A 56,670-nucleotide genomic window follows, 5' to 3' on the forward strand; every position below is an offset into this window, starting at 1 on the left:
GGCGGGGCCGAGGCCGCCTCGATCAATTTGCGAAAGAATCTTGACGGTACCTCTTCTTCGCCGTGCTCACGGTCTTCTGTCCGTCTCGGCTGCATGGTGGGTCCGATTGCTTTTTCGGAGTGGCAATGATACGTATGGTGTGAAACGGATGGTACGCGGATAACGAGGGGCGGAAACAACGACAGCCCCACGCTAAAGGAAAGGAGCGGAGGAACTATGCCAGAAAATAAAATACCAGGCCTCTTCACCGTCTACTACATGAATCAGCAGAAGGTGTTCGAGACGAGGATGCTCCTGGACAACAAACTCAAGACTACAAGCTCCAAGGAAAACCAGAACGGGACGACAAAGAGAGCATCATTGAACGCCGAAGCGGAGCTCAACCCTCCCTTTCTGACGAAACTCAGGGCAAAACTCGAAGGAAGCGTCAGGCACGAAAAACAAGAGAAGATCGTGGACACCCTCGAATACGTGAACACAAATAGCCGGATGCTCGCCGACATAATGGAGCATTGCAAAGCCCCCGAAAGCGGAACAACGCTTGCAGAAGGCGACCTCGCATACATCGGCGATGTCTCGCTGGAGCTCATCAATGAGGAGGAGATTCGAGGCATCATGGCAATCATGAGCGGGACCTTCGACGGAATCACCGTCTCCGATGCCGGAGACCTCGACATCGGCCACATGATGCAATCCTTCATAGGAGACGGCGCAGCCTTCAAGCTCAGAGGAAACCGCGCAAGAAGAAGAACGCCGCTGTACGCGAAGATTCCCCTCGATGGAGAAGAAATGTTCGAAAGCGGGTACACAATCGACGACCTGCTCATCGGAAAGGTCGGCATCGTCGGGATATGCAAAGGGAAAATCACCCCGGCCCAGATGAAGAGCCCCCCTCGATTACTTCCAACAGCCAGACGACCCGAAACGCACGCCGCAGAACGACATTGTTATATGCGGAAAGAACCCGTCACCCACCGCCATGACCGGCGGCGGCAATCGGGTAGAACAGGGCTATTACATAGACATCCTTGCTGTCATTCAGGCAGTGTCCTTCGAGGCTTGATAGGCAACGCCATGCGCAAACTCGTCACATACAACAAATCCCAGTATAAAGCCCTGATCGACCAGCTCGGAGACGGCGGCTTCAAGTTGATGTCGCTTCTCGAACTACACGGAAGCGACCAAATCTCCGAGCTCCTCTCCGAGAAAAAGCTCGTCGTGGACGTTTCATCACTTGTGGGGTTACTCTCGGGCGATCTTCAGCTGGCATCGAAATTCGAGCTCCTCGTCCACCAGCTACCCTTTGGCACCCTCTTCATCGGAGACGATAAAACCGTGAACGAAGGAGCATACCAATTGAGAACCATGTTCGACGACATTATAGAATGCGACATCGAGATCGATAAGGACGCCCAGAAGGACAAAAGAGTAAAGAGAACACTCGTATCCCTCGACGAACTCGAATTCAAACAGGTCCTCACCACCCTCGAAAGCGAGCTCATAGGCCAGATCGAATTCAAACGCTCCTTCGAATCCCGATCGCGCAGCTTCAGGCTCTTCAACGCGCTCGACGAGCAGCCGGTATTCTCGTTGCTCCTTCTTGGCCCTTCGGGTGTCGGGAAAACAGAAGTCGCCAAGATTCTCTGCGAGGCAATCGCGCCATGCCAGCTCCTCCCTAAAGTCAATCTTGGGAACTACAGCAGCAAGGACTCTCTAAACTCCCTGATTGGCAGCCCGAGAGGATACATGGGAAGCGAAGAAGGCGAGCTGGGAAAGAAGATCGACTCGTCCGATGCCGGAATTCTCCTGGTGGATGAGTTCGAGAAAGCTGAACCCGCCGTCTGGAACTTCTTCCTCGATCTCCTCGAGACAGGATCGTTCACGGACTCCCAAGGGATGGAGCACGATCTCCGCGGGTTCATCATCGTATTCACGACAAACTGCCCCCTCGGGAAGATCAATGAAACTTTCCCGGCAGAACTCCTCTCCCGCTTCAATTTGATGAGCCACTTCTCCAAGCTAAGCGTAAGCGACAAAAAGTTCTTTGTCGAAAGATACGTATCCATGTTTGCCAAGAAGTACAGGGAGACTGCTCCCAGTGGCTTGCCGACATTGCCGGACGACATCGCCGACAGGGCAATGATGGAAATCGACATTGAAGCGACCGAAAACATCCGGATCCTCAAGAACACAACAAGATCTTGGATCAGCGAATTCGTAGAGAAGGCCCGAAAGAGCAGTTCAATCGCGACGCAGCCCTCCATCATCAACACCCAAACATAACGAATATATGTTCTTATTGCATCGCATCTACATTACGAAATTCAGATTGCTTGAGATGTCTTGACGCAAGTTCAGATTCACTTCGGAGTATCATGCTGTCAATTTGAAGGATGCTACCTGCGCTTTTGAAGAATCGAAACGGAGGTTGTAAGCCGATTCTTCCTTTCACCGACTGGCAAAACGATTTACACCTAATTGTGGGAGTTGCCCACGCGATTTCTCCTTGCTCCTGCATCGATCTCGCTAAACTAATAAGTGCTGCCACCAGGGCATTTTCTGGTGCATATTCTATTGGCTCCCGCGAAGATCGGAGCGGGTATGTTTGCTGCCGAGTCCTACACCAGCCGTCATTACATTGCGATTGTTGCCATGGCCTGCCTATGCGTTTTGCTGGGCGGGCCTTCTTATGCTGCGGGCGCGGAGAGCCTCATCATCGCGGGCGCGACATACTACGAGCCGGGCGTGTCGGGCCCCGGCTGGGCCTGGACCGATGCCGACCATCTGGAGCTCAACGGCTACGCGGGCGAGGCCATCGGCGCCGACGGCGACCTGGTGCTGACGCTTGCCGGGCAGAACTCCGTGACGGAGTCGCATGCGCCCGATGCGGACATCACGCTGTGCGGCATGGAGGTGTGGGGCAGCCTGACGCTTCGCGGCACCGGGACCCTGACGGCGACGGGCTCGCAGTGCGGGATCCACGTTTCGCAGGCGCTCGTGGTGGACGGATGCACCGTCGATGCCCGGGCAGACGGGGCCAATATTACGGACGAGGCGGTCGCCGGCGTGATCGCTGGCGACATGGCCGTGCGCGGCGGCGGGCGCATCGTTGCCGCGGGCGCCGGGTCCGGAGCGGGCGTGCGCGCCTACGGTGTGTATCTGCAAGATGCGGGCCTTGGCGATGGTGCGGCCGGCTGTCGGCTTTCCGTTGACGCCTCGTGGCTTGATGCGGCCGGTGCCGACGGCGGCGTTGCGTGTACGGGCGGGTCGCTTGTGTCCGCACGGTTTGTGACGCCTGCTGGCGGGGCTTTTGGTGCTAGTGGCGTGATGGATGCTGCAGGGGTAGTGGCACCGCATGTGGTGGTTGAGCCCGATGTCGCCACGCCTCCGGCGGGGGAGACCGACGGGAGCGATGTGCCTGGATGCGGGGCGGGCGAGCCTTCCGCCGATGCTAACCCCGCTGCCGGAGAGCCCACCACAGGGCCCACGACAAATCCGGCGCTGAAACCAGCGGCCGCGACAACCAAGACAACAACGACAGTAACCAAGACCACGGTCGCCAAAGCCTCCAAGCCCAAGGCTGCCACTGCGACAAGTGCGGCACTCCCCAAGACCGCCGACAACAACTGGATCGCCGCTTCCGTGACGCTTTTCCTACTTGGTACAATGCTTCTAGCTGCCGCATGTCGTTGTTGAGATAGCTGCCATTTGGAAGAAAGGGACATCCACAAGGTATGACTTTTGACAACTGTACAGCAGACGCAACCGACCCTATCGTGCCGAAAGCACCCCGTACTTTACCCGATGATCTGGACAGCATCGCCTTGATCGACGAAGCTGCCACCCCGAGACGTCGTGGTTCAAGCTGTAAAGCAGTGTTGAGCTGCGATTTTAGTGGTTACGGCGTTTGCCATGGCGCGGCTGACGCGCACGAATTTAAAATCGGGGGCAAAAAGTTCTTGGAAAACCTCGCGCGGCTATGTTAGTATCTCTTTTGCCGAAAGGCGACGGGCGATTGGCTCAGGGGTAGAGCATATCCTTCACACGGATGGGGTCACAAGTTCGAATCTTGTATCGCCCACCATCTAAAGCACAGGTCAGAGGTGTTAAGCCTCTGACCTTTTTCTTTTTGACACCAAAATTGAAGCGAAGTTACCTAAGGCGTTATATGTTACGCAGTTCACCTTAGGTGTCGTCATTGCGCGTTTTGCAAAATGCGTCTGCGTTCATTCAATGAATTCCCTGCGTAATCTATGTGCAATTGTGGAGACAGAGACCGCTGGCTCACAGCTTGTACCAGCGCGTTCATGCCTATGGCGGCTTTTCAACGGATTGCGTCAAGCTTTTGGTCAGCGTTTGGTCAGCTTCCGGTACTTACCCGCATGATGCCCCGGTAGATAATCGTCCACGACCACAACCGCACGGTCTACGGCCGATACCAGGGGAGGCGCAAATGGACGAAATCGTCTGCGCAAACACCGCATTCCGCTATTGGCGCTGCCCACCGCAGGTGCGCGACCTCTACCCGCGCCTACCCAACTCCGAAGAAGGCTGGCGAGCTCTATCCCAAGCCCCTTTCGTAACCGACGTCCTCAAGACCCCAGTCATCACAGCAGCATCAACTCGAAGCAACCTACATTCCGAGACAAGACGGACCATCCGATGGAACAGCGCCTATACAGAGAAGGTCTCGATCGACACGGGCATGGGCTTTAGCGTCACAGACCCTCTTCATACGCTATTCACCATGACTCGAAGCGTTTCTTCATGCGACCTGGTTCTGGCCATGTACGAGCTCTGCGGATGGTTTTCGGTTTTTAAACCATCGCCCGCGGTCGACATGGCACTTGAGCAAGCAAAATCAGAAGAAGAGCAGTACACCACAGAAAGACTTTTTGAACTAGATGAAACCCAAGACGAGGCCCCATGGAAGCGAGTCTATGCTCGGGCGAGCCAGAAGGACAGCGAGAATGATCAAAGTGGGCAGCAGAATGACGGATCCGGAAATAAAGCAAACGGAAAAGGCACATCGCTCTGGATGAGAAAGCCTCTTATTGAAATAGAAGAACTGCACAAATTTGCAGCGAAGGTTAAGGGCGAGATGTGGGGAAAACAATTCTACGAAGCCGCACGGCAGGTAATGGGTATTGCGGCATCCCCGCTAGAAGTTGCTGGAATCATGTTGCTAAGTCTTCCGAGGCGTACTGGCGGAGCGGAGTTTAAAAACATATACGTCAACGACTTAACACCGCTGTCGAATTCAGCTCGAAAAATCGCAGGTCAGAAAATCTGTTACGGCGATATCGTCATCGTAAACCCAATAATAATGAAAGCTGTGATTATCGAACTTCAGGGAGAGGTTATCCATGGTTCAGGCGCCGTGCTGGACCACGATGCCGCACGAATGACAGCATTACAAAGCATGGGATACGACGTATTTCTTGTAACCCATGACATGCTCAATGATCACTATCAGCTTGATGCCATCATTCACAGTGTGTGTGAGCGATTGGAGTTGCGCTACAAACCAAAAACCGAGGCGATGAGATGCGCTGAGACCAGATTGCGAGCCAACGTTCTGTGCAATTGGCTTGGTATTGGTAAGTAATAATGTTCAAGTGAGCATTATTACTACTTTATATGCTGCAGTAATTAAGTGCCATTTTAAAACCACGCCGGTTTACTACGTTGGATTGGGGGTAGCTGAGCACACCGAATTCGTCGCTCGTAAAACCGCAGGTAGAATGCCTGCCCGTTTTGCGAATGTAGGCGTGTGGTCGGAAATCCGGGAATCGTCGTAGTAAACCGGTCCGTTTATGAAGCGACCAGCTGGCGCGAGCTGCGCACGGTTCAGTAAATTGACCCGGAGGCGCGGAGAGGGGCTCAGACGAAACCCTCCCGCGGAAGCACCGCGGATTGCTTTGTTCTGGCCGGCGGCACCTGGGGCGCGCCCCGCGGGCTATTTCGGGCATCGTGTGTCCCTTCGGCCCCGCGCCGTTCCACGCACCGTAAAATCTTTTCCAAAATTGTCCTTGCATCGGCGGGGGAGTTCCCGTATAGTACTTTCTCGCACGGGGGCGTAGCTCAGCTGGGAGAGCGCTTGACTGGCAGTCAAGAGGTCAGGGGTTCGATCCCCCTCGTCTCCACCCGAGCATTGAATGAGGCTCCAACGCAAGTTGGGGCCTTTTTTCATATCTATCGATTTACGCCATGTGTTGACTGGGCAGCATCTTGGCGACATACCCATTGTTAATTACGAATATGAATGTTAATAACTTTACGTTTCTGGATAGCAAACCTAGTCTGCAGCGCCAATAACAAAGAGACCGGGCGTAATGCCCAGCCTCGAAATACTCTGGTGGGCCCTCCGGGATTCGAACCCAGAACCCAGGGATTATGAGTCCCCTGCGCTGACCGTTGCGCCAAGAGCCCTTATGAACGGTGAATGCAATTCTAGCAAAGGCAACTCAGGCCTAATTTCTTCGCTTCACGTCGTGAAATACTACCATGCACGAGCAAGTCGCACAACGCAAGATCAAGTTCGATGCTAAACAACAGCTAATCTAGGCCCGTCGCAGATAAGAAGTGTTTTATAAAAAGTTAAGGCCTTAAATTCAGGGCTTCAAGACATTTCAGCGTGAAATCAACCTGATGCCATTTCAAAACCATGCTGGTTTACTACGACGGATCGGCGACCTTCGACCACCGCGTGTTCTCAGTTTGCAAAACAGCAGGTAGAGAGTCCGACGGTTAACGAAAAGACGTGCGTGGTCGAACATTCCAGATTCATCGTAGTAAACCGGCATAGTTCTGAGGCGCGGATGAGGGACGGTTCGCAATCGGACCCGATAATGGGACTGGCGACGCATAGGAAATCCGGTTGCGCGGGGAGGGTCGCGTTCCGCGCGCCAAGTCGGCCGGCGTAGGGGCCGTGCGGGGGCCAGGCGCTCCGCAGGCTGGCCCGGCCCCGCGGGACTCCGGCGCCCGCCCCCCGGAAAGTTTTTCCAAAATTGTCCTTGCATCGCCGTCCGAGTTCCCGTATAGTACTTCTTCGCACGGGGGCGTAGCTCAGCTGGGAGAGCGCTTGACTGGCAGTCAAGAGGTCAGGGGTTCGATCCCCCTCGTCTCCACCCGAGCATTGAATGAGGCTCCAACGCAAGTTGGGGCCTTTTTTTATATAGGCACACAAGGTCAAAGGCGGCACCATGATCCTCCTGGTCGACAAGATCGAAAAAAGCTTCGGCGCTCGCGTCCTCTTTAGCGGCGCTTCCTTCCAGATAAATCCCGGCGAACGCTTTGCGCTCGTGGGCCCCAATGGCGCCGGCAAAACTACCATGCTCAAGATCATCATGGGCATCGACAGCCCAGACGCTGGCCAGGTCCAGTACGCAAAGGACTGCCAGGTAGGCTATCTAGAGCAGGAAACCAACCTGGAGCAAAAGGACACCACCATCCTTGCCGAGGTCATGGCTGCCGCCAAGGAAATCCGCCGTATGGGTGAGCGCGCCAACGAGCTGCAGGCCCAGATCACCGAGCTCTCCGAGCAGGGCAAGGACGTCGACGCACTCCTCAACGAGTACGGCCAGGTCCAGGACCGCTTTGAGCACCTGGGCGGCTACGAGCTCGAGAGCAACGCCCGCAAAATCCTGTCCGGCCTGGGCTTTAAGGTCACCGACTTTGAGCGCCCGTGCTCCGAGTTCTCGGGCGGCTGGCAGATGCGCATCGCGCTCGCCAAGCTCTTCCTGCGCCATCCCGACCTGCTGCTTCTGGACGAGCCCACTAACCACCTGGACCTCGAAAGCGTCCAGTGGCTGCGCGGCTTTATAGCCAACTATGACGGCGCCGTCCTCATCGTCAGCCACGACCGCGCCTTCATGGACGCTTGCGTCGACCACGTCGCCGCACTCGAAAATCGTCGCGTGACCACTTACACCGGCAACTACAGCAGCTACCTCAAGCAGCGCGAGGACAACCTTGAGCAGATGCGCGCCAAGCGCGCCGCCCAGGAGCGCGACATCGCCCACATGCAGGTCTTCGTCGACAAGTTCCGCTACAAGCCCACCAAGGCAGCCCAGGCCCAGGAGCGCATCCGCAAGATCGAGCAGATCAAAAAGGAGCTTGTCATCCTACCCGAGGGCCACAAGCACATCGACTTTAAGTTCCCTGACCCACCGCGCTCCGGCGATATGGTCGTGGGCCTGGAGGGCGTCTCCAAGTCCTACGGCAACAAACACATCTACAGCGATATCGACCTCAAGCTCTACCGCGGCGAGCACGTGGCGCTCGTCGGCCCCAACGGCGCCGGCAAGTCCACGCTCATGAAGATCATCGCCGGACTGGAGCCGCCCACCACCGGCACCCGGGACCTGGGCACCAACGTAGGCGTAGCCTACTACGCCCAGCACGCACTCGAGGGCATGACCGAGTCCAATACCGTCCTGCAAGAGATTGACACCGTCACGCCCAAGTGGACCGTGCCGCAGCAGCGCAGCCTGCTGGGCGCCTTCCTGTTTAGCGACAACGACGCAATCGAAAAGCAGGTTCGCGTCCTCTCCGGCGGCGAAAAGGCGCGTCTGGCGCTCGCCAAGATGCTCGTAGCACCCGAGGCGCTCCTGTGCCTGGACGAGCCCACCAACCACCTAGACATCGACTCGGTGGACATGCTCGAGAACGCCCTGCAAAACTTCCCCGGCACCATCGTGCTGATCAGCCACGACGAGCACCTGGTGCGCGCCGTGGCCAACCGCGTCATCGATATCCGCGACGGCAAAGTCACGGTCTACGACGGCGACTACGACTACTACCTCTACAAGCGTGAGGACCTCGCGGCCCGCGCCGCCGCCGAGGCGTCCACGGAGAGCGCGCCGGCCACGACCAAGTCCGCCAAGGCCAGCGCCGCCCAGGCCGACACCCCCGCCGCGGCGCCTAAGCCTGCCGAGGGCAAAAAGACCAAGGAGCAAAAGCGCGCCGAGGCCCAAGCCCGTGCTGCGCTCAACAAAAAGCTCAAGGGCGTGCGTAACCAGCTCAAGAAGATCGAGACGGAGCTCGACAAAAAGCGTGCCCGCTATGACGAGCTTATGGAATTGATGGCGAGCGAAGAGCTTTATGCCGATCAGGATAAGTTCAACGCCGCGCTGGGGGAATATAACGGCCTTAAGCAAGAACTGCCCAAGCTCGAGGACGAATGGCTGGAGCTTTCCACCCAGATTGAAGAGGAGACCGCGCGTGAACTCTCGTAAGGCCGCTGCCGTGGCGATGAGCATCATCGCCATCGCCTGTCGCATCTGCGGCATCTTTATGAGCGCGATGACCGTGCTGCTGTGTTTTAGCGGCCTCACCGCCAAGCTGCAGATCGTAGGCTTTGTCGTTGAGCTTTCGCGCGCACTGCCGAGCGCCATCGCCGGCTATGGCGTCATCACGTCGCCCTTTGGCGGCGTGTTCCGCCTGGATTACGCCATCGTCGCCGTCATCCTGTTTGCGGCCGACTACCTGCTCACGCGCGCCTCGCGCCGCGTCCGCTAGAGGAGCGCCATGTCCAGCAGCTACTTCATGAACCTGCTCGCGAGCGCCGTCGCCGTCATCGTGGGCATCGTGATCCACGAGAGCGCGCACGCCGCTGCGGCCTGGGCGCTCGGCGACAAGACGGCCCGTTCGCGCGGGCGCGTCTCGCTCAACCCGCTCAACCACATCGACCCGTTTGGCACCATCATCCTGCCGCTGCTCATGCTCGCGGCCGGCGGCCCGGTGTTCGCCTTCGCCAAACCCGTGCCCGTCTACCTCAACAACCTCAAGCACCCCAAGCGCGACGAGGTCCTGGTGAGCGCGGCCGGCCCCGCGTCGAACATCGCACTCGCGTGCCTTGCCGCGGCACTCATGCACGTGGCGTACGGCAACCTCTACACCGGCATCTCCTTTGCCCTGGCGTCACAGATCATGAGCTTCGGCGCCACGTTTATCGTTGTCAACCTGTCACTCGCGTTCTTCAACCTCATCCCGATCCCGCCGCTCGATGGCTCGTCGATCATCGTACCGTTCCTCAAAGGCAAGGCGCTCGCCAACTACTACCGCCTGCAGCAATACGCCATGCCCATCCTCATCATCGTGCTGTATCTGCTGCCTATGTGGACCGGCATCGATGTAATCAGCCGCTATTTCGACGTTACCGTGTATCCGCTTGCTGAGCAGCTGCTCAACTTCGCAATCGCCGGCATCTAAGGTAAACTTACAGGTCGACCGTGCAAAACGGTCGTAACATGCACCCAAACCGCGCCGCGAAGGCGCCGTCAAAGGAGGTCGAAGATGTCGTATCGCGTGTCGACGCAGGTCTACAGCGGACCGTTCGACCTGCTGCTGCAGCTGGTAACCCGCCAAAAAGTAGATATCGGCGCCATCTCCATCAGCGAGGTGGCCGAACAGTACCTTGCCGAGGCCGAGCGCATCGAGGCGCTGGACCTGGACGTGGCAAGCGACTTTTTGCTGGTCGCGGCAACCCTTTTGGACATCAAAGCCGCCTCTCTGGTACCGCAGGAGGCACCGCGCAAAGTCGGTGACGACGATGACGAGTTCGACGAAGACCTCGAGGAACTCAGCACGCTCGACGGCGACGCCCTGCGTGAGGTCCTGATCCAGCGCCTGATTGCCTACAAGCAGTTTAAGGGCGCGGCTGCGGCCCTCGGTGCCCGCATGCAGGCCGAAAGCCGCATGCATCCGCGCGTGGCCGGCCCCGACCCTGAGTTCCTAGGGCTCATGCCCGACTATCTGGCTGGCATCACCCTGCGCGGCCTGGCCGTTATCTGTGCCGACCTGGACGGCAAGCGCCAGACCTTCCTGCTGGAGGCCGAGCATGTGGCGCCGCATCGCGTACCGCTCGACCTGACCGTGGCCTCAGTCGACCGCTTTACCATGGCGCACCAAACCTGCACCTTCCGCGAGCTGTTGGACGGCGACGCCACCACCGAGCAACTCGTCGTCACCTTCCTGGCCATGCTTGAGCTTGCCAAGCGCGGTTCGCTCACGCTGAGCCAGGACGAGATCTTCGGAACCATCTGCATCAACCGAGTCGAGGGCGCCGAGGCATACGTGCCCGGCGAGGGCCCCGAGCTCACCGAATAGGAGCAGCAACCATGTCAACCCTTTCAACGCTGGAGGCAAACAGCCTCAAAGGCGCCCTCGAGGCGCTGCTGCTGGTGTCGAGCGACCCGGTGAGTGCGCCCGCGCTCGCCGGCGCACTGGATATCGCCCCCGGCGAGTGCGCATCGCTGCTCGCCGAGCTCAAGGTTGAGTACGAGGAGGCCAACCGTGGCTTTCAGCTGCGTGAGGTCGCCGGCGGCTGGCGCCTGTTTACGCACCCCGCCTACCACGACGTGGTCGAGGCCTATGTGTTGAGCTGGGACACGCAAAAGCTGTCGCAGGCCGCGCTCGAAACACTGGCCGTCATCGCATACCACCAGCCCGTGACGCGCGAGGTGGTCAAGGGCATCCGCGGCGTCAATTCCGACGGCGTCATCGCGTCGCTCGTGGACAAAGGTCTGGTGCGCGAGCTCGGACGCGACCCCCAGCGCGGTCAAGCCATCATCTACGGCACGACCAACGCCTTCTTGGAAAAGTTCGGTCTGCGCTCCACCCGCGATCTGCCCGATCTGGAGCAGTTTGCCCCCGACGAGCAGTCGCGTCAGTTTATCCGCGAGCGCCTGAGCGGCCGCAGCATTCAGTCCACGCTCGAGGAGCAGGCCGAGGACCTGGACGAAGAGCGCGAACTGCTCGATACCGATGTTGAAGATGTTGAGGCAGTCGAGAACTTGGAAACCCTGGTCGTCGACGAGATCTCGGAGGATTTGCATGACGAGGACTAACGAAGTAGGGGAGACGCGCGCCGGCGCTGCGGTACCCAACGCGGATACGCACGAGTCCGACGCCCAGCCCGTCTATCCGCACACCATGCGCCTGCAGCGCTTTTTGGCGCGCGCGGGCGTGGCGAGCCGCCGCGGGTCGGAAGACCTGATGACTGCCGGCCGCGTGACCGTCAACGGCCAGGTCGCGACCGAACTGGGCACCAAGGTCGACGTCGACCGCGACCATATCGAGGTCGACGGCATGCCCGTCAAGCTCAACCAGGGCGCCGTGTACTTGATGCTCTACAAGCCGACCGGCTACCTCACCACCATGAGCGATCCGCAGGAGCGACCTTGCGTGGCAGACCTGGTCCCGCGCGACCGCTATCCGGGGCTCTTCCCGGTGGGTCGCCTGGACCGCGACACCACAGGCCTTTTGCTCTTTACCACCGACGGCGACCTGTCGCAGGACCTGCTGCACCCCAGCAAGCATGTCTATAAGACCTACCAAGCACTCGTGGACGGCCACCTGACCGATCGCGACTTGGGACCGCTCCGCCGTGGCATCGAGCTCGACGACGGCCTGTGCCAGCCGGCGATCTGCCGCGTCATCAACGCGCGCGAGGCAGAGGCTGTGGCACCGCAAGGCGTCAAGCCCGGTACCACCGCCGTGGAGGTCATCATCCGCGAGGGTCGCAAGAACCAGGTCAAGCGCATGCTGAGCAAGATCCACCATCCGGTAATCCGCCTGCATCGCTGCAACTTTGCCGGCCTTGAGCTCGAGGGCGTGGCCAAGGGCTCGTGGCGCGAGCTCACCGACCGCGAGGTGCAGATCCTCAAGGCCGGCGGCATCCCGCCCAAGCAGGCCGTCGGCAAGCGCGCCGGCGCGGCGGCGACCAACGCCGCGACCCGCACGCGTCACCACGGCAGCCACGGCTCCGCACCCAAGCGCAATACCTACCGCGAGCGTTACACCGGCTAGGCAGACCGCCAACCAATACAGCGCCCGCGAACCATACCAGCACGTCAACCATCGAAAGGAAGCACTGCATGATCGTCGCCATCGACGGCCCCGCCGGTTCCGGCAAATCCACCATCGCCAAGGAGATCGCCCGCCAGCTGGGCTTTAACAAGCTCGACACGGGCGCCATGTATCGCGCCGTCACCTTCGCCACGCTCGACCGCGGCATCGATCTGAACGACGAGACGGCCATCGACGCCCTCGCCGAGCAGATCGAGATTTGCTTTACCAACGGCACCGGCGAGGATACGCGCCTGACCATTGACGGCCAGGACGCTTCGGCCGCCATTCGTACCCCGCAGGTCGACGCCAACGTGTCCAAGGTCTCGGCCTACCCGGGCGTGCGCGCCGCCATGCTCATTCACCAGCGCCGCGCCGCCGAGGACCGCGATATCGTGGCCGAGGGTCGCGACATCGGAACCGTCGTGTTCCCCAACGCGCAGGTCAAGGTCTTCCTGACCGCCGACCCGCGCGAGCGCGCCCGCCGCCGCGTGCTGCAGCGTCACCAAAACGACGCCCAGCCGCTTACTGCCGAGCAGCTCGAGGCCGAGGTCGACGAGACTCTCGACGCCCTCAAGCAACGCGATAAACTCGACAGCAGCCGCGAGGTGGCGCCGCTCGTGCCCGCCGAGGACGCCGTGCACGTCGACTCCACCGCCCATACCATCGACGAGGTCGTCCGCATTATCGAGGACCTCATCAACCAAAGGAGGTAGCCCATGCGCCTGTTTAAGCAGACGCCCGAGGACTATTACAACGCCCCCTACGCAGAGTTCCCAGCGCTCATTCGCGGCACCGTCGTCGTAGTCATGGCCATCCTTTGGGCCTTCTCCAAGCTCATGTGGCGCTGGAAGGTCGAGGACGCTGACCTGCTGTTTGAGCGCCAGGACGGCCGCGGCAGCGTGGTCATCTGCAACCACACCTCGATGGCCGAGCTCTTGGCCGTGGAGACGGCGCTGTTCTTTGGCGGCCGCCGCATTCGCCCCATCTTTAAGTCCGAGTTCGCCAAGAGCAAGATCGTACGCTGGGCCTTTAGCCGCGTGGGCGGCATTCCCGTGGAGCGCGGCACCGCCGACATGAAGTGCCTGCGCGCCGCCCAGCATGCGCTGCAGCGCGGCGAGGACGTCCTGATCTTCCCCGAGGGCACGCGCATCCGCTCGCGCGAGATCAAGCCCGAGGTCCACGGCGGTTTTGCGCTCATCGCCCAGATGGGCAAGGCGCCCGTCAACCCGCTCGCCATTTGCGGCTGGTCCGACATCACGCCCGCGGGCAAAAAGCTCATGCGTCCCAAGAAGTGCTGGATTCGTGCCGGCAAGGCCGTCGCGCTTTCGGACGCGCCGGCCGGGCTTAAGCGTACGGAGCGCCTGACCTGGTTTGAGTCCGAGGCCATGAGCCGCGTATACGCCATGCGTGACGAGCTGTGCGCCGAGCATCCGGGCAGGTTCTAGCCATGAGCGAGAACGTGACGAACACCGCCGCGACTGCGTCCGACCACGCAACCGCGCCTACCATCGAGATCGCCGCCCACGCCGGCACTTGCTACGGCGTACAGCGTGCGCTCGATATGGCGCTGGCCGCTGCGCCGCAGGCAGGGGAGTGCAATCAGGTCCATACCTTGGGTCCGCTCATCCATAACCCTATCGTGGTGCGCGAGCTCGCTGAGGCAGGCGTTAGCCTGGCTGAGAACCTGGATAGCGCCGCAACCGGTACCGTGATCATCCGCGCCCACGGCGTGGTGCCGCAAGTGATCGATGCTGCCCGCGAGCGCGGCCTTACCGTGGTCGACGCCACCTGTCCCTACGTGAAGAAGGTCCATGTGGCCGCCGAGCGCCTGGTACGCGAGGGCTACCGCGTGGTAGTCGTAGGCGAGCCGGGCCATCCCGAGGTTGAGGGCATCTTGGGCCACGCCGGCAATGATGCACAGGTCGTGAGCTGTGCCGCCGACGCCACCGCCTTGTCGCTCAAGGGCAAGGTAGGCCTCGTCGTGCAAACCACCCAGACTGCGCAGAACCTCGCCGAGGTCGTGGCTGCTATCACCCCGCGCGTGCAGGAGCTGCGCGTGATCAACACCATCTGCGCCGCCACGAGTGAGCGTCAACAGGCAGCAGCCACACTTGCCAACCGCTGCGACTGCATGGTCATCGTGGGCGGCAAGAACTCGGGCAACACCCGCCGCCTGGCGCAGATTTGCGCAGACGCCTGCGAGCGCACGCATCACATCGAGGAAGCTTCCGAGCTCCAGGCCGCGTGGTTTGCCGACGCTCACCACATCGGCATCACCGCCGGAGCCTCCACCCCGCAAGAACACATCGAACGCGCCGTCACGCGCATCAAGGAGCTTTGCCGCTAACCATGGACCAGACCGTACCCGCATACGCCGCCGAGGTGGCCGATTACGGGCGCAGCCGCGACCCCGAGCCGGGTGAGGGCGCGCTCGTCAAGAACGTGCGTCCCGAATCGCCCGCGTGGGATGTGGGTATCGAGCCGGGCATGCGCGTGCTCACGGTCAACGGTGAGCAGCTTACCGACATGATTGTGTGGCTCTGGGAGGCCGACGATGATACCGTCGAGCTCGAGGTTTTCGACCCGCGCGACGGCACCGTCACCCCCGTCGAGCTCGACCGCTTTCCCGGCGAGGATTGGGGTTTGAAGTTCGATGGCCCCATCTTCGACGGCATGCGTACCTGCGTCAACGCCTGCGTGTTCTGCTTTATGACCATGCTCCCCAAGGGCGGCCGCTCCACGCTCTATATTCGCGACGACGACTATCGCCTAAGCTTTTTGCAAGGCAACTTTGTCACGCTTACGAACCTCACCGACGAGGACGTGCAAAACGTCATCCAGCGCAACATGAGTCCCATGAACGTGTCGGTCCACGCTGTGAGCCCCGACGTCCGCCGTCGTATGATGGGCCGTAACGCTCAGCGAGGCATGGACGTACTCGAGACCATCATGGCCGCCGGCATCGAGATTCACGCGCAGATTGTGCTGTGCCCCGGCATGAACGACGGCGAGGAGCTGGAAAAGACCCTGCGCTTTTGCGAGGAGCACGAGCAAATCACAAGCCTGGGCATCGTGCCGCTCGGTTTTACCAAGCATCAGAACCGCTTTAGCTGGTCCTACAGCGACAAGCCCGAGCTGGCTCGCGAGACCATTGCCATGATCCGGCCTTTCCAGGACCGAGCCTTCGAGCGCTTTGGCCGCCACACCTTCCAGATGAGCGACGAGTTCTACCTGGACGCCGGCATCGATCCTCCCGAGGCAGACTTTTACGACGGTTACCCGCAGTACTACGACGGCATCGGCATGATCCGCTCGTATCTGGACGAGACCGACGACGTGCTTGCCGCCGACGCCGAGCGTCTGGCCCGCGTCCGCGCTGGCATCGCCGAGCGCAACCAGCGCCTTCTGTGCCTCTCCGGCGCCAGCGCGCGCGACACCGTGGCGCGCTTTGTGGAGTCGCCCCAGGGACTCGCCGGCACTGTCACAGCCATCAAGAACCGCTACTTCGGCGGCAACGTGGACGTGACCGGCCTCATCGTCGCGTGTAACATTCTGGAGCAGCTGCCCCAAGACCTGTCGGGGGTTATGCTCTTTGTGCCTAAGCTCATGTTCAACGCTGACGGCATGACGCTTGACGAGTATCATCGTGACGATTTACTCGCAAGCCTTACCAGTCGCGGCGCCGAGGTTCATGTGGTGTCGACCATGCCGCATGAGCTGCTCGATACCCTGGAGCATATCCTTGGCATTGTGCCTGCCGACTCTACTAATTCCACTGACCCTACCCATTAAAGGAGAGCAGATGAAACCTATCGTCGCCGTCGTCGGACGCCCCAACGTGGGCAAGTCCACGCTCGTTAACCGCCTGGCCCAGACCTCGGACGCCATCGTCCACGAGTCCCGCGGCGTCACGCGCGACCGCTCGTATCACACGGCCGATTGGAACGGCCGCGAGTTCACCATCGTCGACACGGGCGGTATCGAGCCGCTCAAGAGCGACGACGTCTTTGCCACGTCCATCCGCGACCAGGCGCTCGCCGCCGCCGAGGAAGCCGCCGTCATCCTGTTTGTGGTCGACGGCCGCACCGGCGTCACCGAGGAGGACGAGTCGGTCGCTCGCATGCTTAAGCGCTGCGACAAGCCGGTCTTTCTGCTGGTGAACAAGCTCGACAACCCCGATCGCGAGAACGACAGCATCTGGGAGTTCTATTCGCTTGGCATCGGTGAGCCCACGCCGCTCTCGGCCCTGCATGGTCATGGCACGGGCGACCTGCTCGACGATATCGTGGCCCTGCTTCCGGAGGAAGAGGACGAGGTCGCCGATGAGTTCCCCGACGCGCTGAATGTGGCCATCATCGGCCGCCCCAATGCCGGCAAGTCGTCGCTGTTCAACCGCATCCTGGGCGCCGACCGCTCCATCGTGTCCAACATTGCCGGCACCACGCGCGACGCCATCGACACCGTTGTGGAGCGCAACGGCAAGCACTACCGCATGGTCGACACCGCGGGCATTCGCAAGAAGAGCACCGTGTACGAGAACATCGAGTACTACTCCATGGTCCGAGGCCTGCGCGCCATCGACCGCGCCGACGTGGCGCTGCTCGTCGTCGACGCCTCCGTGGGCGTTACCGAGCAGGACCAGAAGGTCATGGGCCTTGCCATCGAGCGCGGCTGCGCCATCGTGGTGCTGCTCAACAAGTGGGACCTGCTCGACGACGACCGCAAGCGCGAGGCCTGCATGGAGACCGTCGACCGCCGTCTGGGCGTCATGGCTCCCTGGGCCCAGTACCTGCGCATTTCTGCCCTGACCGGCCGCAGCATCGAGAAGATTTGGGCAATGGTCGACGCAGCCGAAAAGACGCGCTCGCAGAAGATCAGCACCTCGCGCCTCAACACGTTCCTCACCGACCTGCGCGAGTTCGGCCATACCGTGGTGGACGGCAAGCGCCGCCTGCGCATGCACTATGTGACCCAGACGGGCGTCAACCCGCCGACGTTCACGTTTTTCGTCAACCACAGCGACCTGGTCAACGACACCTACCAGCGCTATGTAGAGAACCGCATGCGCTCGACCTTCGACTTCGCCGGCACACCCATCCGACTCTTCTTTAGGAAGAAGGAACAGAAGGATGCATAATCCGATTCTGCTGACCGCCATCTGCGCCGTGGTCTCGTTCTTTATCGGGGCGATTCCGTTTGGCCTGATCTTGGGCCGCGTGTTCAACCACACGGACATTCGCAAGGCGGGCTCCGGCAACATCGGCACCACCAACGCGCTGCGCGTGGCCGGCCCCAAGGTGGCCGCACTCACGCTGCTGCTCGACTGCCTTAAGGGCGCCATCTGCGTCCTTATCGCCCGTCCGCTCATCGCCGACTTGGGCTATGGTTTTCCGCCGAACATCATGGCGCCTGGAGCCCCCGGCGACTGGATGCTCGGCGTCATTTGCCTGGCAGCTGTATGGGGCCATATCTTCTCGCCCTACCTCAACTTCCATGGCGGCAAGGGTATCGCCGTTGGTCTGGGCGTGATCCTTGCCTGGTACTGGCCCATTGGCCTGTCGCTGCTGGGCATGTTTATCGTGGCCGTCGCCATCACCAAGTACGTGTCGGTGGGCTCGCTTGCCGCCGCCATCGGTCTTCCCATCGCTGCCTGCGCGGTCTTTCCGTACAGCAGCCTGGGTCTCAAGTTCTGCATGGCGATGATCGGCATCACCGTGGTGTGGGCCCATCGCGCGAACATCAAAAAGCTCATGTGCGGTAAGGAGTCCAAGCTCTCGTTTACCAAGCGCGTCACCGAACCCGACGATAAGTAGGAGAGAGTCATGAATGTTGCGCTGATTGGCTCCGGCTCCTGGGGAACCGCCGTCGCCGGCCTTGCCGCCGCGCGAGCCGAGCGCGTGACCATGTGGGCCCATAGCAAGCAGACGGCCGCCGGCATTAACGGCGAGCATCGCAACCCCAGGTATCTGGCGGACTACGAGCTGCCCGGCAACGTCGTCGCAACCACGGACCTGGCGCAGGCGCTCGACGACGCCGACGCCATCATCTTTGCCGTGCCCTCCACACACCTGCGAAGCGTATGTCATCAGACAGCGCCCTTCATCGCCGCCGACACCCCGGTGCTCTGCCTTACCAAGGGCATTGAGCCCGAGTCCGGCCTGCTCATGAGCGAGGTCATTGCCAGCGAAATCGGCAACGAGCGGCGTGTGGCGGCCCTCTCGGGCCCCAACCATGCCGAGGAGATTTGCCGCGGCGGGCTTTCTGCCGCCGTCATCGCTAGCGAAGATACGCAGGTAGGGGAGACCTTTAAGGAGCTGCTGCTGTCCACGGCCTTCCGCATCTACCTGTCGCAGGATATGACCGGTGTCGAAGTTTGCGGCGCTATGAAAAACGTCATCGCCATCGTGTGCGGCATCTCCGCCGGTACCGGCGCGGGCGACAACACGCTCGCCCTTATCATGACGCGCGGCCTGGCCGAGATCAGCCGCCTGGTGCACGCCCGCGGCGGGCAGGCCATAACCTGCATGGGACTTGCCGGCATGGGTGACCTCATCGCCACCTGTACCTCGGAGCATTCGCGCAACCGCACCTTTGGCTACGAGTTTGCCCACGGCGTGTCGCTCGACGAGTACCAGGCGCGCACGCATATGGTGGTCGAGGGCGCCGTCGCCGCCCGCAGCGTGAGCGAGCTCGCCCGTTCACTGGGCGTAGACATTCCGCTCACCTTTGCCGTGGAGCAAACGCTCTACAACGGTGTTACTTTGGATAGGGCGCTCGAGATTCTTACCGATCGCGTACCCTCCCAAGAGTTCTACGGACTCACCGACTAGCGCAGAAAGGCTTCTACCATGGGTTCCATCAAAATTGCTCCGTCCGTCCTCTCGGCCGACATGGCCAACCTCAAGGGCGAACTCGATAAGATCGCCGGTGCCGACTACGTGCACTTCGACGTCATGGACGGTCACTTTACCGGCAACCTCACCTTTGGCGTTGATATCCTCAAGGCCGTCAAGCGCTCCACCGACGTGCCGGTCGATGCGCACCTCATGGTGTCGAACCCCGACGAGACCGTCGATTGGTATGCCGACGCTGGCGCCGATATGATCACCGTACACTACGAGGCCTCCACACACCTGCACCGCACGCTCACCCATCTGCAGCAGCGCGGCGTTAAGGCCGGCGTGGTGCTCAACCCCGCCACCCCCGTGTGCGTGCTCGAGAGCATCATCGACGTCGTCGATATGGTGCTGCTCATGAGCGTGAACCCGGGCTTTGGCGGTCAGAGCTTTATCCCGGGCACCATCGCTAAGCTCCACGAGCTCAGGGCCATGTGCGAGCGTCACGGCGTTTCGCCCCTCATCGAGGTCGACGGTGGCATTTCTTCCAAGAACATTGTCGAGGTCGTCAAGGCCGGCGCCAACGTGCTCGTGGCCGGTTCTGCCGTATTTAAGTCCGAAGATCCCGCTGCCGAGGTTGCGCTGCTGCAGAAGCTGGGCAACGAGGCCGCACAGGAGGCATAAACCCTTATGACCGCAGGTCAAAACCGCATACCCGTGAATCTTGACTATGCCGCCTCGACGCCCATGCGCGCCGAGGCGCTCCTTGCGCAGCGCGAGTACGACGACAGCGAGCTTGCCGGCGTCAACCCCAACTCGCTGCATTCGCTCGGCCGCAAGGCTGCCGCGCGTCTGGAGGTTGCACGTCGCGAGATCGCCCGCAGCTTTGGCGCGCGCGTCCGCCCGTCCGAGATTGTACTGACCAACGGCGGCACCGAAGCCAACCAGCTGGCGCTGCTCGGTCTTGCCGAGGGCGCTCGTCAGCGCGATCGCAAGCGCGATCGTGTAATTGTTTCGGCCATCGAGCACGATTCGATTCTGGACAACCTGCCGTTGCTGCGTGCCGCCGGCTTTACCGTCGACCTGGTGCAGCCCTGCCGCATGGGCTACATTGAGCCTGCCACGCTTGTCGAGCTGCTAGGCGACGACGTGGCGCTCGTGAGCATCATGGTTGCCAACAACGAGACCGGCGTGGTGCAGCCCATCCGCGAGCTTGCCGCGGCCACGCATACCGTTGGCGCCCTGTTCCACACCGATGCTATCCAGGGGTATCTGCATATTCCGCTCGATGTCACCGAGCTGGGAGTTGACGCCATGACCGTTGCCGCGCACAAGATCGGTGGCCCCGTGGCATCCGGCGCGCTCTACCTTAAGAACCGCACGCCGCTGCGCCCGCGCATCTTTGGCGGCGGACAGGAAGCCGGACGTCGTGCCGGCACGCAAGACCTGCGCACGCAGCTCGCCTTTGCCGCTGCCGCCTCGTCTCTGACGCCCCATGTGGCTCAGGAGCGCGCGAAGCTGCAAGCCCTTTCCGACAAGCTCTACGCCACGCTTACGGCCCACCAGCGCATTCACGCCACCATGGGTGACTACGCACAAGCCGACCGTCTGCCCGGCATGGTATCGATCTACATTGACGGCATGGACTCCGAGGAACTCATCATCAAGCTCGACGCCGCCGGCTTTGAGGTGTCGGCAGGCTCGGCATGCTCGAGTGGCAGCATGGACCCGAGCCATGTTTTAAGCGCGATGGGCATCGGTCGCGAGCAGGCATTGGGCGCACTACGCGTTTCCTTTGACGACCGCGTGAATCCGGACGATCTGGACGAGTTTGCCCAGACGCTGCTCTCGATCGTAGGCGCCGCATGATCGTCGCCGAGCTTGAGCGCGCGCTGCTGGCACGCTATCCCAAGACCGATGCCGAGAGTTGGGACCATGTAGGATTCTCCGTCGGCGACCCTGCCGCGGAGATTACCGGTGTTGCCTGCGCACTCGATGCGACCGAAGCCAATGTGCACCGCGCCCAGGAGGCCGGCGCCAACGTGCTGCTAACGCATCATCCCATCTATATCAAGGCGCCCGAGGCGTTTTGTCCGTCGGATTCCACACGCCCCCAATGCAGCGCCGCGCTGTACGAGGCAGCTCGTTGCGGCGTGAGCATCATCTCGCTTCACACCAACCTGGACCGCTCGCACGAAGCGCGCGTTCGCCTGAGCGATTTGCTAGGCGCAAAGCCCATAAGCTCGCTGGAGCATGCGGACGAGCCTGAACTCACCGGTCTGGGCGCCCTTGCGACCCTCAACGACCCCTGCAGCCTGCGCGACCTTGCCGCCCGCGCCGCCCAGGCGTTTGGCAGCGACCCGCGCGTGTGGGGCGAGGCAGATCACCCGTGCCGCACCATCGCCATTTTGGGCGGCTCCTTAGGCGACTTTGGAGAGCTCGCCATCGCCGCAGGCGCAGATGTCATCGTAACCGGCGAGGCGGGCTACCACGTGGCGCAAGACCTTGCCTTGCGCGGGCTGCCGGTGATCTTGCTCGGTCACGACCGCTCTGAGGAACCGTTCGTTGATATATTGATGAACTCTGCAGTTGACGCCGGGGTCAACCCCCGTCATGCGATTAAAATACTGAACCCTTGCCAATGGTGGACTGTGACAAAAGGAGAGAACTTATGAGCGCCGGCGCTACGCTACTCAAGCTGCAACAGATCGATTTGGAGCTCGCCCGCAATAAGAGCGAACTTGCCAATATGCCGGAGCTCAAGGAGCTCGCTTCAAAGCGCAAGACCTATGTGAAGCTCAAGTCCGAGATGACCAAGCTCTACGCCCAGCGCAAGGATCTGGACATTGAGCTCGACGATCTCAACACCACCGAGATTCAGACCAACAACGCCATCGAGGCTGCCAAGAAGCGCCATGTCGACGGCTCCGACTACCGCGAGGTTCAGGACCTAGAGAACGAGCTCGCCACCCTGGCCAAGCGTCTGGACAAGATCGAGCACACCCGCAAGGACGTCGTCGTCGCCCACAAGGAGGCGCTCGACCGCGAGGCTCGCGCGCAGGCCATCATCGCCAAGTTCGAGGAGGGCGTAAAGGCCGATACCAAGGCCGCCCGTGCCAAGGCTGCCGATCTGCAGGCTCAGATCGATGCCGCCACCAAGGAGCGCACCGCGCTTGCCGCCACGCTGCCGACCGACGTGCTCACCGATTACGAACGTCTGCTCAAGCAGTTCCGCGGCCTGGCCGTCGAGACCATCAAGGGCAACATCCCCACGGTCTGCCACACCGCGCTGCAGGCATCGTCCATGAGCGACCTCAACCACGACGGTAGCGAGATTACGCACTGCCCGTACTGCCACCGCCTGCTGGTGCTCCCGAGCAAGGAAGCTTAAACGATGGCGGCACCCAACAATTCAATGCAACTTGAGGGAAAAACGATCCTGCTGGGCATTACCGGCGGGATCGCCGCCTATAAGTCGTGCAATATCGTGCGCCTGCTCCAAAAGCGCGGCGCGCACGTCAAGGTCGTCATGAGCGAGCATGCCACTGAGTTTGTGGGGCCGCTCACCTTCCGCGCGCTCACCAATGAGCCGGTCGCGGTTGGGCTATTCGACGACCCGTCTGACCCCATCCACCATATCTCGCTGGCGCAGGAGCCCGACTTGGTGGTCGTGGCGCCCGCGACGGCCAATATCATCGCCAAGATGGCCAACGGCATCGCCGATGACCTCATCTCCACAACGCTGCTTGCGACACCGCGGCCCGTCGTGATCGCGCCGGCCATGAACAACGGCATGTGGAAGGCGCCGGCGACGCAGGCCAACATGGCCACGCTGCGCGAGCACGGTGTCCATGTGGTGGGACCCGGCAGCGGCTACCTTGCATGCGGCGACGTGGACACGGGACGCATGAGCGAGCCCGAGGACATCGTCGAGGCTGTCTGTAGGGTGCTCAATCCCGTGCCGCAAGACCTGGCGGGCAAGCGCATCGTGATCACCGCCGGTCCTACGCACGAGCCGATTGACCCCGTGCGCTTCATTGGCAACCGTTCTTCGGGCAAGATGGGCATCGCCCTGGCGGGGGAGGCTGCTCGCCGCGGTGCTGCGGTCACGCTCGTGCTGGGCCCGACATCGCTCGACGTTCCCCGCGGTGTGGAGTGCGTGCGCGTACAGACCGCCGCAGAAATGCTCCAGGCTGCGCTGAGCGCCTTCCAGACGGCCGAGGCGGCAATTTGTGCGGCCGCCGTCGCCGACTATACCCCCGCCACCCCTGCGGACCATAAGCTCAAAAAGTCTAACGAACGCTTGGATCGCATCGAGCTCGTCGAGACGGTCGATATCTTGGCCGAGCTCTCGCGCCAGAAGGGCGAGCGATGCGTGATCGGATTTGCGGCCGAGACCGATAACGTTGTCGAGTACGCCGAGCGCAAATTGACCCGCAAGGGCTGCGATGTAATTATCGCCAACGATGTCTCACGCGCCGATTCGGGCTTTGGAACCGATACCAACAAGGCCTGGATTGTGAGCACAACGGGCACGCAAGAACTTCCCGTTCTAACAAAACCCCAGCTCGCAGATATAATTTTGGACTTGCTTCAAAATTTGTAAAAAAGTTCTTGCACAAGGACAAAGTTTCGGGTTAATATACTCCCTGTTGCAAGCGAGAGCAGAGCAACAAACAAAAGCTTCGGGACGTGGCGCAGCTTGGTAGCGCACTTGACTGGGGGTCAAGGGGTCGCTGGTTCGAATCCAGTCGTCCCGACCAGAAGTTTGCAGGTCAGGCACCTAGTGCCTGACCTTTTTGTTTTAAGCAATTGCTTAATATTGTTTAAGCAACAGGGTGCCAAAAATCTACCTGCGCGATAATCGCCTTTTGCGGCTACTTGCGCGTTTTGCACACGCTTGAGCCGATTTATTAACGCGATATGAATCTACATACGCGTAGCTGGTATGCAGCCGAGTACAGACTGTATTTATCGCGGCGATTAACACAGATATAGCGACTGTAACGGACAAGCGTGTCGCTGTATTAATTCCAGTAGTTCACTTGATCGGTGGACAAGTGGGCGATTGCAACGAAACCCCAAGCGGGATGGGCTCTATACGAGGATGCCACAGTGGTAATGGCGGGGGAGTGCAGCAGGCGCTCTGAGAGCCGCTGTATGACCCCATGTCTCCTCAACTCGATAATTTGTGTTTCAAGCCACGAATCGGTCGAGCAATTGCCAAAAGAAAGGCCCATGCAGGATTGCACGGGCCTTACATCAGATCAAATTTGAGCTAGAAGCACCAAGCGGGGCAGACGCAACACCATCTCGTCGCGGCCTCGGCGAGCGACATATCGCAGTCGAGGTAGACATCGAGGAAATCGTCAGATCACGCACAGGGGGACCGCGATGGTGGCCACCGCGCCGCCCGAGGGACTGTTGGCGAGCGAGACGGAGCCCCCGTGGGCGCTCGCAGCCTCGGAGGCGGCGTGGAGGCCGAGCCCGTAGTGGCGACCCCCGTCGCGCAAGGAGCGGGAGGAGTCGTCTGTGAAGAGGCGCTCACAGCCGCGTTCGAGGGCAGCGGGAGAGAAGCCCGGTCCGTCGTCGGCCACCTCGATGACGAGGTGGCCGCCCGCGACGTCGCAGGAGACAGCCACGCGCGAGCGCGCGTGCTCGGCGGCGTTGACCACAAGGTTCGCGGCGGCTCGCGCCAGGGCGGTTCGGTCGAGTGGGGCCTCGGGCGCGCCCGCGACAGCAGGGCCCGTGGCCGCGTCGAGCGTCACGGCTCGCGCCCGGGCGATCTGGGCGGCCTCGGCGAGGACCTGTTCGCAGAGCTCGGCCGGCCGCATGGGGGCCCTCTCCGCCCCGCCGGACCCGCGCGAGGCCTCGATGAGGAGGCACACGTAGCCGTCGAGCCTTTCGACACTGCCGGCTATGTCGCGCGCGGCGGCCGCGAGGTCGGCGTCTTTCTCGTCTTCCAGCTCCTCCGCCACGAAGTCGGCGTTGGCGCGCAGCACGGTGAGCGGCGTCTTGAGGTCGTGGGCGAGTGACGCCATCTGCTCGCGCTGCCCCCGCTCCGCGGCCCAGCGGGCCTCGAGCGACTCGGCGAGGGAGGCCCGCATGGCGTCCATCGCGGCGAGGACGTCGTTCACCTCGCGCACGTTGGTGCTGCCGACCGCGAAGTCGAGCTCCCCCGCGCCGACGCGACCCGCCGCCTCCGCGAGCGGCGCCATCTTGCGCGAGATCACGCGGCTCGCGCGGCGCGCGACGAGCGCAAGCGCAAGTGCGCTTCCCGCCGTGGCGCCGACGAGCATGAGGTTCTGCGGGTTGGGAAGCGGGCCGGCGAGGTCGCGCGAGACCCACTGCGGCAGATACTCGCTGACGAGCGCGCAGGCCCCGCCGCCTTTGAGCGGGAACGCGGCGTAGGTAACGCCCGAACCCCCGCCCTCGATCTCCACTGTGCCCGGATCCGCGGCGAGTGCCGTACGAGCCATTTCCGTCGCGTCCTCGAGCCGCGTGCTCTCGAGGTCTGTCATCAGCACGTTTCCGTCCTTGTTCAGGATGAGGTAGCGGTACGCCGTCGGCACGTCCTGCTGCCCGCAGACGCCGTCGCGTGCCAGGCCCTCCGCGATCTCGCGCGCATTGGCCGGCCCCCAGCTTGCCTCGTAGACGATGCCCGCGTTGATCGCCACGGAGAGCACCATGAACGAGACGAGCCACGCCGTGGCGACCGCCGCGAACGCGTAGGCGAAGTAGCGCGCGATGACGAAGGAGAGCGGCATGCCCCCGCGACCTCGCGCCCCGATCTTCAGAGCTGCCACTTGTACCCCATCCCCCAGACGGTCGCGATCGGATCGGCGCCGGCCTCGGAGAGTTTCCTCCGGGCGCGACTGACCTGCATGGATATGGCCGCGTCGTCGGCGTCGCTCTCCCAGCCGAGCACCGCCTCGCGTATCTGCGCGCGGCTCATGACCTGCCCGGGGTGGCGCGCGAGGTACTCGCAGATGGCGTACTCGGTGGGCGTGAGCGGCACGGTCTCGCCACCCACGGCGAGGTCGCGCGCCCCGAGGTCGATCCGCACCTCCCCGAAGGAGAGGGCGTGCGAGCGCGGCCGGCGCTCACGGCGTAGATGGGCCGCGACCTTGGCGCGCAGCTCCGCGGCCCCGAAGGGCTTGCGGACGTAGTCGTCGGCGCCCAGGCCGTAGGCGGCCACGGCATCCTCCTCGGCCACGCGAGCGGTCAGGAAGACGATGGGCCCGTCGAAGTCCGGACGGATCTGCCGCACGAGCTCGAAGCCGTCGAGCCCCGGCATCATGACGTCGCAGAGCACGAGGTCGAAGCGCGAGAGGTCCATCCCCGGGACCGCCGTCGGGTCCGCCGCCCTGACGACCTCATGGCCGTCGCGGCCGAGGACGCGCGCGAGCGCGTCGAGGATCGCCCGTTCATCATCCACTGCCAGTATCCTCGCCATGTTGACCTCCTGAAACTCTCGTCGGAATTGTACTAGCGCCGCGCTCAGCGGTCCAGAGCCCTGCGCGCAGCCGCGGGTGCCTGGGCCGCGTCGCACGCGCGATAGCGCACGCCCGAGCCGCCGCGCGCCTCGATCTCGAGCCAGCCCTCGCCGTCCGACTCCCGCCCGAAGAAGATGAGCTGGAGCTCTCGGACATTGCCTCTGTCGTCCGCCGCGTCCACCAGGTAGACGTAGTTTGCCCCCGCCCCGGTGGCGTCGGCGTAGGAGCTCGCGTGACTGCCGGACTCGGGCGCGGGCGCCCACATTGCGATCTCAGGGTTGGGCAGCACGCGGTCGGCGATCGAGCGCAGCGCCGATCCCCAGCCGGCGTCGAGCAGGGCATTCCCGCCCAGGACGAGCGCTGCGGAGAGGAGGACGAGCACAGCGGCGAGCGGCTTTCTACGCATCTACCCTCCCGTCTTCGAAGCGGCAGAACCAGGCGAGAAGGACGGCGTCGGCTGCCAGGGTGAGCACGAGGCCCGCGAGCGCAGTCGTGAGGAGAGGGCTCGCCGCACGCGCGGCGTCGATAAAGGCCTCCACCCCGAGCGACCCCAGGCGAGCGGGCCAGGCGAGCGGCACCCAGCTCAGGGGCGTCGCCAGGGCACCGGTGAGCTCGCCGGTCATGAGGCCGTGCGCAAGTCCGCCCACCGAGAAGAACGCGAGGAGCACCCCCGCAGCGCCGGCGCCGATGGCGGCGTTGCGGCCGAGGCGCAGGGCCACGCCGAGCCACAGCGCGTAGAGGGGCAGGCTGCCCAGCACGATGCCCGCCCACGCGGCCGCAAGCGGAGCGGGCCCGAGCGGCAGGCGCCCGGCAACGGCGAGCACGGCCCCGAACACGCCGAGCGCCACGGCCAGCGCGGCGGCGCCGAGCGCCGCAAGGGCGAGCAGCTTCGCCGCGACGGCGCGCCAGCGCGAGGGGACCGCCGTAAGGTTGGCGAGGCGCCCGGCAGCGCGCTCCTCGTCCACGGCGAGCCCGCAGACGATGGCGGACATGAGCGGCATGAGGGCGCCGAGGAACTGGGCGTAGGCGTCCGCGCCCAGCGCCGGGTCCCATCGGGCTACGGAGAAGTACTCGCCGCAGGCAAGACCGGCTGCCAGGCAGCAGACGAGGTGCACCGCCGAGAGCGGGGAGCGCGCCAGGCGAAGGGCCTCGGAGAGCAGGGCCAGCGGGAGAGTCATGCGCGGCGTCGGGTCGGAGAGTCGTGTCATGGCCATCACCTCTCCTCGGAGCGCGCGAACCAGGCCGCGCCCGCCGCCGTGAGCGCGGCGAACGCGAGCGCGCAGACCGCAAGGCCCGCCAGCGTGAGCATGCCATCCGCCGCGAGCGCCCCGCCGAGCGCCATGTCCGCCGCGAGTGGCTCGCCGCTCGGCAGCACGGGGATGAAGCTCGTGGGGATGACCATGCTCGCCGACGGCGGAAAAAGCTGCGGCAGCGGCACCAACGACCAGGCGAACCCACCCACGAGCTGCGCGACGAGCGGGCAGAGGATGCCCGCGAGCATGCCGAGCCGCGCCGTGAGGAAGAGCCCTGCGGGGATCATCCACGCCGCGGTCACCGTGTTGGCGAGCGCGCAGAGGAGCATCGTGAGCGTGCCCGCGGCCGTGAGACCCTGCGAGGAGAACGCCGATCCCGCGAGGTAGATGCCGAAGACCACGAGGTTCGAGAGCATGCAAAGAGCGAGGCACCAGAGCGCCTTGGCCCACCAGGCTCGCCCGAGCGGGAAGCCCAGGCCCAGAAGCCCCCGCATCCGCGTGCGAGCGTCCGCCCGCGCGACGCACGCCACCACAAGCGAGAGAGACACGGGCAGGAAGAGCGCATACCAGTAGTTCCACGCGCTGAAGATCTGCACGCCCCGGTAGGGCATCGCGCCGAGCAGCGGCATCGGCAGCGCCATGAGCACGGCCAGGCGAACCGGTGCCGCGTGGCGCGACTTCAGGGCCTCGGCGCGCAGGGCCGCAAGCAGGCCGCCTTTCTCGCCCGTCATGCCGCCACCTCCCCGCGCGCTCGTCGCCCTTCCCGGCAGAAGCTCATGAAGAGTTCCTCGAGGTCCTGCCCGGGACGAAGCGCATCCTCGTAGGCGAGGCGCCCCCCGCAGATGATGCCGATGGTGTCCGCCATCTGCTGCACCTCGGAAAGGATGTGGCTCGAGACGATCACCGTCGTACCCGCCGCCGCGAAGCCGCGGATCTGGTCGCGCAGCTCCTCGATGCCGATGGGGTCGAGGCCGTTGGTGGGCTCGTCGAGCACGAGCAGGCGTGGCCGGGCGATCAGCGCCAGCGCGAGCCCCAGGCGCTGGCGCATACCCATCGAGAAGCGCCCGGCGCGCTTCTTCCCGGTGTCCGCGAGGTCCACGGCGGCGAGCACCTCATCTATGCGGCTCTCGGGAAGGCCCAGCAGCGTGGTGCGCACGCGCAGGTTCTCGCGCGCGGTGAGGTTGGGGTAGAGCGGCGCCTCCTCGATGAGGCTGCCGATTGCGTAGAGGTCCTCGCGGCGCCAGGCGTGCCCGGCAAAGAGGATCTCCCCGGCCGTCGGCCGCAGCATCCCGCAGATCATCTTGAGCGTTGTCGACTTGCCGGCACCGTTGGGGCCGAGCAGCCCGTACACCTCGCCCTCGCGGATATGAAGGCTCACGTCGGCCACGGCGTCCTGCGCCTGGTCGCCGCGGCCGAAGCGCTTGGTGAGCCCGCGCGTCTCGAGCATGTAACCCATGGGTTCGTCCTTTCTCTTCCGGGCGCGCGGGCCGAGTCGCCGTGCCCGCGCGCCTCACCTTTCGGGTTCACCATCCATGGTGGGGCGCGTTTCTAACGAAGCCGTAACGGCCGTTGGGTTCTTTTGGCGCCAACCCTTCTCGACCCGCACATCATGATTAATTTGCTTAAGGCAACAACTTTCCCGATCGATGTAATCACCGAATCAAAACGTGTACGTCAGCCATCAAAGATGCCGAAAAATGTCATATTTGGAGGCTGATGTACACAAATGCAGAATCCCGCACAACCCAGTAGCATCCTCCATATGTCTGGACTCTCTATGCTTACGCTGGATAGACATCGCCGGAACGGGTATAGTAGCGAAAGTTTTGTCGTTAACCAGCGGGGGAGTCCTGTGGGCATCAAAAAGAAGATCAAAAAGGAGCTTATCGGCACTTCCGATTACCCGTCGAATAAGATCTTTACGATCTCCAATTTCATCACCTTTACGCGCCTGATCCTCACCCTGGTATTTCTGTACCTGTTTGTGACGGATAACAACCGCGTCATCGCCATCGTTATCTACGCCGTTGCCGCCTCTACCGACTGGATGGACGGTCAGATCGCCCGCATGACCAAGACGGTCTCGTGGCTCGGCAAGGTCATGGATCCCATCTGCGACCGTGCGCTGCTGTTCACCGGCGTACTTGGGCTGGTGGTCCGCGGAGAGCTGCCCATCTGGGCCTGCGTGCTCATTATTGGCCGCGACATCTATCTGGGCATCGGCACGCTTATCGTGCGTCATTATCACCGTCGCCCCATCGATGTCGTCTTTCCCGGAAAGATTGCCACTGCACTGCTCATGACTGGCTTCTCGCTCATGCTGCTCGGGTTCCCCGTTATTGACGGCCTGCATCTTTTACCTTCAACCCTTACGGCCTTCCCGGGCCTCAACGGAAGCTCGGTGCCCCTCGGCATCTTCTTTGTGTACGGCGGCGTGATCTTCTCCATGCTCACGGCTGTCATCTATTCCATTAAGGGCGGAGTGGCCATTAAACAGGCTCTCGCGCATCCCGAGGACGAGGACATCGACTTTCTGAACCCCGAAATCGAAGACTGATTCGTTGGGGTATGATTACGTACGGTTCATTATTTGCGGCACGTCCGCGATAAGTTAGGGGTTGTCATGGACAACATGGTTAACAATATGCCTCAGAATGATAAGACTGCTGACGCTACCTGCGTATTCCGCGTGCCTTCAAGCGACGTCACCGTTCCCGACCTCATGGCCAACGTGCGCATCACCGCCCCCGTTCTGTCCATCGTCAAGGGTCCGCAGACTGGTGCCGCCTTTGAGCTCGAGGACGACGTGACCACCATCGGCCGCGATCCTGCGAACGGCATCTTCCTCAATGACATGACCGTATCGCGCAGCCACGCGCGCATTATCCGCGAGGGCCTCGGCGCTCGCATCGAGGACTTGGGCTCGCTCAATGGTACCTGGGTCGACGGTGCCATCGTCAATGCAGCCCCGCTGCACGACGGTTCTTCCGTCCAGATCGGTACGTTTACGCTCATCTACCACGAGAGCACGCCGGAGCGCATCGAAACCGGTGAGTAGGGCATGGCCGAACGCAACTATCTGAGTATCGGCCAAGTCGTCAACCTACTTCGAGGCGCATACCCCGATCTTTCGAACTCAAAAATTAGATTTCTAGAAGATGAGGGGCTCATTACCCCTCATCGTACGCCTAAGGGATACCGTCAGTACTCTAAGGAGGACGTTGATCGCCTGGAGGTCATCCTGCATTTGCAGAAGACCCGCTACATGCCGCTCAACGTGATTAAGCAGCGCTTGGAAAACGCCACGGACCTGTCAACGCTCGCTTACGAGGTGGGCTTGCTGTCCGATGTTCCGCTCAAGACGGAGCCCAAGGAGACTAAGCAAAAGCTGCATCCCATTGAGACCATTCCCGATATGCTGGGCGTCGAGATTTCGTTTATCCGCTCCCTGGCCGAAAACGACCTCATTCGCATCATCAAGAGTCCGCAGAATCGTGAGCTCGTCGATGGTCGCGATTTTCCAATCATCCGCTACTGCTCCGAGCTGTCACGCTTCCATATCGAGCCCCGCAACCTGCGTCAGTACGTGTCTTCCGCCAACCGCGAGTCCTCGATGTTTGAGCAGGTGCTCGTGAGCATGCTCGGAATGGATACCTCCGATGACGAGCGCGACGCCAAGCTCGAGCGTGCGTTTAAGAAGCTTCACGACCTGACCGAGGGTGTGCACACTGCGCTGCTCAAGAACCGCGTTTTTGAGTCGCTCAACGCCGTGGTCGAGGACGCCGACATCGATGCACTCGATGAGGAAATCGCTCGCTCCGAGTCCACCAAGGCCAAAAACGAAGAAACTGCCGCGCCGGCTTCGCACGAGGATTCTCTCGTAAAGCCGCTCAAGGTCGTCGCCTCTTCGCAATCCGGCACCGTCACCGCGGGCAAATAACCGCTGCTGATATTTCGGCAACCCATTGAAAGGTCATGCAATGTACGACTTCGAATCTCAAATCGTCGACATCCCCGACTATCCCGAGCCCGGAGTCATCTTTAAAGACATCACGCCGCTCTTTGGCAATCCCGAGGCGCTCAAAGCCATGACCGATACCCTCGCCGAGCACTTTGCCGGCATGGGAATCACCAAGGTCGTGGGTCCCGAGGCTCGCGGCTTTATGGTTGGCGTACCGGTGGCTGTAGCCCTTGGCGCCGGCTTTGTTCCCGCACGTAAACCGGGCAAGCTGCCGCGCGAGACCGTAAGCCAGAGCTACGAGCTCGAGTACGGCACCGATTCAATTGAGATCCATGCCGACGCTATCAGCTCTAAAGATACCGTGTTGATTCTGGACGACTTGGTCGCGACGGGCGGAACCGTCGAGGCAACAGGTAAACTGGTGCGAGATATGGGCGCAAAGCTTGTGGGCTACGGGTGTATCCTTGAGCTTGCGTTTCTCAACCCGCGCGAGAAGCTCACGCCGACTGACGACGATGTTGAGCTCTTTAGCCTGGTAACGGTGGACTAGCCGTTACCCTTAGTTACTGGAAAGGAAGCTACATGCGCACAGCAAACACGCACAAAAACATGGCACGCTGCGCTGCTACGGCAACCCTCGCTTGTGTTTTGGGCTTGGGCCTCGCGGCTCCTGCCTACGCCGATACCGCATCCGACCTTGCCGCTGCTCGTACGAAACTCGAGCAGATCGGCACCCAAACCCAGCAGATTTACGATGAGCTTGCCACGCAGACGCAGGCGCTCGATCAGACTGCCGGCGAGATCACGCAAAAGCAGCAGGAGATCGCCGATGGTCAGGCCAAGCTCTCGACCTATGTCGCCGGCGAGTACAAAACCGGCGGTCTGAGCCTGCTTCAGGTTTTGACGGGTGTCGATGATCTGAGCGATATGCTCAGCCGTCTGTTCTACTACGGCAAAGTTTCCGATAAGCAGGCTCAGACCATTCAAGAGGTCAAGGAGCTTAAGCAGCAGCTCACCGATAAGCAGGCCGAGCAGGAGAAGAACGTCGCCACCACGCAAAAGAAGGTCGACGAGCTTAACGCCCAGCAGGCTGAAGCCCAGAACGTCGTGAACTCCCTGGATTCGCAGCTGCAGGCCGAGCTTGCTGCCGAGGCCGAGGCCAACGCCGCGTTGCAGGCCGGCATCAACGCCAGTACTGCCGAGAAGGCCACGGTGAGCAACGAGACTGCCGGTACGACCGAGAACACCAACAATGGCGGCCAGACCAACAATAACAACAACCAGGGCGGCAACACGCCGGCTCCCGCACCGCAGCCTGCCCCCACGCCCGCTCCGGCACCCACGCCCTCAGCACCGAGTCAATCTGTTGATGGCGGCTCCGTTGTTTCGCGCGCCTACAGCAAGCTTGGTTATGCGTATTCCTGGGGCGGTATTGGACCGAACAGCTTTGACTGCTCCGGTTTTGTAAGCTATTGCCTCACGGGACGCTACTGCCGTCTGGGCACAACGGTCGACTTCATGGGTTGGACCCGTGTGTCCGATCCGCAACCCGGCGATGTTGTGGTTAACTCCTACCATACCGGCATTTATATCGGTAACGGCCAGATGATCCATGCTTCCGACTACAGCACGGGTGTAATCATCAGCTCCGTTGCCGCCGGCATGAACAACAACTATATCTTCGTGCGCTACTAAGTCATCTTACACAGCGTGTGAATGTGGACCTCGTGGCTTAAAGTCGCGAGGTCTATTCTTTTGTCTCTGATCTTGTACGGCTATCTAGTATTCAAAACTAGATAGCCGTACATTCGGTTTGCAAGATGGCTATAATTGTTGAGGAACAATTAGAAAGGACCCTCTATGAGCTGGGCACTAATCTCAGATTCAAGCTGTAACCTCCGCGATTGGCAACCGACCGCGCCCCATACCACATTTGCATTTGCGCCCCTCAAAATTCGAGTGGGGGAGCGTGAATTCGTCGATGACCTTTCGCTCGATGTACATGAGCTCAACTGCGCTGTTCAGGCGGAGACGAACGCTTCTTCGAGCGCTTGTCCCAGCGTAGGGGAGTGGGCCGAGCTCTTCAAATTGGCAGACAAGACCATCTGCATGCCGATCTCTGAGGGCGTGTCGGGCAGCTACAACGCGGCAGCCACGGCTCGCGATATGGTTCTTGCCGAGGAGCCCGACCGGCAGATTCATCTAGTCAATTCGCGCGCAGCTGGCGGCAAAATGGACCTCATTTTCTTGCTGTTCGACCGCTATCTTGCAAGCAATCCGGATGTCTCATTCGAGGACGCTTGCGCATACTTCGATAGCCTCGAGCAAAACAGCAAGATCCTCTTTAGCCTGTGTAATTACGAGAACCTCGCCAAAGCCGGACGTATCCCTAAGGCAGCCGGCGTCATTGCCAACAAACTCAATATTCGCATTTTGGGCACGGCGAGCGAGGCCGGTAAAATCGAGCTCGTCGGGCACACGCGTGGCGAAAAGAAGATGCTCAACAAGATCATCGACACCATGGAAGCCGAAGGTTTTACGGGCGGCGAGGTCGTTATCGACCATGTCAAGAATGAGGCAGGCGCCCAAGCACTTGCCAGCCGAATTGTGGAGCGCTGGCCAGGCTCCAAGACTATCATCATGCCCTGCAACGGCCTGGATTCCTATTACGCCGAGATGCACGGCCTCATCATCGGCTACGGCATGGGCGTAGCTTCGGGCAAATAACGTCCAACCAAGCAAAAATACGGGCGGGACAAAGCGACAGATGGCTCTTTGTCCCGCCCGTTTTATACTTCGGCTAGCTATTAAACCCGTTGAACTTGAGATAGCTCATCAAGTAAGCCTTCGAAACAAAGGATGAAACCGCGCTGCGCACAAGCAGCGACTCACGCGTTACCTGATGCGCCGTATCGGGAACCGGCGTCTGCTCGACGGAAAACGCCGAACGAATCGATGCCTCGAGCTGATCGACCACATAATCGAAGGCCGTCGGGGCATCGTAGCTCAAACGCTGAATGTTAAAGAGTGCCTGCACCGCAGCAATAGGTAGCACCTGCTTAAAGAGGCAGATAGCGATCAGGCGGGCAATCTGCTCACGGCCATATTGCTTTTTGACCGGAGCAGGCACCAGGCCGACCTTCACGTAGTTATTGATCATCGATGGCGTAATGACAGGTTGCTCAACGCAAATGGACAGCGGCTCCATCCACAGCGCAACATACTCAATGACCTGGTCGCGGTAGAGCGTCACATTGGGCAACTGGTTATAGCGCGGCAGACTCAACGTATTGAGTTTACGCACGATATCGGACTGAATGAATGCATCGGGCAGCACCGTGGGCTGAATATCCTCGGGCTTAATGCTGACCGACGAATCGGACATCGGAATAACGTGTTTAACGTGGTTCATAAAGGTCCTCCGTTCATTTTCTATATTGTATTCTAGGTTATCTAGTTTTGCATACCACATAGCCGCCAAGTAAAAGTGGTTGGACAACACATTGATGCATCGTCCAACCACTTTGATTAAAGATAGCAACCTTACATAAGATATATTATCGTACTTATCCACGGAGAAACGCGTATGCGCTCGTTGCCGCTATGGCTCCGTCCGAAACAGCGGTCACAACCTGGCGTAAACGTTTGGAACGGATATCGCCAGCGGCAAATAGACCTGGCGTGCGGGTCGCCATGGATTCATCAGTCAGAATGCCGTCATCAGGCGCCAGATCGACTAGATGCTCAACAAGCTCGGTATGGGGCTGCGTTCCGGTAAAGACAAAGATGCCAAACGAGCCGGGCTCAAATGACTCGGTATGAGTCTCGCCGGATGCATTGTCCTTAAAGGTAATCGTCGTTGGCATGGCTTCGCCCGATAGCTCCACAATACTAGTTTGGTACCTAACTGTAATATTGTCCTTTGCGAGTACTTTCTGAACAACACCATCGGGCGCACGGAACTGGTCGCGGCGCAGCACGATGGTCACACTGCTGGCAATGTCGGACAGGAACAGCGCCTCTTCGCATGCCGAATTGCCACCACCGATTACAAAAACCTGCTTGCCGCGGAAAAACATGCCGTCACATGTTGCGCAATATGAAACGCCACGACCGCGATACGTATCCTCGCCTGCGAAACCTGCCGGACGCGGCGTGGCACCCATGCAAGCGATAACGCTCGAGGCCAGCGTATCGCCCATATCGTGATGTACCGTAAACAACGCTGCATCGGCATCGTAATCGATACCCGTAACCATGCTCCATGTAACCTGTGCTCCCAGGCCCTCTGCATGCTGCTGAAAACGCTCGCCGAGTTCGGCGCCACTCAGGAGCGGGAAACCCGGATAGTTCTCGACCTCATTGGTTGTGGCGATCTGCCCTCCCGACATGCCCTGCTCAATCACGATCGTCGTCAGGTTGGCACGCGCAGCATAAATGGCGGCAGCATAGCCCGCGGGGCCGCCACCGATAATCGCAACATCGATCGGCTTATCGGTAGTCATGAAGCGTCCTTTCGTCGAAACGTTGTCGTTCTTTGCGCTCGTACCCAAATTTACGTGAACGTGACACTCATGCACTACAATGATAAAACCGTATTACAAAGCTGAAGGGGAGTTATCGATGGACCAGGCGCAGACGAGTGACGACGCTCCCCTGCTCACGCACAGCACTCCTCAATCGGAGCAAACCACGCTCCTGGCTCAGCAAAAACCTCTCGTGACCATCGTGCACGCCTCCGTTGGCTCGGGCCACAAGGCCGCCGCAAATGCGATAGCGCAGGCATTCGACCTCATCCGCGGCACCAATGGCATCCCCGAGGATATTGAGATTGAAGTGCTCGATATCCTTGATTTTGGACGTATTAAATTCGACGGCAATAAGACCGCGGCTTCTTTTACGGGAGCCACGCGCCCCATTTACGACCTGACCTGGCGATATACGCTTACGGGACATCTTCTCTGGGGTGGCGGAACGGCATGGTCGCGAATTATGTTCCCCGCCTTCAACGAATATATTCGTAGCCGCAGGCCCATAGCCGTGGTTGCAACGCACATCACAGCAGCCAATGTTGCCGTGGGCGCCCGCGTAATTACGGGTATCGATTATCCGGTCATCTGCGTACCGACCGACTACGAAGTCGAGGGATGGTGGCCCCACAAGGACACCGATTTATTCTGTGTTGCCAACGAATTTATGGCCGAAACGCTGCGTCCGCGCGAGGTGCTCGAGACAAAGATTCGCATTACCGGCATTCCTATTCGCGCCGGATTCGACACGGATTACGATCGCGAGGAAGAGCTAGCTAAGTTCAACCTCCCCACCGACAAGACCGTCGTGCTGGTAATGGCAGGTGCCAGCTTGCCTCAACCGTACGTTCGCTTTCGCGCGGAGATGGACCGCACCCTCCCCTTCCTACGCAGCTTCGAAGACATGCACTTTGTCTTTTTGCCGGGCAAGGATAAGGAATACGCCGCCCGCCTCAAGACACTCTTCGATGCCATGAAGCTCGAAAACGTCACGGTGCTGGACTATGTCGACGACATGGCGGCCCTCATGCACGGCTGCGACCTGGCAATTCTCAAATCGGGCGGACTCACCGTCACCGAGTGCCTATGCGCACATCTGCCGATGATCCTGCTGGGCAAGTCCTATGGCCAGGAAAAGGCCAACACCACCATGCTCACCGGCATGGGCGCCAGCATGCATGTCACCACCGCACGAGAGCTCATCGTTACCCTACGTCACTTGCACGACCATCCCGAATCACTCAAAGCCCTACTCATCAACGGCGAAGTACTACGCCGCCCCCACGCAGCCGAAGACATAGCCATCGCAACCATGGAGCTCGTAGGCAAACCCCAAAAGCGCAAACGAGCCTTCTGTCGCTTCTACTGGGGCGGAAAACCCGCGCATATCCGCTAGCGTCTTTATGTCCGCTTACCTGCGGGAGGCCCCTATATATCATCCCATGCTCAAACATTCTCGCTTCGCTGCGAAACTGCGCGTGGGACGATATATAGGGGCCTCCCGCAGGTAAGCTGCGTTTACGTACTAGCAGCTATACCAGATTCCCCACCACTAGAACCTTCAAAGGCGAAACCGGAAAATCTAAATACAGTAAGCCAATGCGACAAAGGGATTGTTCCTTTGTCGCATTGGCTTACTAGAATGTAAATATTTTTTCAAGCGAGTAGCCGCCCGCCTGCCTCTCACACATATCGTTCCACGCGCAGTTTCGCAGCGAGCGAAACGAAGCGAGAATGTTTGAGCATGGAATGATATGTGTGAGAGGCAGGCGGGAGGGATACGAGCGCCCCGCGAGAATGTTTGAGCACGGGATGATATATAGGCCCCTCCCACTGGTGAGCGGACGATTGAGTTTAAGCGACGCCGCTGGAGCCGAAGCCTCCTTTGCCTCGGTCGGTTTTGTCTAGTTCTTCTACTTCTACGAGGTTGACCGTGGGGACTTCTTGGATGACGAGTTGGGCTATGCGGTCGCCTTTGTTGATTTGGATGTCGTTGGTGGGATCCAGGTTGATGAGGATAACCTTGAGTTCTCCTCGGTAGTGAGCGTCGATGAGGCCCGGCGTGTTGACTATAGACAGGCCCTGCTTGATGGCCAAGCCGCTGCGTGGCTGGACGAAGCCGGCGTAGCCATCGGGCAGGGCGATGGCCAGCCCCGTAGAGACCAGACGGCGTTCGAAGGGCTTCAGGACGCAGTCCTCGTTGGAGCGTAGATCCAAGCCGGCATCGGTGGGATGGGCGTATTTGGGAAGCTCGACGGTGGGGTCGAGACGCTTTATGTTGACGGAAATGTTGGACATGGAATCACCTTAGCTTGTCGAGCTCTTGCAGAAACTCATCGACGTCTTTGAAATCACGGTAGACCGAGGCAAAACGGATGTACGCAACCTTGTCGATCTTGGCCAAGCGCTTGAGCACCATGTCACCCAACTCATGGGACGTGACGGCCGTCAGCGTGCGAGAGCGAAGCTCAACCTCGATGTCATCGATAATCTCATTGAGCTTCTTAGTGTCGATATCGCGCTTGATGGTGGCGCGCATCAAGCCGACGAGCAGCTTATTGCGATCGAACCGCTGCTTGGTTCCGTCTGACTTAATGACCTCGATTGGGTCTTCGCATCGCTCGAACGTTGTAAAACGATAGTTACACGAGCAACATTCGCGGCGGCGCTTAATGGTGTTATTTGACTCCTGCATACGGGAATCAACGACGCGGGTATGTGCCTTGCCGCATTTGGGACAGCGCATGGTACCTCCTCTTAAACGATAACAAGGGTACCATGCGCAGCGCGATAATGATTACGAACGAGCAGGAACCTTAAGATGCGCACCGGCGGCGAGCGAACCATGCTCCAGATGATTGACGTTACGGATCATGTCGGAAGTCTCTTGCGTGGAAAGGCCTTCGATTGGATATTCCTCGGCAAGCGACCAAAGAGAATCGCCAGGCTGAACGCGAATGGTCTCGTATGTAACGTTGGAAACGGACTCGGCATACACGGCATGACGAGCGCTAAAGACCGACGTAGCGAGGACAAAGAAGAGCGTAAGCGCAACGGCGACGGCGACAATCGTCGGAACCTTCAGGGCAACGCGGGCCGGCGCGACTACAGCCTGCTGATTGCGCGCAGGCTTTACGGTCAAAGGCTGAAAGCCGGAGCGGCCACCCTGAACAACCGTAAAAGTGGGTTCTGCAGGCGTCTCGAGCTTAAGGGCGAGGTTTCCCTGGACCATATTCGTTGCGTTCATCATGTTCTCCTCTCGCGTGTTTTGCTGAGAACAGTTTTATCAAGCCGCGCGGACAAAAATGTCTAGCGCGAGAACGAATGTTCGGTTATTATTATCTTCGAACAGTTGTTCCTGTCAAGCAAAATTCGAACATTTGTTTGACATGGGTAGAGAGGATGCCCTGATGGCTCGCAAAATTACCAAGCGTCAGCAGCAAATTTACGACTTCATCAAGGAATATCAGCAGGAGAAGGGTTATCCGCCCAGCGTGCGCGAGATGGCTTCTGCCGTGGGCCTTTCCTCCCCAAGCACCGTGCACGCCCATCTCTCTGCCCTGGAGGCGCGCGGGCTGCTCAAGCGCGATGCCACCAAGCCGCGTGCCCTGGAACTCTTTAACGAGGACGGTTCCTCTGTCTCAATTTCTAAATCTGACGAGCCCACCGCACCTCGCGGAACGGTCTCGCTACCGCTCGTTGGTCGCGTCGCGGCCGGGATTCCCATTCTGGCCGAGCAGAATATCGAAGACACGTTTACTATCCCGACCGAAATCGCCACTGATCAGGGTTCCTTTATCCTTGAGGTACATGGGAGCTCAATGATCAATGTCGGCATCTTCAATGGCGATTACATCATCGTCCGTGAACAAAAGAGTGCCATGAACGGCGAAATTGTCGTGGCCATGATTGATGGTTCAGCGACCGTCAAGACGTTCTACAAGGAGCAGGGACGCGTACGCCTGCAGCCCGAGAACGACACCATGGAACCTATCTATGCAACGAATCCCGTTATCCTGGGCAAAGTCGTCGGCTTGATGCGCCGATTCTCGTAATGCAAAAACGCATAACCATCTTTGATACCGTCCGCGGGTTTACGATGATTTCTATGGCAGGTTTTCACGCTTGCTATGATCTCGCCTACCTGTACGGCTGGGATATGCCCTGGTTTACCCAGTCAGTCTTTCAAGACATCTGGCGCGCCAGCATCAGCTGGGTATTTTTGTTTATCGCGGGTTGGATGTGCACCCTTTCGCGCAACAATATCAATCGTGCCGCTAAATACGCCTTAGCAGCACTCGTTGTCTGGTTGGCAACAACACTTGTCTCAGTCGACGATTCGGTTAATTTTGGCATCATCTACTGCATGGCCGCATGCACCGGCATCGTGGCGTTGACCGATCCCGTCCTTAAGAAGATAACGGCAAGATGGGGCATGCCCCTATGCCTTGTGTTGTTCGCCATCACCTGGAGCATCCCCAAAACGATCTACCCTGTCCCCTACCTGGCGTGGCTGGGATTTCCGAGCCCTGGGTTTGTCTCAGGTGATTACTACCCCATCATCCCGTTTATCTTTATGTATCTTGCAGGATACTTCGCCGCACACATAGCGAAGAGTATCGATAAGACCGTCCCTAGCTGGGCCTACGTCAACCCCCTGCCGGCGCTCGCCAGGCTTGGACGTCACGCTCTCCCCTTTTATCTGCTGCATCAGCCCATCATTCTGGGCATTTTGGAGCTCGTCTACTCGGTGCGATAACGCTCGAGCCGCGGTGCAATACGAGCCGGCAACTTCGCCACAATGCGAACGCCGTCCTCGAGATATTCCTCATGCAGAAGGGTTCCCTGCTCATGCACCAGCGTGATGAGAGCGCCCTCGCGATACGGGATATCAGCGGAGAGCAACACATCGGTGGCAGCTGCCTCGCGAGCAATCCGGTCGACGAGATCGTCGAGCCCCTCGCCCGTTTGGGCCGAGAACAGAACGGCCTCCGGATAGCGACGACGGAAACTCAATCGATCGACGCTATCGAGAAGATCGATTTTATTGAATACGGTCAGCGTCAAACGCTCTCCGGCGCCGATCTCATCAAGCACGCGGTCGACAGCCTCCAGCTGCCGCTCATAGTCCTCGTCAGACGCATCTACGACTTTGAGAATTAGATCGGCACCCAACACCTCGGACAGCGTCGATTTAAAGGCATCGACCAGGCCATGCGGCAGCTTTTGAATAAAGCCGACGGTATCGGTAATCGTCATGCCGCGACCGCCGGGCAGGCGATACGAACGCGTCGTCGGGTCGAGCGTAGCAAACAGCTTGTCCTGCGAAAGTACCGTAGAGCCAGTCAGACGATTGAGCAACGTCGATTTACCGGCATTGGTATAACCGGCTAACGCGACGCGAAACGCCGGGGACTCAATGCGACTCTTGGATTGAACATCGCGACGCTGTTCAACCTGCTTGAGCTCACGACGAAGCGCAGCGATCTTATTACGAATGAGGCGACGGTCGACCTCGAGCTGACTTTCGCCCTGACCAAAACGTGAGCCGATGCCGCCGCGCGTCTGCTCCTTAGCGAGATGGCTCCACATGCCACGCAGGCGAGGCAACAAATATTGAAGCTGTGCCAGCTGTACCTGCAGGCGTCCCTCACGCGTCTGAGCATGCAGGCCAAAGATATCCAGGATCAGTGCAGTACGATCGATAATCTTTACCGGCTCGCCCACGGCTTTCTCCAAATAGGATTGCTGCGAGGGGGTCAGGTCGTCGTCAAAAATAACGACATCGGCATCCATGCGATGCACCAGGCCGCACAGCTCTTCAACCTTACCGGAACCGATAAACGATTTAGGATACGGCTTTACCAAACGCTGCGACAAGCGTGCCACGCACTGGGCACCAGCTGTGTGGGCAAGACGCTCCAGCTCATCAAGCGAGCGATCGAGCGGCCATGCATTATCGCGCCACTCAACACCAACTAAAATGGCACGCTCGGGCTCGGGTGCCGTGGGAACAAGGGGGAAACGGGGCATTAGGCAGCCTCAATACGATGCAGGATATCCTCAACGATCTCATCGATCGTACATTCATCCATATCAAACCACACGATACGGTCATCGCGCTTAAACCACGAAAGCTGACGCTTGGCATAACGACGCGAACGCATCTTAATGAGTTCGCGAGCCTCATCCATGCTCATCACGCCATTGAAAGCATCAATGATCTCTTTATAGCCAATTGCCTGCATCGACGTCAGGGCATCTCCCAGACCCTGGGCCATAAGACCGCGGACCTCATCGACAAGACCCTGCTCAAACATCAGATCGACGCGCAGATTAATGCGCTCGTAGAGCACCTCGCGATTACGCGTCAGACCAAACCATAGGGCATGATAATGCTCGCGCGGAACACTAAACTGACTTTTTTGCTGTGCATAGGAGATACCATCATCATGCATCTCGAGCGCACGAATCACACGGCGCACGTTATGGGGATGAATAACAGCAGCCGATTCTGGATCGCGCTCGGCAAGCAGGGCATGAAGTTCTTCCTCGCCAATACGCTCGGCAAGCTCCTGATAGCCCACACGGCGATCGTCCTCAAGTTCACCCGAGGGAAAGTCCATCTCATCGAGGGCTGCCTTGAGATATAGCCCCGTACCTCCGCAAAAAACCGGCAGGCAACCCGAACCAAGGAGACGTTCAACATGCGCGCGAGCGTCAGCCTGATAAAGCGCAGCAGAATATGCCACACCCGGCTCTACAATGTCGACGAGACGCAGCGGCGCCGTGCACTCATCGGGCGCCATCTTTGCGGTACCGATGTCCATGCCGCGATAGATTTGCATCGCATCGCACGACAGCACTTCGGACGAAAGACGAGCTGCCAAACGGTCGGCAACATCGCTCTTACCAACCGCCGTCGGACCGACGATTGCAACGGCGGAAAGACCTGCCCCGGAAGCAACCATTAGCGAGGCTCGCCCACAACGGAGCCGGACAAATACCAGGTCTTGGCAACGTCAACGTCAACATCAACGATCTTGCCAACAAGCTGATCGATGCTGTAACCCTCGGGGATAGGCGCGTGCACAGTCTGATTCTTGGGACTCTTGCCCAGCAGGACCGCGTCGTTCTTTTTACTCGTTCCCTCAATGAGCGCCGGAAGCACAGTATGAAGCGCACCCTGGTTATACTCGTGTGCCGTGGTCTCGATAACCTTAACCAGGCGGTTGAAACGCTCGAGAATAACCTCATGCGGCGTAGGATCGTCAATCTCGGCGGCCGGGGTACCGGCGCGCTTGGAATAGATGAAGGTATAGGCCTGAGCATAGCGGACCGTCTCGGCAAGTGAGAGCGTCTGCTCAAAGTCTTCTTCAGTCTCGCCCGGGAAGCCAACGATAATGTCGGTCGAGAGCGCGATATCGGGCATGCGGTTGCGAATGCGATCGACCAGGCCCAGATAGTCCTCGCGTGTATAACGACGATTCATCTCTTTGAGGATCCGCGTCGAACCTGACTGGACGGCCAGGTGCAGTTGCGGCATAACGGCAGATGTCTCGGCCATGGCGTCGATGGTCTCGGGCAGCAGATCCTTGGGATGCGAAGACGTAAAGAAGATACGCTCCACGCCCGTATCGCCCACGGCACGCAGCAGATCGGCAAAACGCGGCTTGCCAAACAGATCGCGACCATATGAATTAACGTTTTGGCCCAACAGCGTAATCTCACGCACGCCCTGGCGCACCAAACCGGTCACCTCGTCGACAATCTCCTCGAAGGGGCGGCTCTTTTCGCGACCGCGCACGTACGGCACGATGCAATAGGTGCAAAAATTATTGCAGCCCGTCATGATGGGCACCCAAGCGTGATACTGAGTCTCGCGATGCCACGGCATGCTCATGGCGTCCGTATCCTCATGCTCATTGGTGCGGATATGACGCTTGCCATCAAGGAACGCCTCGGCAATGAGCTCGGCCACATGCGCGATGGAATGCGTGCCAAAGATGACATTGACGTTATCGACGTTGGTGAGCAGGCCCTCGCCATCGCGCTGCGCGATGCAGCCACCAACGGCAACCACGCGCTTGCCAGAAGGCGAAGGCGGCAGGCTTTTGCAGGAATTGCACTGACCGTACAGGCGAGTATCGGCGGCCTCGCGCACGCAGCACGTCATGAAGACAACGATATCGGCATGCGCGGGATCGAGCGCCATGAGGCAGCCATACGAATCAAGCAGACCGCTCACGCGCTCGGAATCGTGCTGATTCATCTGGCAGCCAAAGGTGCGGATAAAGTAGGTTTTACCGGCAAGAATATCGCGTACGGAACGCTGGTCCATGTGCATAAGTCCTAACGATGGGGAGCGAAACAAAGCAAGCAGAAGCTATGCCACAGGCTTAACATCATCAATGACGACGTTATCCATAGCAGCTCGATTGATCTGGTGAACGTAGATAGAAAGGCGGATGGCCGTGCGCGACTCCCCGTTAATGAGGATGTCGGAGAACACGGGCGCGCAGGAAATATCAAAACCGGTTGGAATCAAAAAACCGCGCGCGATAGCAACGGCCTTAATGGCCTGGTTGACGGCACCGGCGCCGACACACTGGATGTTGACGGGTACACCATCCTTGACCATGCCGGCGATGGCGCCGGCAACGGACGCGGGCGATGATTTGCTTGATACCTTCAGGCAATCCATGAAGAAACTCCTGCATTTAAAAGTACGTTTTAACTGCAATAACTGTATCGTACCGAGTGGACTCGGTAAAGGCACTATTCCTCTTTGGCAAGATCAAAGGTCACGGTGATTCGATCACGCGAAACGCGAATCTTTGGGTCGCCGCAAAGGTTGAGATAGTACCGGGCAGCAAGGTCATTAAAATCGTGCTCCACAGCACGCGAAAACTGTGCCATATCGTCCTTGGCAATACGTAGCCCGCGACGATCCTTCGCGAGATCGACAGGAGCCGGCGCATGCGAGGACGAGTCGCGCTCGCGCAGCAGACGCGCGGTCACACCGCGAACAGGCTTAATCTGCCCTGCCAAAATGCGATGGGCCGTGCGCTCGGACATCTCAAGACCCAAACCCGAACAGATACGGATAAAGTCCTCGGCATCAGAAGCAAGGCCTAAACGATCGACAACCGGAAGCTCGCTCTCGTCATCAATGAACAGGAGACGAGACGTATCAAGCCGGCTTGACGCCTGAGCATAAAGGGTCGCGGCAATCTCGGACGGAGAACCAAGATAGACATCGCAACCACGCAACTCCTCGAGCGCAAACTCACAAGCAGCGCGAATAATATTATGCGGACCGCGAGCACAGACATAACGTCCGTCCTCATCCTTGACGGCCTGGGGCCAGCTGGACTGATCGGCACGCTCACTGAGGCGGTCGGCCGCGACGCTCACCTTAAAGGCTGAACCAAGATCGACGCCGGACGTGACCACACGGGCCTCATCGGTGTTCTGCTTGATCGAAAACAATGCCATGCCACGACCGTGAACGCCCCAACGGTCCATCTTCATGCTCTCGAGCTTGGAGGTAACGCGGGCATCAAAGATTCGCTCTTGCATATCCTGCGGAACGCCCGAACCGTTATCCAGAAAGACAAGCGTGCGGACGCCGTCTTCCTTGGTCGTGGCGAGATAGACCTTGTCGGCGCCGGCATCGCGAGCATTACGGAGCATTTCGATGACGATATCCTCGACATGCTGAATGTCGTGCTTTGCCTGGCGCCGCTCGGCCTCCGAAACGCGGAGGCGGACATACCCCTCGCCAAGGTTCTCCTCGACGCGAAGGTTGCCCTCCCCCGACATCGACGCGATAAATGAGATGAGCTCGTTCGCGTCGCTCATGTTATTTAGCGATATCGACAGCGCGGCTCTCGCGAATCACGACGACGCGCACCTGACCGGGATACTCCATCTCTTCCTCGATCTGATGGGCGATATCGTGAGCCAGGACCGTGGACTGGGCATCGGAAATCTTGTCCGGCTGGACCATGACGTGGACCTCGCGACCGGCCTGCATGGCATAGGTACGTTCGACGCCGTCATGAGAGTTGGCGATCTCCTCGAGCTTCTCAAGACGCTTGATGTAGTTCTCGGCAGACTCGCGACGGGCACCGGGGCGAGAGGCAGAGACAGCATCGGCGGCCTGTACCAGGACATCGAGCACCGTATTGGGGTCGACATCGGCATGGTGAGCCTCGATAGCGTGGACGATAACGGGCTTCTCGCCATAACGGCGGGCAAGCTCGGCGCCGATGACGGCATGCGGGCCCTCGACGTCGTGGTCGATTGCCTTGCCCAGGTCGTGCAGCAGGCCGGCGCGCTTGGCGGTCACAACGTCCAGGCCAAGCTCGGAAGCCATCACGCCGCACAGATCAGAGACCTCGAGGGAATGCTGAAGCACGTTCTGACCAAACGAGGTACGGTAGCGCAGGGCACCAAGGGTCTTGACGATCTCGGGGTGCAGATCGTGGATGCCGGTATCGAAGGCAGCCTGCTCGCCAGCCTCGCGCACGCGCTGCTGAACCAGGTCGGCGGCCTTGTGATACATCTCCTCGATACGGGCAGGGTGAATGCGGCCGTCGGCGATGAGGTTCTCGAGGGCGACACGGGCGGTCTCACGACGGACCGGGTCGAAGCTCGAAAGAACGACGGTCTCGGGCGTGTCGTCGATCACGAGGTTGACGCCGGAAACCTGCTCGAAGGTCCGGATGTTGCGACCCTCGCGACCGATGATACGGCCCTTGAGGTCATCAGAGGGAATGTGCACGGAGGTAACGGTGACCTCGGCAGTGTGATCGGCAGCGCAGCGCTGAATCGCCAGAGACAGAATCTCCTGGGCGGTCTTGTGGCACTCGGCGCGAACCTGCTGCTCGGACTCGCGAATGATCGTGGCGGCCTCGTGGGTGACCTCGCCGCGAACCTTATCGAGGAGCTCCTTGTGGGCGTCCTCGCGGGTAAGGTCGGCGATACGCTCGAGCTCGGAGGTCTGCTTTGCGCAGAGCTCCTCGAGCTCACGGGAGCGCTTCTCGACCTGACCGGCCTGGCTGGACAGCTGATGCTCGCGCTTGTCGAGAGCGTCGTTGCGGCGATCGAGGGATTCCTCGCGCTGCATCACGCGGTTCTCGAGCGTACGAATCTCGTTCTTACGCTGCTTGTCCTCGGCCTCGGCGGCCTGCTTGTTCTTGATGATCTCCTCTTTAGCCTCGAGCAGAGCCTCTTTTTTGAGGGTCTCGGCCTGACGCTTGGCATCACCGATCAGGGACTCAGCCTGTGCGTGTGCCGACTGGATTTTTTCGTCGGCCTCGTGAAGACTACCCTGCTTGGCGGTGCGCATGTAGGCAATGGCGGCGATGGCACCCAAAACGATGCCAACGAGCGCTGCGATGATAGGCATGCTCACTCCTTTTTATGGATTCGTTACACAACAAAGCGAACCGTCCTTACGAACGGCTCGCGACATTTGAGTAATATGGGCGCAGCTTATGCGGGTCGGATACAGATAAACATATAAACAAACTCATCACAGATGAGCACATATCACAAAGCAAATGACAGTGTTTATCGTACGTTGAACCACAACAACTGTCAAATAAATGGCCCCAGCACGGCGGCTAAAACGCGGTGAGCGGCAGGGCCACAAAACGCATACGCCTAAACCGCACATTCCTCACGTTCGGCATCGAGACGTGCCTTAACGGCATCGGCGGCGATGTGATACGAGAAGCCCTTGCCCATCAAAAACCGAACCAGTTTTTCGAATCCGCGCGTCTCTGGAACACGCCGCTTGGCGAGCAGGGCTGACGCACGCGCCAAATCGTCTTCGACGGCAAAATAATCCTCCGGATAACCGGGAATGTCATCGAGCACGACATGACGGCGCTTGAGCTCGGTCTCGATTTTACGCTGTCCCCAACCGCGCCGCTTGCGTTCCTCGATAAAGTACGAGCAAAAGCGGTTCTCGTCTAAAAAGCGATACTCGGTGGCGCGCTCGACGGCGAAATCGATCGCGGGCTGGCGAAAGCCGTAGCGTGCCAACTTGTCACAGACCTCACCCGTCGCATGGTCGCGTCGCGATAGCATCTCGGTCACCATGGTAAGTGCACATTTACGCTCGATGAGCTGCACCGCTTCACGAAAGTTATCCCAATCACAGGGAAGATCGGGGCGATTTTTGACATACAGGCGCGCGACCCGCACGGGAATCCAAATGGACCGCTCAAAACCGCCCTCAAGCTCACAATCGATATGTGCGCAAGGCTTTTTGGACGCATACCCGCTCGAGAACGAGGAGGCCGCCTTCTTATCGGGAAAGACGACCGTGGCCTCGGTCACCGTATACGACATGAGCGTAACCGCTACTCGTCGTCATCATCGAGCATGGCGGAACCATCGATGGCGTAAAGCTCGTCAAACTCCTCAGGCGCAGGCTGATCGGTCAGCTCGACCTCGGACGGAGCATCGTCATCAAACTCAAGCCCGCAGGCAAGGCGGACCTTATGCTCAATCTCGTCGGCGCAATCGGGGTGTTCGCGCAGGAACGCCTTGGCGGCCTCGCGACCGTTGCCGAGCTTGTCCTCGCCATAGGCAAACCAGGAGCCCATCTTCTTGCAAATGCCGCACTCGACAGCCATGTCCAGAATCGAGCCCTCCTTAGAGATGCCCGTACCGTACATGATGTCGAACTCAGCAGAACGGAACGGAGCTGCCACCTTGTTCTTAACGACCTTGGCGCGCACGCGGTTACCGATAACTTCATCCTTAAGCTTAATGCTGTCGATGCGGCGAATGTCGATACGCACCGAAGAGAAGAACTTAAGGGCGCGGCCGCCCGTCGTGGTCTCGGGGTTGCCGAACATGACGCCGATCTTCTCTCGCAGCTGGTTAATGAAGATGCATGTCGTGTTGGACTTGGACAGCGAGCCGGCGAGCTTGCGGAGCGCCTGACTCATCAGACGAGCTTGCAATCCGACCGTGGTATCGCCGATCTCTCCCTCGATCTCGGCACGCGGGGTCAGCGCGGCGACGGAGTCGACGACGATGGCATCGATGGCGCCGGAACGCACGAGCATGTCAACAATCTCGAGCGCCTGCTCACCCGTATCAGGCTGGGAAATCAGTACCTCGTCGATATCCACGCCAATGCGCGCGGCATACGTGGGATCGAGCGCGTGCTCGGCATCGATAAATGCCACCACGCCACCCATTGCCTGGGCTTCGGCCAGGATCTCGAGCGAAAGCGTCGTCTTACCGGAGGACTCGGGACCGTAGATCTCGACGATACGGCCGCGCGGCACACCGCCGATACCCAGAGCGGCATCGAGTGCCAGAGCGCCCGTGGGGATGGCCTCAACCTCAAGCTCGGGGCCGCCGTCACCATACCTCATGATGGAGCCTTGACCGAACTTCTTCTCGATCTCGGCCTTGGTGGTGGCGATCATCTCATCGCGCTCTTTACCCGTCGTGCGAGCATGAACGGTACGTACGGGACCTGAATTCTTGGCCATGAATAGCCCTCCTCTTAACAACCTGCATCGATAATAAACGAACGGCTGTTCGTGGTCAACCGTTCAGGCCAATCATATGCAGGCAGTCTTTCCAAAACCCAACCAAACGCCGACCAAACACTGACCAAATGCTTGACCACAAAGGGGCAAATAAGAACAAGAAAGGCAAAAATACACCTATGACCAGCGCAAACGCTAAATTCGTCAGAGGTCCCTATCTCCACAATTAAGGGGCCCGAAGGCCCCTTAAAACACGTCTATTCCATAGAGTTAAGCACAAGGACAATGCGTCCCAATGCCTCCGCGACCGCATGGGCACGAACACACGAACGGTCGCCCTCATAGTGGCAGCGCACAGAGTCCACGACCGGCACTTCCCCATCAGCCGCGCGATACGCCCAGCCAATATAGAAAGTGCCAGCCGGATCGTCCTCAGTGCCGCCGCCGGGGCCGGCATAACCCGTTGCGCTCACTGCAATATCGCTCTGGTACAGCTCCAGCGAACCCGCCGCCATCTCGCGCGCGGTCTGATGCGACACCGCGGTATAGCGGTCGAGCGTCTCCTGATCAACGCCCAAAACGCGATGCTTGATCTCATCGCAGTAGGTCACCGCACCGCCACGCAGCACCGCCGAGGCGCCCGGGATATCGGCAATCGTCGAGGCGATCATACCTGCCGTCAGCGACTCAGCCGTCGAAACCGTCACGCCCCGAGCGCTCGCGCGCTCGACAATATGACGCGCCAGCTCCTCGTTATGTGCGGAAATCTGCTCAAAAGAGTCCGTCATACCCACCAGGACCTAGACCGAAAAGACGATCTTGCGGCAGTTCCAGAAGTACTGGGCGCCCGAGATAACGGTCAGGACAACGGCAACGGCGTACAGGAAGCGCGACACCGAGTAGATGCCGAGCGTCAGCGCCAGCGGGCCAAGGTGCAAGCCGGCCATCGCAAAGACGCACAGGTAACCGCAGATGGAGACCATCGTAGTCGCCGTCTTGTACTTGCCAAGCTTATCGGCGGCAACGACCACGCCGGCGGCACTCGCGACCATGCGAAGGGCGCTCACCAGAAGCTCACGGAACAGGATAATGAACACGGACCACACGGTCACAGCGCCAAAATCCAAGAACAGCAGCAGAGCCGAGAACACCAGCAGCTTATCGGCGATGGGGTCCAAGAACTTACCGAAATCGGTAATCTCGTTGCGCGAGCGCGCCAGATAACCGTCGACCTTATCGGTGCACGACAGGATAACATACAGAATGAAGGCAGCGGCGGCGAGCGGGCCGTCGAAGGTGCTCCAATCTGTACCGGCAACACTCGTGTGAGAAAGCGCCGACACGATCATGAACACCGGGATAAAGACGATGCGAACGCACGTCACGATGTTGGCGGGCGTCCAAACACTCGTCAGTTCCTTATTGCTCTCGTTTGCCACGATGCTCTCCTACTCCACAACATGGCCGATAAGCTCATAGCAGAAGCTATCGGTAAACTCGACCGTCAGAATATCGCCCACGGACGCCTCGCTGGCGTCCAAGTGCACCGCGCCATCGGAATCGGGCGCCTGGAACCAAGCATGGCCGATCAGCTCGGCGCCGTCCTCGGTCTCCTCGATGCCGTCGACGATCACCTGGGCGCGCTCGCCCACATGTGCGGCGGTGGCGGCAAAACCGAGCGACTCGGCCAGGTCCATGGCCTCCTGGGCGCGCTCGAGCTTGACCTCCTCATCGACCTGACCCTCCATCTTGGCGGCCAGGCTGCCCTCCTCCTGCGAGTAGGCAAAGACGCTCGTGTAGTCAAAGCCGACGGTGTCCATAAAGTCGATAAGGTCGCGGAACTCGTCGTCGGTCTCGGTCGGGAAGCCGACCATGGCCGTGGAACGGATCACGATGCCGGGGATACGCTCACGCAGATCGCGGAACAGGTCCTCGAGCTCCTGGCGCGAACCAGAACGGCGCATAGCCTTGAGGATGCGCGCGTCGCAGTGCTGCACGGGGATATCGATATAAGGCAGCACCTCGGGCGTATCGCGAATCGTATCGATAAGCTCGTCGGTCATGCCCTCGGGCTGCAGATAGAGCACGCGGACCCAGACGTTGTGCGGGCGCACGGCCTCGGCGACGGCATGCAGCAGCTGCGCCAGATTGCGCGGCGAGCCATCGGTGACGTCTTCGTCGGCAAAGTCGGTGCCCCAAATACCCGTGTCCTGGCCAATCAGCACGATCTCGCGCACACCGCCGGCAACCAGGTCGCGTACCTCGGAGATAATGCTCTCGGCATTGCGCGAATGATAGCGACCGCGAATATAGGGGATCATGCAGAAGCTGCAGAAGCGGTTGCAGCCATCGGAAATCTTGACGTAGGCGACAGCGCCCTCGACAGTGCGCTTTACTTGCGGAATATAGGCAGCGATCTCACGCTCGACACCCAGCACGCCATCGATGACCGCCACGATGCCGTCCTCCTCGTCGGCCTTCACAAAGGCAGCGACCTCGGGCAGCTCGTCAGGCAGGTCGTCGCCATAGCGCGACGGCACACAGCCGCACATGACGATGGGACAAGAACGAACGCCGTCCTGAACCTCGTTGGCGAGCTCGAGCGTGGTCTCGATGCTCTCGGACGTTGCGGAGGCGAGGAACGAGCATGTATTGACGATGGCGATATCGGTATCCTGTGGGTCGAATGCCTCCTCGTAGCCCGCGGCGGTCAAAAGAGAACGCATGCGGTCGGTGTCAACCTCGTTCTTAGCGCACCCGAGGGTGATGTAGAGCACGGAGCCCAACGGTGTATCCATGTTGGAGAGCAGTCCTTTCGAATGATATTAGCGGTAGTTGGTGAACTGCAGCGGCTGGCCGTAGTCCTGGTCGCGCAGGAACTGGATCACGGTCTGCAACGCGTCCTTCGAAGCAGAGGAAACACGCAGCTTGTCGGCCTCGATAGTCACCTTGACCTTGAGCTTTTGGTCCTTGATGTCCTTGTTGATCTTCTTGGCGGTCGTCTGGTCGATACCCTCGACGATATGGCCGAGCACGCGCACGGTGCCGCCCGATGCCGCCTGCGGAGCATCCCACGAGACAGCCTTGAGGTCGATGCCGCGCTTGATGAGCTTGGAGCTCAGCACGTCGATAATCTGCTTGGAGACAAAGTCGGCCGGGGCGTTGATCGTAAAGAGCTTGTCGCCCTTCGAAAGCTCGATCGTGGCGCCGGAATCCTTCAGGTCATAGCGCTGGGAAATCTCACGCGTGGTTTGCTGGAAGGCGTTGTCGACCTCTTGCATGTTAACCTCGGACACGACGTCGAAGCTGGAATCTTTAGCCATGATGTTTCCTTTCGCGTACGAGCGGCTTAGTAGCTATCGTACGAATAGTCGGTAGAATCGGTGGGCGTCTGGCCGTCAGTTGCGGTATCGGCGCCATCCGTGGACTGGGCATCGGTGCCGTCGGTGGTGTCGGCACCATCGGTGGTGTCGGTACCATCAGAACTTTCACCATTCTCGGAACCAGTCGTCTCCTTCTTGGGAACGGTGATCGTCACACGCGCCACGCCCGAGGTCTTGGTATCGTAACGGACCTTTTCGCCGTTCTTGGTAACGGTGACATCGGAAGGCTTGGACGTGGTGATCTCGATCGAGGACTCAGGCGTGTACTCCTGCTCAAAGGGGCCAGTCGCCTGGGCGCCATAGACCGACTTGCCATCGACCTTGACCTCAATCCAGGCGGTCTTTCCCTTGGCAACGGAGACCTTGACCTTCGTTACCTCGTTTTCTTCCTTTTTAGCCGTCGTCTTGGTGGCGTCCGAATCGGTCGACTCATCCGTCGCCTCATCGGTGTCTTCGTCCTCGTCGACCGTTTCGGTCTTCTTAGAAGACTTCTTGGGCGTCGTCTTGGTAGCAGTGGGCGTCTCGGGCGTGGTCTCGGGCGTCGAAGATGCGCAGCCGCGCAGAAGTACCACGATGAGCACGATCAGCAGCAACGCCACGGCACCGATGCCGGCGTAGACGATACGCGGATCGAGACCGTTGTTTTGAGGAGTACGGGAACCGCCGCGTCCACGACTGGAACTGCTGCGGCCGCCTCCCTGAGGCATACGACCACGATTGCTGTCGGAACGGCCGCGATAGCCACCCTGGCCCTGAAGGCTGCGCTGACCCGAGCGGGGCGCAAGTTCACCGCGGCCTTGATAGCCACGCTGGCCCGCACGCGGAGCCGAAGAGCGCTGGCCATACGGCTGTGATTGAGAGCGAAGACGCGGCGTCACCTGCGTGGCATCGGCGTCCGCATAGCCACTGCGAGAACGTCCGGTGGAGATACCACGGTGACCGCGATCGGAATAGCCGCCGTCGCCGTAGCCGGCACGAGGGTCACGCGCCACGCCGCGGGCAGCGGGAAGTGCACGGTCCTCGGGCATCGGCGTACTGCGGAACCGGTCACGCTGCGAGCGAATCTCCTCGCCCGAACCCGTCTCGGTGATATAACCGGCCTGCTGAGGACGCTGTCCATAGCGAGTCGAACGACCGCCCTGAACCATCAGGAAGCGCCCGTTATCGACAGAGGAACGCGAATTGACGTAGCCGGCGGCGTCCTGAAAACGACCGCCCTGCTGCGACGTCTCGCGCTCGTATGCCATCAGCTCGTCAAAGTAGGCATTGACGACCTCGCGCGGATTGAGGCCCAAAAAGCGAGCATAGCTCGAAATCATGCCCTGCGCATAGCCGCGCGGCGGCATCGAAGCAAAGTTACCGGTCTCGAAAAACTCGATGATCTGCGGCCTGATTTTGATGGTGTTGGCGACCTGCTGAATGGAAAGGCCCATTCGGCGACGCTGCTCGAGCAGCATGTCACCAAAGCGTGCAGCCATCAGAATCCTCCAAACTCACGATCTTCACGTGCCATCTCGGCGTCGACAGATTCCAGCGCGGCAAGCCCCTCCTCGTCCAACAGGACCTCGCGCGGCTTGGAACCGTCGGGCGGGCCGACGACACCCTTTTCTTCCAGCATGTCCATAATACGCCCGGCACGCGCATAGCCAACCTTCAGACGACGTTGCAGGCCAGATGTGGAGCCAAGCTGCGATTCCACCACAATATGGGCGGCTTCCCAAATGAGCGGATCATCGTCTTGCGGCTCGGCTACTCCGGTGCGGACAATGCCGCCGCCACCCGCCATGGACATGGAAGCGGGCGCCACGGCAGACAGGATCTCCTCGTGGTAGTCGGGCTCACTCTGCGACTTGACGAACTCGACAATCTCGTTGATCTCATCATCCGAGACAAAGCAGCCCTGGATACGGCGGGGCTTGCCCCAGTCGACCTTGGAGAACAACATGTCGCCCAAACCGGTGAGCTTCTCGGCGCCCATCTGGTCGATGATGACGCGCGAGTCGATGCCCGTGGCGACGTTAAAGGCGATACGGTTGGTGATGTTGGCCTTAATGAGGCCCGTCACCACGTTGGAACTCGGACGCTGAGTCGCCACGATAAGGTGGATACCGGCGGCACGGCCCAGCTGGGCGATACGCACAATCGAAGCCTCGACGTCCTTGCCGGCAACCATCATCAGGTCCGAAAGCTCGTCGATGATGATGACCAGGTAGGGCATCTTTTGCGGCGGGTTATCGTAATGCTCAAACTCGCCGGCGGCCTGCTTTTCGTTATAGGTCGAGATCTTGCGCACGTTAAGGCGCTCGAAGACCTTCAGGCGGCGCTCCATTTCGGACACTGCCCACTGCAAGGCACTCGCGGCCTGCTTGGGCTCGGTCACTACGGGGACGTAAAGATGCGGCAGGCCGTTATAGCCTGCAAGCTCGACGCGCTTGGGGTCGACCATGATCAGGCGAACGTCCTCGGGAAGGGCGCGCATGAGCAGGGTTGTGATGATGGAGTTGATCATGACCGACTTACCGGAACCCGTGGTACCGGCGATCAGCAGGTGGGGCATCTTGGCGAGGTCGGCGACGACCGGCGTGCCCTCGGCGTCGCGGCCGATGGCGAGCTCGAGCGGACCGCCCTTCACATAGGGCAGCACGTCGCCCAGATTGACGTTCTGGCGCTTGCGGTTGGGAATCTCGATACCAACGAGAGAGGTGCCGGGGATCGGGGCAAAGATACGAACCGACTGGGCGGCGAGCGAAAGCGCAATATCGTCCTCGAGGCTCGAAATCTTGCTCACGCGCTCGCCCTCGCCAGGTTGCAGCTTAAAGGTCGTCACCGTG

At 60.1% G+C, this 56,670-nt stretch carries 55 protein-coding genes and 5 tRNA genes (1 of these 60 only partly in view); 34 read left to right on the forward strand and 26 right to left on the reverse strand.

Annotated features, from left to right (window positions below; translation table 11 throughout):
• The first annotated feature begins 216 nt into the window (after positions 1-216).
• From DWW73_RS06135 to DWW73_RS06155, 5 genes are all read left to right on the forward strand, one after another.
• A complete protein-coding gene (locus tag DWW73_RS06135; protein WP_117779037.1) occupies positions 217-2,283 on the forward strand; it encodes an AAA family ATPase in 2,067 nt (688 codons plus the stop codon).
• A 318-nt stretch (positions 2,284-2,601) separates the two neighbouring features.
• A complete protein-coding gene (locus tag DWW73_RS06140) occupies positions 2,602-3,696 on the forward strand; it encodes a hypothetical protein (protein WP_117779038.1) in 1,095 nt (364 codons plus the stop codon).
• 313 nt (positions 3,697-4,009) lie between these two features.
• A tRNA-Val gene (locus DWW73_RS06145) sits at positions 4,010-4,084 on the forward strand.
• 369 nt (positions 4,085-4,453) lie between these two features.
• On the forward strand, positions 4,454-5,608 hold the full coding sequence (locus tag DWW73_RS06150) for a hypothetical protein (RefSeq protein WP_117779039.1): 1,155 nt from the start codon (positions 4,454-4,456) through the stop codon (positions 5,606-5,608).
• A gap of 465 nt (positions 5,609-6,073) precedes the next feature.
• Positions 6,074-6,146, forward strand: a tRNA-Ala gene (locus tag DWW73_RS06155).
• Between the two features lie 210 nt (positions 6,147-6,356).
• Here DWW73_RS06155 and DWW73_RS06160 read toward each other — a convergent pair.
• Positions 6,357-6,432: transfer RNA gene (locus tag DWW73_RS06160), tRNA-Ile, on the reverse strand.
• Positions 6,433-7,057: 625 nt separating this feature from the next.
• On the opposite strand from DWW73_RS06160, the gene DWW73_RS06165 reads away from it, so the two are divergent.
• The 20 genes from DWW73_RS06165 to DWW73_RS06260 all read left to right on the forward strand — a co-directional run bounded on the left by DWW73_RS06165 (position 7,058) and on the right by DWW73_RS06260 (position 24,454).
• A tRNA-Ala gene (locus tag DWW73_RS06165) sits at positions 7,058-7,130 on the forward strand.
• 75 nt (positions 7,131-7,205) lie between these two features.
• The gene (locus tag DWW73_RS06170; RefSeq protein WP_117779040.1) at positions 7,206-9,239 is read left to right on the forward strand and encodes an ABC-F family ATP-binding cassette domain-containing protein; all 2,034 of its coding nucleotides are present in this window, start codon (positions 7,206-7,208) and stop codon (positions 9,237-9,239) included.
• Entirely contained in the window at positions 9,226-9,522 is a 297-nt protein-coding gene (locus DWW73_RS06175) for a hypothetical protein (RefSeq protein ID WP_233509141.1), read from the forward strand. The genes DWW73_RS06170 and DWW73_RS06175 overlap by 14 nt, the downstream gene beginning before the upstream one ends.
• 9 nt (positions 9,523-9,531) lie before the next feature.
• Entirely contained in the window at positions 9,532-10,215 is a 684-nt protein-coding gene (locus tag DWW73_RS06180; RefSeq protein ID WP_117779041.1) for a site-2 protease family protein, read from the forward strand.
• Positions 10,216-10,299: 84 nt separating this feature from the next.
• On the forward strand, positions 10,300-11,112 hold the full coding sequence (locus DWW73_RS06185; protein ID WP_117779042.1) for a ScpA family protein: 813 nt from the start codon (positions 10,300-10,302) through the stop codon (positions 11,110-11,112).
• 11 nt (positions 11,113-11,123) lie between these two features.
• Positions 11,124-11,852 carry an SMC-Scp complex subunit ScpB gene (scpB, locus tag DWW73_RS06190; protein ID WP_117779043.1) on the forward strand — a complete coding sequence of 243 codons (729 nt, stop codon included), beginning with the start codon at positions 11,124-11,126 and terminating at the stop codon, positions 11,850-11,852.
• A complete protein-coding gene (locus tag DWW73_RS06195) occupies positions 11,839-12,813 on the forward strand; it encodes a pseudouridine synthase (protein ID WP_117779044.1) in 975 nt (324 codons plus the stop codon). Before scpB ends, DWW73_RS06195 begins: the two co-directional genes overlap by 14 nt.
• 68 nt (positions 12,814-12,881) lie before the next feature.
• Positions 12,882-13,568, forward strand: a complete 687-nt coding sequence (gene cmk, locus DWW73_RS06200) for a (d)CMP kinase (protein WP_117779045.1) — start codon at positions 12,882-12,884, stop codon at positions 13,566-13,568.
• Positions 13,569-13,571: 3 nt separating this feature from the next.
• Complete coding sequence (locus DWW73_RS06205) at positions 13,572-14,300, forward strand: lysophospholipid acyltransferase family protein (RefSeq protein WP_117779046.1); 729 nt, start codon at positions 13,572-13,574, stop codon at positions 14,298-14,300.
• Positions 14,301-14,302: 2 nt separating this feature from the next.
• On the forward strand, positions 14,303-15,202 hold the full coding sequence (locus DWW73_RS06210) for a 4-hydroxy-3-methylbut-2-enyl diphosphate reductase (protein ID WP_117779047.1): 900 nt from the start codon (positions 14,303-14,305) through the stop codon (positions 15,200-15,202).
• 2 nt (positions 15,203-15,204) lie between these two features.
• A complete protein-coding gene (locus DWW73_RS06215) occupies positions 15,205-16,647 on the forward strand; it encodes a DUF512 domain-containing protein (RefSeq protein ID WP_117779048.1) in 1,443 nt (480 codons plus the stop codon).
• Positions 16,648-16,657: 10 nt separating this feature from the next.
• A complete protein-coding gene (der, locus tag DWW73_RS06220; RefSeq protein WP_117779049.1) occupies positions 16,658-17,992 on the forward strand; it encodes a ribosome biogenesis GTPase Der in 1,335 nt (444 codons plus the stop codon).
• On the forward strand, positions 17,985-18,668 hold the full coding sequence (plsY, locus tag DWW73_RS06225) for a glycerol-3-phosphate 1-O-acyltransferase PlsY (protein ID WP_117779050.1): 684 nt from the start codon (positions 17,985-17,987) through the stop codon (positions 18,666-18,668). The genes der and plsY overlap by 8 nt, the downstream gene beginning before the upstream one ends.
• Before the next feature lie 9 nt (positions 18,669-18,677).
• Positions 18,678-19,685, forward strand: coding sequence for an NAD(P)H-dependent glycerol-3-phosphate dehydrogenase (locus DWW73_RS06230; RefSeq protein WP_117779051.1), 1,008 nt, complete (start codon positions 18,678-18,680; stop codon positions 19,683-19,685).
• Between the two features lie 18 nt (positions 19,686-19,703).
• Entirely contained in the window at positions 19,704-20,375 is a 672-nt protein-coding gene (gene rpe / locus DWW73_RS06235; protein ID WP_117648520.1) for a ribulose-phosphate 3-epimerase, read from the forward strand.
• A gap of 6 nt (positions 20,376-20,381) precedes the next feature.
• Positions 20,382-21,560: a cysteine desulfurase family protein gene (locus DWW73_RS06240; RefSeq protein ID WP_117779052.1), complete on the forward strand. Its 1,179-nt coding sequence runs from the start codon at positions 20,382-20,384 to the stop codon at positions 21,558-21,560.
• On the forward strand, positions 21,557-22,366 hold the full coding sequence (locus tag DWW73_RS06245) for a Nif3-like dinuclear metal center hexameric protein (RefSeq protein ID WP_117779053.1): 810 nt from the start codon (positions 21,557-21,559) through the stop codon (positions 22,364-22,366). Before DWW73_RS06240 ends, DWW73_RS06245 begins: the two co-directional genes overlap by 4 nt.
• Positions 22,363-23,082 carry a zinc ribbon domain-containing protein gene (locus DWW73_RS06250; RefSeq protein WP_117779054.1) on the forward strand — a complete coding sequence of 240 codons (720 nt, stop codon included), beginning with the start codon at positions 22,363-22,365 and terminating at the stop codon, positions 23,080-23,082. The genes DWW73_RS06245 and DWW73_RS06250 overlap by 4 nt, the downstream gene beginning before the upstream one ends.
• Positions 23,083-23,085: 3 nt before the next feature.
• Positions 23,086-24,297 carry a bifunctional phosphopantothenoylcysteine decarboxylase/phosphopantothenate--cysteine ligase CoaBC gene (coaBC, locus tag DWW73_RS06255; RefSeq protein ID WP_233509142.1) on the forward strand — a complete coding sequence of 404 codons (1,212 nt, stop codon included), beginning with the start codon at positions 23,086-23,088 and terminating at the stop codon, positions 24,295-24,297.
• A gap of 80 nt (positions 24,298-24,377) precedes the next feature.
• A tRNA-Pro gene (locus tag DWW73_RS06260) sits at positions 24,378-24,454 on the forward strand.
• Between the two features lie 606 nt (positions 24,455-25,060).
• Here the strand turns inward: DWW73_RS06260 and DWW73_RS06265 are convergent.
• Genes DWW73_RS06265 through DWW73_RS06290 form a run of 6 tightly spaced genes read right to left on the reverse strand, consistent with a single transcriptional unit; the run spans position 25,061 to position 29,896 of the window.
• Positions 25,061-26,497, reverse strand: a complete 1,437-nt coding sequence (locus DWW73_RS06265) for a HAMP domain-containing sensor histidine kinase (protein WP_117779055.1) — start codon at positions 26,495-26,497, stop codon at positions 25,061-25,063.
• Positions 26,485-27,147 carry a response regulator transcription factor gene (locus DWW73_RS06270; RefSeq protein WP_099431768.1) on the reverse strand — a complete coding sequence of 221 codons (663 nt, stop codon included), beginning with the start codon at positions 27,145-27,147 and terminating at the stop codon, positions 26,485-26,487. Before DWW73_RS06270 ends, DWW73_RS06265 begins: the two co-directional genes overlap by 13 nt.
• 44 nt (positions 27,148-27,191) lie before the next feature.
• Positions 27,192-27,593 (reverse strand): hypothetical protein, encoded by a 402-nt coding sequence (locus DWW73_RS06275; protein ID WP_117779056.1) that lies wholly within the window; start codon positions 27,591-27,593, stop codon positions 27,192-27,194.
• Complete coding sequence (locus DWW73_RS06280) at positions 27,586-28,401, reverse strand: lantibiotic ABC transporter permease (protein WP_117779057.1); 816 nt, start codon at positions 28,399-28,401, stop codon at positions 27,586-27,588. Before DWW73_RS06280 ends, DWW73_RS06275 begins: the two co-directional genes overlap by 8 nt.
• Positions 28,401-29,171 (reverse strand): hypothetical protein, encoded by a 771-nt coding sequence (locus DWW73_RS06285; RefSeq protein ID WP_117779058.1) that lies wholly within the window; start codon positions 29,169-29,171, stop codon positions 28,401-28,403. The genes DWW73_RS06280 and DWW73_RS06285 overlap by 1 nt, the downstream gene beginning before the upstream one ends.
• Entirely contained in the window at positions 29,168-29,896 is a 729-nt protein-coding gene (locus DWW73_RS06290) for a lantibiotic protection ABC transporter ATP-binding protein (protein WP_055250122.1), read from the reverse strand. Before DWW73_RS06290 ends, DWW73_RS06285 begins: the two co-directional genes overlap by 4 nt.
• A 396-nt stretch (positions 29,897-30,292) precedes the next feature.
• Between DWW73_RS06290 and DWW73_RS06295 the strand changes: the two genes are divergently transcribed.
• From DWW73_RS06295 to DWW73_RS06320, 6 genes are all read left to right on the forward strand, one after another.
• Complete coding sequence (locus DWW73_RS06295) at positions 30,293-30,997, forward strand: CDP-alcohol phosphatidyltransferase family protein (protein WP_117779059.1); 705 nt, start codon at positions 30,293-30,295, stop codon at positions 30,995-30,997.
• 66 nt (positions 30,998-31,063) lie between these two features.
• Complete coding sequence (locus DWW73_RS06300) at positions 31,064-31,498, forward strand: FHA domain-containing protein (protein WP_006236002.1); 435 nt, start codon at positions 31,064-31,066, stop codon at positions 31,496-31,498.
• A gap of 3 nt (positions 31,499-31,501) precedes the next feature.
• A complete protein-coding gene (locus DWW73_RS06305; RefSeq protein ID WP_117779060.1) occupies positions 31,502-32,380 on the forward strand; it encodes a MerR family transcriptional regulator in 879 nt (292 codons plus the stop codon).
• Between the two features lie 40 nt (positions 32,381-32,420).
• Positions 32,421-32,951: an adenine phosphoribosyltransferase gene (locus tag DWW73_RS06310; protein WP_117779061.1), complete on the forward strand. Its 531-nt coding sequence runs from the start codon at positions 32,421-32,423 to the stop codon at positions 32,949-32,951.
• Between the two features lie 32 nt (positions 32,952-32,983).
• The gene (locus tag DWW73_RS06315) at positions 32,984-34,096 is read left to right on the forward strand and encodes an NlpC/P60 family protein (protein WP_199413476.1); all 1,113 of its coding nucleotides are present in this window, start codon (positions 32,984-32,986) and stop codon (positions 34,094-34,096) included.
• A 165-nt stretch (positions 34,097-34,261) separates the two neighbouring features.
• Positions 34,262-35,128 (forward strand): DegV family protein, encoded by an 867-nt coding sequence (locus tag DWW73_RS06320; protein ID WP_117779062.1) that lies wholly within the window; start codon positions 34,262-34,264, stop codon positions 35,126-35,128.
• A 73-nt stretch (positions 35,129-35,201) separates the two neighbouring features.
• Here DWW73_RS06320 and DWW73_RS06325 read toward each other — a convergent pair whose 3' ends face one another.
• Positions 35,202-35,813 carry a DUF1836 domain-containing protein gene (locus DWW73_RS06325; RefSeq protein ID WP_199413477.1) on the reverse strand — a complete coding sequence of 204 codons (612 nt, stop codon included), beginning with the start codon at positions 35,811-35,813 and terminating at the stop codon, positions 35,202-35,204.
• A 154-nt stretch (positions 35,814-35,967) separates the two neighbouring features.
• A complete protein-coding gene (locus DWW73_RS06330) occupies positions 35,968-36,906 on the reverse strand; it encodes an NAD(P)/FAD-dependent oxidoreductase (RefSeq protein ID WP_117779063.1) in 939 nt (312 codons plus the stop codon).
• Positions 36,907-37,024: 118 nt separating this feature from the next.
• On the opposite strand from DWW73_RS06330, the gene DWW73_RS06335 reads away from it, so the two are divergent.
• A complete protein-coding gene (locus DWW73_RS06335) occupies positions 37,025-38,326 on the forward strand; it encodes a glycosyltransferase (protein WP_117779064.1) in 1,302 nt (433 codons plus the stop codon).
• A 458-nt stretch (positions 38,327-38,784) separates the two neighbouring features.
• Here DWW73_RS06335 and dut read toward each other — a convergent pair whose 3' ends face one another.
• The 3 genes from dut to DWW73_RS06350 are packed head-to-tail and all read right to left on the reverse strand — an operon-like array spanning position 38,785 to position 40,177.
• Positions 38,785-39,228, reverse strand: coding sequence for a dUTP diphosphatase (gene dut / locus DWW73_RS06340; protein ID WP_117779065.1), 444 nt, complete (start codon positions 39,226-39,228; stop codon positions 38,785-38,787).
• A gap of 4 nt (positions 39,229-39,232) precedes the next feature.
• Entirely contained in the window at positions 39,233-39,676 is a 444-nt protein-coding gene (nrdR, locus tag DWW73_RS06345) for a transcriptional regulator NrdR (RefSeq protein ID WP_022093781.1), read from the reverse strand.
• Positions 39,677-39,727: 51 nt separating this feature from the next.
• Positions 39,728-40,177 (reverse strand): LysM peptidoglycan-binding domain-containing protein, encoded by a 450-nt coding sequence (locus DWW73_RS06350; RefSeq protein ID WP_158563795.1) that lies wholly within the window; start codon positions 40,175-40,177, stop codon positions 39,728-39,730.
• Positions 40,178-40,340: 163 nt separating this feature from the next.
• Between DWW73_RS06350 and lexA the strand changes: the two genes are divergently transcribed.
• Together lexA and DWW73_RS06360 are read left to right on the forward strand one after the other, a co-directional pair.
• Entirely contained in the window at positions 40,341-40,985 is a 645-nt protein-coding gene (gene lexA, locus DWW73_RS06355; protein WP_040359862.1) for a transcriptional repressor LexA, read from the forward strand.
• The gene (locus tag DWW73_RS06360; protein ID WP_117779067.1) at positions 40,985-41,689 is read left to right on the forward strand and encodes a heparan-alpha-glucosaminide N-acetyltransferase; all 705 of its coding nucleotides are present in this window, start codon (positions 40,985-40,987) and stop codon (positions 41,687-41,689) included. Before lexA ends, DWW73_RS06360 begins: the two co-directional genes overlap by 1 nt.
• On the opposite strand, the gene hflX is transcribed toward DWW73_RS06360, so the two are convergent.
• The 14 genes from hflX to DWW73_RS06430 form a co-directional block, all read right to left on the reverse strand.
• Positions 41,674-42,963 carry a GTPase HflX gene (hflX, locus tag DWW73_RS06365; RefSeq protein ID WP_117766609.1) on the reverse strand — a complete coding sequence of 430 codons (1,290 nt, stop codon included), beginning with the start codon at positions 42,961-42,963 and terminating at the stop codon, positions 41,674-41,676. The two genes, DWW73_RS06360 and hflX, sit on opposite strands and share 16 nt — an antisense overlap.
• A complete protein-coding gene (miaA, locus tag DWW73_RS06370; protein ID WP_117779068.1) occupies positions 42,963-43,901 on the reverse strand; it encodes a tRNA (adenosine(37)-N6)-dimethylallyltransferase MiaA in 939 nt (312 codons plus the stop codon). The genes hflX and miaA overlap by 1 nt, the downstream gene beginning before the upstream one ends.
• Positions 43,901-45,271, reverse strand: a complete 1,371-nt coding sequence (gene miaB, locus DWW73_RS06375; RefSeq protein ID WP_117779069.1) for a tRNA (N6-isopentenyl adenosine(37)-C2)-methylthiotransferase MiaB — start codon at positions 45,269-45,271, stop codon at positions 43,901-43,903. Before miaB ends, miaA begins: the two co-directional genes overlap by 1 nt.
• A gap of 45 nt (positions 45,272-45,316) precedes the next feature.
• On the reverse strand, positions 45,317-45,634 hold the full coding sequence (locus DWW73_RS06380; RefSeq protein WP_117564291.1) for a stage V sporulation protein S: 318 nt from the start codon (positions 45,632-45,634) through the stop codon (positions 45,317-45,319).
• A 74-nt stretch (positions 45,635-45,708) separates the two neighbouring features.
• Positions 45,709-46,794 (reverse strand): ATP-binding protein, encoded by a 1,086-nt coding sequence (locus DWW73_RS06385; protein ID WP_117779070.1) that lies wholly within the window; start codon positions 46,792-46,794, stop codon positions 45,709-45,711.
• Position 46,795: 1 nt separating this feature from the next.
• Positions 46,796-48,346 carry a ribonuclease Y gene (rny, locus tag DWW73_RS06390; protein ID WP_089573375.1) on the reverse strand — a complete coding sequence of 517 codons (1,551 nt, stop codon included), beginning with the start codon at positions 48,344-48,346 and terminating at the stop codon, positions 46,796-46,798.
• Positions 48,347-48,603: 257 nt separating this feature from the next.
• Complete coding sequence (locus tag DWW73_RS06395) at positions 48,604-49,296, reverse strand: regulatory protein RecX (protein WP_117564289.1); 693 nt, start codon at positions 49,294-49,296, stop codon at positions 48,604-48,606.
• A gap of 11 nt (positions 49,297-49,307) precedes the next feature.
• Complete coding sequence (gene recA / locus DWW73_RS06400) at positions 49,308-50,456, reverse strand: recombinase RecA (RefSeq protein WP_022094695.1); 1,149 nt, start codon at positions 50,454-50,456, stop codon at positions 49,308-49,310.
• A 257-nt stretch (positions 50,457-50,713) separates the two neighbouring features.
• Positions 50,714-51,244, reverse strand: a complete 531-nt coding sequence (locus tag DWW73_RS06405) for a CinA family protein (protein WP_117758511.1) — start codon at positions 51,242-51,244, stop codon at positions 50,714-50,716.
• 12 nt (positions 51,245-51,256) lie between these two features.
• A complete protein-coding gene (pgsA, locus tag DWW73_RS06410) occupies positions 51,257-51,805 on the reverse strand; it encodes a CDP-diacylglycerol--glycerol-3-phosphate 3-phosphatidyltransferase (RefSeq protein WP_231500751.1) in 549 nt (182 codons plus the stop codon).
• A gap of 99 nt (positions 51,806-51,904) precedes the next feature.
• Positions 51,905-53,254: a 30S ribosomal protein S12 methylthiotransferase RimO gene (rimO, locus tag DWW73_RS06415; RefSeq protein ID WP_117779071.1), complete on the reverse strand. Its 1,350-nt coding sequence runs from the start codon at positions 53,252-53,254 to the stop codon at positions 51,905-51,907.
• A 27-nt stretch (positions 53,255-53,281) separates the two neighbouring features.
• Positions 53,282-53,779 (reverse strand): YajQ family cyclic di-GMP-binding protein, encoded by a 498-nt coding sequence (locus DWW73_RS06420; RefSeq protein WP_117758513.1) that lies wholly within the window; start codon positions 53,777-53,779, stop codon positions 53,282-53,284.
• Positions 53,780-53,805: 26 nt separating this feature from the next.
• Positions 53,806-55,317 (reverse strand): helix-turn-helix transcriptional regulator, encoded by a 1,512-nt coding sequence (locus DWW73_RS06425; RefSeq protein WP_117779072.1) that lies wholly within the window; start codon positions 55,315-55,317, stop codon positions 53,806-53,808.
• Positions 55,317-56,670: the 3' end of a DNA translocase FtsK gene (locus DWW73_RS06430; RefSeq protein ID WP_233509145.1), read on the reverse strand. The gene runs 1,424 nt beyond the window's last position; 1,354 of the gene's 2,778 nt are visible here — the last part of the coding sequence; the start codon falls outside the window, past its right edge — the gene reads right to left on this strand; its stop codon occupies positions 55,317-55,319. The genes DWW73_RS06425 and DWW73_RS06430 overlap by 1 nt, the downstream gene beginning before the upstream one ends.

It is taken from the genome of Collinsella sp. AF16-8 (assembly GCF_003462695.1).
Taxonomy (GTDB): Bacteria; Actinomycetota; Coriobacteriia; order Coriobacteriales; family Coriobacteriaceae; genus Collinsella.

What these genes read in the sequence shown, in the direction of transcription:
- rpe (WP_117648520.1), top strand. Translation starts at nt 19,704, where the DNA reads ATGGGTTCCATCAAAATTGCTCCGTCCGTCCTCTCGGCCGACATGGCC.
- recA (WP_022094695.1), bottom strand. Translation starts at nt 50,456, where the DNA reads ATGGCCAAGAATTCAGGTCCCGTACGTACCGTTCATGCTCGCACGACG.
- DWW73_RS06425 (WP_117779072.1), bottom strand. Translation starts at nt 55,317, where the DNA reads ATGGCTGCACGCTTTGGTGACATGCTGCTCGAGCAGCGTCGCCGAATG.
- DWW73_RS06285 (WP_117779058.1), bottom strand. Translation starts at nt 29,171, where the DNA reads ATGACGGGCGAGAAAGGCGGCCTGCTTGCGGCCCTGCGCGCCGAGGCC.
- DWW73_RS06185 (WP_117779042.1), top strand. Translation starts at nt 10,300, where the DNA reads ATGTCGTATCGCGTGTCGACGCAGGTCTACAGCGGACCGTTCGACCTG.
- rimO (WP_117779071.1), bottom strand. Translation starts at nt 53,254, where the DNA reads ATGGATACACCGTTGGGCTCCGTGCTCTACATCACCCTCGGGTGCGCT.
- DWW73_RS06215 (WP_117779048.1), top strand. Translation starts at nt 15,205, where the DNA reads ATGGACCAGACCGTACCCGCATACGCCGCCGAGGTGGCCGATTACGGG.
- DWW73_RS06135 (WP_117779037.1), top strand. Translation starts at nt 217, where the DNA reads ATGCCAGAAAATAAAATACCAGGCCTCTTCACCGTCTACTACATGAAT.
- dut (WP_117779065.1), bottom strand. Translation starts at nt 39,228, where the DNA reads ATGTCCAACATTTCCGTCAACATAAAGCGTCTCGACCCCACCGTCGAG.
- DWW73_RS06205 (WP_117779046.1), top strand. Translation starts at nt 13,572, where the DNA reads ATGCGCCTGTTTAAGCAGACGCCCGAGGACTATTACAACGCCCCCTAC.
- rny (WP_089573375.1), bottom strand. Translation starts at nt 48,346, where the DNA reads ATGCCTATCATCGCAGCGCTCGTTGGCATCGTTTTGGGTGCCATCGCC.
- DWW73_RS06150 (WP_117779039.1), top strand. Translation starts at nt 4,454, where the DNA reads ATGGACGAAATCGTCTGCGCAAACACCGCATTCCGCTATTGGCGCTGC.
- DWW73_RS06360 (WP_117779067.1), top strand. Translation starts at nt 40,985, where the DNA reads ATGCAAAAACGCATAACCATCTTTGATACCGTCCGCGGGTTTACGATG.
- DWW73_RS06385 (WP_117779070.1), bottom strand. Translation starts at nt 46,794, where the DNA reads ATGAGCGACGCGAACGAGCTCATCTCATTTATCGCGTCGATGTCGGGG.
- DWW73_RS06330 (WP_117779063.1), bottom strand. Translation starts at nt 36,906, where the DNA reads ATGACTACCGATAAGCCGATCGATGTTGCGATTATCGGTGGCGGCCCC.
- DWW73_RS06395 (WP_117564289.1), bottom strand. Translation starts at nt 49,296, where the DNA reads ATGTCGTATACGGTGACCGAGGCCACGGTCGTCTTTCCCGATAAGAAG.
- plsY (WP_117779050.1), top strand. Translation starts at nt 17,985, where the DNA reads ATGCATAATCCGATTCTGCTGACCGCCATCTGCGCCGTGGTCTCGTTC.
- DWW73_RS06170 (WP_117779040.1), top strand. Translation starts at nt 7,206, where the DNA reads ATGATCCTCCTGGTCGACAAGATCGAAAAAAGCTTCGGCGCTCGCGTC.
- DWW73_RS06270 (WP_099431768.1), bottom strand. Translation starts at nt 27,147, where the DNA reads ATGGCGAGGATACTGGCAGTGGATGATGAACGGGCGATCCTCGACGCG.
- DWW73_RS06300 (WP_006236002.1), top strand. Translation starts at nt 31,064, where the DNA reads ATGGACAACATGGTTAACAATATGCCTCAGAATGATAAGACTGCTGAC.
- DWW73_RS06335 (WP_117779064.1), top strand. Translation starts at nt 37,025, where the DNA reads ATGGACCAGGCGCAGACGAGTGACGACGCTCCCCTGCTCACGCACAGC.
- DWW73_RS06315 (WP_199413476.1), top strand. Translation starts at nt 32,984, where the DNA reads ATGCGCACAGCAAACACGCACAAAAACATGGCACGCTGCGCTGCTACG.
- DWW73_RS06280 (WP_117779057.1), bottom strand. Translation starts at nt 28,401, where the DNA reads ATGGCCATGACACGACTCTCCGACCCGACGCCGCGCATGACTCTCCCG.
- nrdR (WP_022093781.1), bottom strand. Translation starts at nt 39,676, where the DNA reads ATGCGCTGTCCCAAATGCGGCAAGGCACATACCCGCGTCGTTGATTCC.
- DWW73_RS06290 (WP_055250122.1), bottom strand. Translation starts at nt 29,896, where the DNA reads ATGGGTTACATGCTCGAGACGCGCGGGCTCACCAAGCGCTTCGGCCGC.
- scpB (WP_117779043.1), top strand. Translation starts at nt 11,124, where the DNA reads ATGTCAACCCTTTCAACGCTGGAGGCAAACAGCCTCAAAGGCGCCCTC.
- miaB (WP_117779069.1), bottom strand. Translation starts at nt 45,271, where the DNA reads ATGGACCAGCGTTCCGTACGCGATATTCTTGCCGGTAAAACCTACTTT.
- lexA (WP_040359862.1), top strand. Translation starts at nt 40,341, where the DNA reads ATGGCTCGCAAAATTACCAAGCGTCAGCAGCAAATTTACGACTTCATC.
- DWW73_RS06310 (WP_117779061.1), top strand. Translation starts at nt 32,421, where the DNA reads ATGTACGACTTCGAATCTCAAATCGTCGACATCCCCGACTATCCCGAG.
- DWW73_RS06275 (WP_117779056.1), bottom strand. Translation starts at nt 27,593, where the DNA reads ATGCGTAGAAAGCCGCTCGCCGCTGTGCTCGTCCTCCTCTCCGCAGCG.
- DWW73_RS06140 (WP_117779038.1), top strand. Translation starts at nt 2,602, where the DNA reads ATGTTTGCTGCCGAGTCCTACACCAGCCGTCATTACATTGCGATTGTT.
- der (WP_117779049.1), top strand. Translation starts at nt 16,658, where the DNA reads ATGAAACCTATCGTCGCCGTCGTCGGACGCCCCAACGTGGGCAAGTCC.
- DWW73_RS06195 (WP_117779044.1), top strand. Translation starts at nt 11,839, where the DNA reads ATGACGAGGACTAACGAAGTAGGGGAGACGCGCGCCGGCGCTGCGGTA.
- hflX (WP_117766609.1), bottom strand. Translation starts at nt 42,963, where the DNA reads ATGCCCCGTTTCCCCCTTGTTCCCACGGCACCCGAGCCCGAGCGTGCC.
- DWW73_RS06380 (WP_117564291.1), bottom strand. Translation starts at nt 45,634, where the DNA reads ATGGATTGCCTGAAGGTATCAAGCAAATCATCGCCCGCGTCCGTTGCC.
- DWW73_RS06350 (WP_158563795.1), bottom strand. Translation starts at nt 40,177, where the DNA reads ATGAACGCAACGAATATGGTCCAGGGAAACCTCGCCCTTAAGCTCGAG.
- pgsA (WP_231500751.1), bottom strand. Translation starts at nt 51,805, where the DNA reads ATGATCGTGTCGGCGCTTTCTCACACGAGTGTTGCCGGTACAGATTGG.
- DWW73_RS06245 (WP_117779053.1), top strand. Translation starts at nt 21,557, where the DNA reads ATGATCGTCGCCGAGCTTGAGCGCGCGCTGCTGGCACGCTATCCCAAG.
- DWW73_RS06420 (WP_117758513.1), bottom strand. Translation starts at nt 53,779, where the DNA reads ATGGCTAAAGATTCCAGCTTCGACGTCGTGTCCGAGGTTAACATGCAA.
- DWW73_RS06325 (WP_199413477.1), bottom strand. Translation starts at nt 35,813, where the DNA reads ATGAACCACGTTAAACACGTTATTCCGATGTCCGATTCGTCGGTCAGC.
- DWW73_RS06320 (WP_117779062.1), top strand. Translation starts at nt 34,262, where the DNA reads ATGAGCTGGGCACTAATCTCAGATTCAAGCTGTAACCTCCGCGATTGG.
- DWW73_RS06180 (WP_117779041.1), top strand. Translation starts at nt 9,532, where the DNA reads ATGTCCAGCAGCTACTTCATGAACCTGCTCGCGAGCGCCGTCGCCGTC.
- miaA (WP_117779068.1), bottom strand. Translation starts at nt 43,901, where the DNA reads ATGGTTGCTTCCGGGGCAGGTCTTTCCGCCGTTGCAATCGTCGGTCCG.
- DWW73_RS06305 (WP_117779060.1), top strand. Translation starts at nt 31,502, where the DNA reads ATGGCCGAACGCAACTATCTGAGTATCGGCCAAGTCGTCAACCTACTT.
- DWW73_RS06405 (WP_117758511.1), bottom strand. Translation starts at nt 51,244, where the DNA reads ATGACGGACTCTTTTGAGCAGATTTCCGCACATAACGAGGAGCTGGCG.
- DWW73_RS06250 (WP_117779054.1), top strand. Translation starts at nt 22,363, where the DNA reads ATGAGCGCCGGCGCTACGCTACTCAAGCTGCAACAGATCGATTTGGAG.
- cmk (WP_117779045.1), top strand. Translation starts at nt 12,882, where the DNA reads ATGATCGTCGCCATCGACGGCCCCGCCGGTTCCGGCAAATCCACCATC.
- DWW73_RS06240 (WP_117779052.1), top strand. Translation starts at nt 20,382, where the DNA reads ATGACCGCAGGTCAAAACCGCATACCCGTGAATCTTGACTATGCCGCC.
- DWW73_RS06210 (WP_117779047.1), top strand. Translation starts at nt 14,303, where the DNA reads ATGAGCGAGAACGTGACGAACACCGCCGCGACTGCGTCCGACCACGCA.
- coaBC (WP_233509142.1), top strand. Translation starts at nt 23,086, where the DNA reads ATGGCGGCACCCAACAATTCAATGCAACTTGAGGGAAAAACGATCCTG.
- DWW73_RS06230 (WP_117779051.1), top strand. Translation starts at nt 18,678, where the DNA reads ATGAATGTTGCGCTGATTGGCTCCGGCTCCTGGGGAACCGCCGTCGCC.